At 34.5% G+C, this 57671-nt stretch carries 51 protein-coding genes (1 of these 51 cut by a window edge); 23 read left to right on the top strand and 28 right to left on the bottom strand.

What is annotated here, in order from left to right:
• The 5 genes from H510_RS0101960 to H510_RS0101980 form a co-directional block, all read right to left on the bottom strand.
• A protein-coding gene (locus H510_RS0101960) for a TonB family protein (RefSeq protein WP_026902773.1) crosses the window boundary here: on the bottom strand, positions 1-429 show its 5' portion. The gene continues 102 nt to the left of window position 1, outside the view; the window shows 429 of its 531 coding nt (coding positions 1-429); its start codon is at positions 427-429; the stop codon falls past the left edge of the window.
• A gap of 33 nt (positions 430-462) precedes the next feature.
• Positions 463-1152: a peptidoglycan DD-metalloendopeptidase family protein gene (locus H510_RS0101965; protein WP_026902774.1), complete on the bottom strand. Its 690-nt coding sequence runs from the start codon at positions 1150-1152 to the stop codon at positions 463-465.
• A 9-nt stretch (positions 1153-1161) separates the two neighbouring features.
• Positions 1162-1524, bottom strand: a complete 363-nt coding sequence (gene rbfA, locus H510_RS0101970; protein WP_026902775.1) for a 30S ribosome-binding factor RbfA — start codon at positions 1522-1524, stop codon at positions 1162-1164.
• 63 nt (positions 1525-1587) lie between these two features.
• Positions 1588-2790, bottom strand: a complete 1203-nt coding sequence (hflX, locus tag H510_RS0101975) for a GTPase HflX (protein ID WP_026902776.1) — start codon at positions 2788-2790, stop codon at positions 1588-1590.
• Between the two features lie 129 nt (positions 2791-2919).
• The gene (locus H510_RS0101980) at positions 2920-4254 is read right to left on the bottom strand and encodes a Gfo/Idh/MocA family protein (RefSeq protein ID WP_026902777.1); all 1335 of its coding nucleotides are present in this window, start codon (positions 4252-4254) and stop codon (positions 2920-2922) included.
• Positions 4255-4501: 247 nt separating this feature from the next.
• Here H510_RS0101980 and H510_RS0101985 point away from each other — a divergent pair, with 247 nt between their 5' ends.
• The 5 genes from H510_RS0101985 (at position 4502) to H510_RS0102005 (ending at position 12991) form a co-directional block, all read left to right on the top strand.
• On the top strand, positions 4502-5800 hold the full coding sequence (locus H510_RS0101985) for a UDP-N-acetylmuramoyl-tripeptide--D-alanyl-D-alanine ligase (protein ID WP_026902778.1): 1299 nt from the start codon (positions 4502-4504) through the stop codon (positions 5798-5800).
• Positions 5801-6116: 316 nt separating this feature from the next.
• Entirely contained in the window at positions 6117-6644 is a 528-nt protein-coding gene (locus tag H510_RS0101990; RefSeq protein ID WP_051291003.1) for an RNA polymerase sigma-70 factor, read from the top strand.
• A 60-nt stretch (positions 6645-6704) separates the two neighbouring features.
• Entirely contained in the window at positions 6705-7772 is a 1068-nt protein-coding gene (locus tag H510_RS0101995; protein WP_026902780.1) for a FecR family protein, read from the top strand.
• A 117-nt stretch (positions 7773-7889) separates the two neighbouring features.
• Entirely contained in the window at positions 7890-11228 is a 3339-nt protein-coding gene (locus tag H510_RS0102000) for a SusC/RagA family TonB-linked outer membrane protein (protein ID WP_051291004.1), read from the top strand.
• A gap of 17 nt (positions 11229-11245) precedes the next feature.
• A complete protein-coding gene (locus H510_RS0102005) occupies positions 11246-12991 on the top strand; it encodes a RagB/SusD family nutrient uptake outer membrane protein (RefSeq protein ID WP_026902782.1) in 1746 nt (581 codons plus the stop codon).
• Positions 12992-13043: 52 nt separating this feature from the next.
• Here the strand turns inward: H510_RS0102005 and H510_RS0102010 are convergent, their stop codons facing one another.
• From H510_RS0102010 to H510_RS0102040, 7 genes are all read right to left on the bottom strand, one after another.
• Complete coding sequence (locus H510_RS0102010) at positions 13044-13868, bottom strand: hypothetical protein (RefSeq protein ID WP_026902783.1); 825 nt, start codon at positions 13866-13868, stop codon at positions 13044-13046.
• Positions 13865-14197, bottom strand: a complete 333-nt coding sequence (locus tag H510_RS19430; protein WP_051291006.1) for a DUF2752 domain-containing protein — start codon at positions 14195-14197, stop codon at positions 13865-13867. The genes H510_RS0102010 and H510_RS19430 overlap by 4 nt, the downstream gene beginning before the upstream one ends.
• Complete coding sequence (locus tag H510_RS20350; protein WP_026902784.1) at positions 14181-14636, bottom strand: TM2 domain-containing protein; 456 nt, start codon at positions 14634-14636, stop codon at positions 14181-14183. The genes H510_RS19430 and H510_RS20350 overlap by 17 nt, the downstream gene beginning before the upstream one ends.
• Positions 14637-14781: 145 nt before the next feature.
• Positions 14782-15363 carry a gliding motility lipoprotein GldD gene (gldD, locus tag H510_RS0102025; protein ID WP_036691606.1) on the bottom strand — a complete coding sequence of 194 codons (582 nt, stop codon included), beginning with the start codon at positions 15361-15363 and terminating at the stop codon, positions 14782-14784.
• A gap of 9 nt (positions 15364-15372) precedes the next feature.
• Positions 15373-16164, bottom strand: a complete 792-nt coding sequence (locus H510_RS0102030; RefSeq protein ID WP_026902786.1) for a shikimate dehydrogenase family protein — start codon at positions 16162-16164, stop codon at positions 15373-15375.
• 33 nt (positions 16165-16197) lie between these two features.
• On the bottom strand, positions 16198-16962 hold the full coding sequence (locus H510_RS0102035; RefSeq protein ID WP_026902787.1) for a phosphosulfolactate synthase: 765 nt from the start codon (positions 16960-16962) through the stop codon (positions 16198-16200).
• 77 nt (positions 16963-17039) lie between these two features.
• Entirely contained in the window at positions 17040-18446 is a 1407-nt protein-coding gene (locus H510_RS0102040; protein WP_026902788.1) for a tetratricopeptide repeat protein, read from the bottom strand.
• A 271-nt stretch (positions 18447-18717) separates the two neighbouring features.
• Here H510_RS0102040 and amaB point away from each other — a divergent pair, with 271 nt between their 5' ends.
• The 5 genes from amaB (at position 18718) to H510_RS20645 (ending at position 21786) form a co-directional block, all read left to right on the top strand.
• Positions 18718-20253 (top strand): L-piperidine-6-carboxylate dehydrogenase, encoded by a 1536-nt coding sequence (gene amaB, locus H510_RS0102045; RefSeq protein WP_026902789.1) that lies wholly within the window; start codon positions 18718-18720, stop codon positions 20251-20253.
• A gap of 53 nt (positions 20254-20306) precedes the next feature.
• Positions 20307-21116: a hypothetical protein gene (locus H510_RS0102050; RefSeq protein ID WP_026902790.1), complete on the top strand. Its 810-nt coding sequence runs from the start codon at positions 20307-20309 to the stop codon at positions 21114-21116.
• A 207-nt stretch (positions 21117-21323) separates the two neighbouring features.
• Positions 21324-21533 (top strand): hypothetical protein, encoded by a 210-nt coding sequence (locus tag H510_RS0102055; RefSeq protein WP_026902791.1) that lies wholly within the window; start codon positions 21324-21326, stop codon positions 21531-21533.
• Positions 21533-21697, top strand: coding sequence for a type II toxin-antitoxin system RelE family toxin (locus H510_RS20355; RefSeq protein ID WP_211226533.1), 165 nt, complete (start codon positions 21533-21535; stop codon positions 21695-21697). The genes H510_RS0102055 and H510_RS20355 overlap by 1 nt, the downstream gene beginning before the upstream one ends.
• Before the next feature lie 23 nt (positions 21698-21720).
• Positions 21721-21786, top strand: a complete 66-nt coding sequence (locus H510_RS20645) for a hypothetical protein (protein WP_425413789.1) — start codon at positions 21721-21723, stop codon at positions 21784-21786.
• 372 nt (positions 21787-22158) lie between these two features.
• Here the strand turns inward: H510_RS20645 and H510_RS0102065 are convergent, their stop codons facing one another.
• Positions 22159-22644 carry a DUF4920 domain-containing protein gene (locus H510_RS0102065; RefSeq protein ID WP_026902792.1) on the bottom strand — a complete coding sequence of 162 codons (486 nt, stop codon included), beginning with the start codon at positions 22642-22644 and terminating at the stop codon, positions 22159-22161.
• Positions 22645-22764: 120 nt separating this feature from the next.
• Positions 22765-24147, bottom strand: coding sequence for a DNA repair protein RadA (radA, locus tag H510_RS0102070; RefSeq protein WP_026902793.1), 1383 nt, complete (start codon positions 24145-24147; stop codon positions 22765-22767).
• Positions 24148-25116: 969 nt separating this feature from the next.
• Here radA and pnuC point away from each other — a divergent pair.
• Both pnuC and H510_RS0102085 read left to right on the top strand, forming a co-directional pair.
• Complete coding sequence (gene pnuC, locus H510_RS0102080; RefSeq protein WP_026902795.1) at positions 25117-25731, top strand: nicotinamide riboside transporter PnuC; 615 nt, start codon at positions 25117-25119, stop codon at positions 25729-25731.
• Positions 25728-26270, top strand: coding sequence for an AAA family ATPase (locus tag H510_RS0102085; protein WP_026902796.1), 543 nt, complete (start codon positions 25728-25730; stop codon positions 26268-26270). Before pnuC ends, H510_RS0102085 begins: the two co-directional genes overlap by 4 nt.
• A gap of 483 nt (positions 26271-26753) precedes the next feature.
• On the opposite strand, the gene H510_RS0102090 is transcribed toward H510_RS0102085, so the two are convergent.
• A complete protein-coding gene (locus H510_RS0102090) occupies positions 26754-27335 on the bottom strand; it encodes a carboxymuconolactone decarboxylase family protein (RefSeq protein WP_026902797.1) in 582 nt (193 codons plus the stop codon).
• 484 nt (positions 27336-27819) lie between these two features.
• Positions 27820-28368 carry a peroxiredoxin gene (locus H510_RS0102100; protein ID WP_026902798.1) on the bottom strand — a complete coding sequence of 183 codons (549 nt, stop codon included), beginning with the start codon at positions 28366-28368 and terminating at the stop codon, positions 27820-27822.
• A 308-nt stretch (positions 28369-28676) separates the two neighbouring features.
• On the opposite strand from H510_RS0102100, the gene H510_RS0102105 reads away from it, so the two are divergent.
• The 3 genes from H510_RS0102105 (at position 28677) to H510_RS18080 (ending at position 31226) form a co-directional block, all read left to right on the top strand.
• Positions 28677-30110 carry an NADP-dependent isocitrate dehydrogenase gene (locus H510_RS0102105; protein WP_026902799.1) on the top strand — a complete coding sequence of 478 codons (1434 nt, stop codon included), beginning with the start codon at positions 28677-28679 and terminating at the stop codon, positions 30108-30110.
• A gap of 17 nt (positions 30111-30127) precedes the next feature.
• Complete coding sequence (locus H510_RS0102110) at positions 30128-30382, top strand: hypothetical protein (RefSeq protein ID WP_026902800.1); 255 nt, start codon at positions 30128-30130, stop codon at positions 30380-30382.
• Between the two features lie 121 nt (positions 30383-30503).
• Positions 30504-31226 carry a phosphatase PAP2 family protein gene (locus tag H510_RS18080; protein WP_051291008.1) on the top strand — a complete coding sequence of 241 codons (723 nt, stop codon included), beginning with the start codon at positions 30504-30506 and terminating at the stop codon, positions 31224-31226.
• Positions 31227-31374: 148 nt separating this feature from the next.
• On the opposite strand, the gene H510_RS0102120 is transcribed toward H510_RS18080, so the two are convergent.
• From H510_RS0102120 to H510_RS0102140, 5 genes are all read right to left on the bottom strand, one after another.
• The gene (locus H510_RS0102120) at positions 31375-32796 is read right to left on the bottom strand and encodes a TolC family protein (protein WP_026902801.1); all 1422 of its coding nucleotides are present in this window, start codon (positions 32794-32796) and stop codon (positions 31375-31377) included.
• Positions 32780-36019 carry an efflux RND transporter permease subunit gene (locus tag H510_RS0102125; protein ID WP_026902802.1) on the bottom strand — a complete coding sequence of 1080 codons (3240 nt, stop codon included), beginning with the start codon at positions 36017-36019 and terminating at the stop codon, positions 32780-32782. The genes H510_RS0102120 and H510_RS0102125 overlap by 17 nt, the downstream gene beginning before the upstream one ends.
• 23 nt (positions 36020-36042) lie before the next feature.
• Positions 36043-37128: an efflux RND transporter periplasmic adaptor subunit gene (locus H510_RS0102130; RefSeq protein ID WP_026902803.1), complete on the bottom strand. Its 1086-nt coding sequence runs from the start codon at positions 37126-37128 to the stop codon at positions 36043-36045.
• 151 nt (positions 37129-37279) lie between these two features.
• On the bottom strand, positions 37280-37720 hold the full coding sequence (locus tag H510_RS0102135) for a hypothetical protein (RefSeq protein WP_026902804.1): 441 nt from the start codon (positions 37718-37720) through the stop codon (positions 37280-37282).
• A 94-nt stretch (positions 37721-37814) separates the two neighbouring features.
• Positions 37815-38192, bottom strand: coding sequence for a DoxX family protein (locus H510_RS0102140; RefSeq protein WP_026902805.1), 378 nt, complete (start codon positions 38190-38192; stop codon positions 37815-37817).
• Positions 38193-38345: 153 nt separating this feature from the next.
• Between H510_RS0102140 and H510_RS18085 the strand changes: the two genes are divergently transcribed.
• On the top strand, positions 38346-39557 hold the full coding sequence (locus H510_RS18085; protein WP_036691610.1) for an MFS transporter: 1212 nt from the start codon (positions 38346-38348) through the stop codon (positions 39555-39557).
• 58 nt (positions 39558-39615) lie between these two features.
• On the opposite strand, the gene H510_RS0102150 is transcribed toward H510_RS18085, so the two are convergent.
• The 3 genes from H510_RS0102150 to H510_RS0102160 form a co-directional block, all read right to left on the bottom strand.
• Positions 39616-40782 (bottom strand): beta/gamma crystallin family protein, encoded by a 1167-nt coding sequence (locus H510_RS0102150; RefSeq protein ID WP_026902806.1) that lies wholly within the window; start codon positions 40780-40782, stop codon positions 39616-39618.
• Between the two features lie 368 nt (positions 40783-41150).
• Positions 41151-42143 carry a PorP/SprF family type IX secretion system membrane protein gene (locus H510_RS0102155; protein WP_036691661.1) on the bottom strand — a complete coding sequence of 331 codons (993 nt, stop codon included), beginning with the start codon at positions 42141-42143 and terminating at the stop codon, positions 41151-41153.
• Positions 42144-42175: 32 nt separating this feature from the next.
• A complete protein-coding gene (locus H510_RS0102160) occupies positions 42176-46306 on the bottom strand; it encodes a T9SS C-terminal target domain-containing protein (protein WP_026902808.1) in 4131 nt (1376 codons plus the stop codon).
• Between the two features lie 179 nt (positions 46307-46485).
• Here H510_RS0102160 and H510_RS0102165 point away from each other — a divergent pair, with 179 nt between their 5' ends.
• A complete protein-coding gene (locus H510_RS0102165; protein ID WP_026902809.1) occupies positions 46486-49380 on the top strand; it encodes a DEAD/DEAH box helicase in 2895 nt (964 codons plus the stop codon).
• A gap of 55 nt (positions 49381-49435) precedes the next feature.
• On the opposite strand, the gene H510_RS0102170 is transcribed toward H510_RS0102165, so the two are convergent.
• From H510_RS0102170 to H510_RS0102185, 4 genes are read right to left on the bottom strand one after another with little or no spacing between them, the layout of a single operon-like run.
• Complete coding sequence (locus H510_RS0102170; protein ID WP_026902810.1) at positions 49436-50224, bottom strand: DUF4350 domain-containing protein; 789 nt, start codon at positions 50222-50224, stop codon at positions 49436-49438.
• 12 nt (positions 50225-50236) lie between these two features.
• Entirely contained in the window at positions 50237-50704 is a 468-nt protein-coding gene (locus H510_RS0102175) for a gliding motility lipoprotein GldH (RefSeq protein WP_026902811.1), read from the bottom strand.
• On the bottom strand, positions 50701-52074 hold the full coding sequence (locus H510_RS0102180) for a PSP1 domain-containing protein (RefSeq protein WP_026902812.1): 1374 nt from the start codon (positions 52072-52074) through the stop codon (positions 50701-50703). The genes H510_RS0102175 and H510_RS0102180 overlap by 4 nt, the downstream gene beginning before the upstream one ends.
• A 3-nt stretch (positions 52075-52077) precedes the next feature.
• Positions 52078-53223: a DNA polymerase III subunit gene (locus H510_RS0102185; RefSeq protein ID WP_026902813.1), complete on the bottom strand. Its 1146-nt coding sequence runs from the start codon at positions 53221-53223 to the stop codon at positions 52078-52080.
• Between the two features lie 217 nt (positions 53224-53440).
• Here H510_RS0102185 and ruvX point away from each other — a divergent pair, with 217 nt between their 5' ends.
• The 6 genes from ruvX (at position 53441) to H510_RS0102215 (ending at position 57560) form a co-directional block, all read left to right on the top strand.
• Positions 53441-53860 (top strand): Holliday junction resolvase RuvX, encoded by a 420-nt coding sequence (gene ruvX / locus H510_RS0102190; RefSeq protein ID WP_026902814.1) that lies wholly within the window; start codon positions 53441-53443, stop codon positions 53858-53860.
• Between the two features lie 57 nt (positions 53861-53917).
• Positions 53918-54553 (top strand): O-methyltransferase, encoded by a 636-nt coding sequence (locus H510_RS0102195; protein WP_026902815.1) that lies wholly within the window; start codon positions 53918-53920, stop codon positions 54551-54553.
• Between the two features lie 51 nt (positions 54554-54604).
• Positions 54605-55402: a glucosaminidase domain-containing protein gene (locus H510_RS0102200; protein WP_245584775.1), complete on the top strand. Its 798-nt coding sequence runs from the start codon at positions 54605-54607 to the stop codon at positions 55400-55402.
• A 42-nt stretch (positions 55403-55444) separates the two neighbouring features.
• Entirely contained in the window at positions 55445-56167 is a 723-nt protein-coding gene (locus H510_RS0102205) for a hypothetical protein (protein ID WP_036691615.1), read from the top strand.
• 2 nt (positions 56168-56169) lie between these two features.
• Complete coding sequence (locus H510_RS0102210) at positions 56170-56490, top strand: hypothetical protein (protein ID WP_036691617.1); 321 nt, start codon at positions 56170-56172, stop codon at positions 56488-56490.
• Positions 56491-56558: 68 nt separating this feature from the next.
• The gene (locus H510_RS0102215; RefSeq protein ID WP_026902819.1) at positions 56559-57560 is read left to right on the top strand and encodes a DUF3078 domain-containing protein; all 1002 of its coding nucleotides are present in this window, start codon (positions 56559-56561) and stop codon (positions 57558-57560) included.
• Positions 57561-57671 lie beyond the last annotated feature (111 nt).

Below are 57671 nucleotides of genomic sequence, written 5' to 3' on the forward strand. Positions count from 1 at the left end.
ATTGATGACAGAACTTTCTAAGCCTTTTCTGATTTTATAATAATTAATAGCTTCTTTGATACTAGCAGCACTTACATTTTCGCATTTATAGTTTTGTAAATTAAAGCTTACAGGTATAACCAAACTTGTTCCTACCTGTAGGTTTTGCCATTTACCACTCGTTAATTTTATCAGCCTGATGGCTTCATCATCTAAATCTATACCTAAGCCTTGCTCTACCTGTGGGTTTACTACATTCCCTTGCTCATCTAACTGAAATTTCACAAAAATTTTTCCTTCAATACAGTTTGATTTAGAAAAATCAGGATATTTCATGTTTTCATTAATGAAATTTTCTAAAGCAACTTTACCTCCTTTGAACGTAGGCACATCAGCAACAAAAAAAGAGCTGAGCAAAAGCAGTATGATATGTAAGTAATTCAAAATCATACTCATATAACGTTTAGAAAATGAAAATTGTTGTTAAAAAGAGAAAACCAAATTTGGATCGGGAATTTTAGTTAGCCACTGTTGTTTATCTGCAAAACGCACTACGCCGGGATAATCTCCATTTTTACCATCCATGCGACACATCAATTGGAAGTGTACGTGTGGAGGCCAAAATCCGTTTTCTTCAAAAGTACCCATGTGGCCTACAACTTGGCCTTTAATAAGCTCCTGGCCTTCTGCCATTTGTTCAATATCCTTTAAAGACAAATGGCCATAAAGCCCATAAAAAGTAAATCCTTCCAATTGGTATTCGAGGATAATGGTAGCGCCATAATCTCCAAAATTATTGTTAAAGCCAAAGCTATGCACCTTAGCATCCATAAAATTATAAACAGGAGTGTTTTGAGGTGCCCAAATATCTAAACCTAAATGTAATCTTCTGGCTTCGCTTTCATCAATACCAAAATGGGGGCTTCTGGCATAAACCGTACGATGCTCAAAGTAACCGCCTATACCATACTTAGCATTGGCTTTGGCTAATGTTTCATCTATATATTTCGAAAATAAAGCGGTATCTATTAATAAGGATGCCGTTAACTGTGTATTGGAAGCCGTAAAATCAAGCGGTAAAAAATCTGCTTTATGCTCATACTTAACTAACGGATAAAAATCCCTTTGATGAACTTTTAGTAGCTCGTTAATCTTATCAGCATTTGTAAGCATCCCAAACCTTTATTCTGTATCTTCTTCTTTGCTTATTTTGCTGAAAATTTTATCCATTCTATCCACATATTCGTTGGTATCATCTAAAAAAAAATCTAATTGAGGGATGCCTCTCACCTGATCTTTAATTTTCTTTCCTAACATATACCTAATTTCTGATGAATGCGTTTTGATAGTGTTAATAGCCAAATTTGGATTTGGAGCATTAAAAAAACTTAAGAAAACACGGGCCATTCCTAAATCGGCAGTAGCTCTAACTTTTGTTACTGTTATCATAACGCCAGGCAAAAAAGCAGCTGCATCTCTTTGAAAAATCTCCCCTAAATCTTTCTGTATTACTCTTGCAAATTTTTGTTGTCTTTTCGATTCCATGTTTTCTTAATTTTATTTGGATTTTACCCAACTCATCACCAGCTAAAAAGCCCAATACTGTTTCTAATATAGGAAATTATTATAGGGATAAATTTTTTCATTAACCGCTTTAACCCGGTGGTAAATAACATCCCTTAACTCGTCTACATTTTCTTTAGCTGTTGCCGATATAAATACTGCTGGACTGCTGTTTTTAGCCATCCAACTATTTTTAAATTCTGCCAAACCCATGGTTGGTTTTTCTTCATCCTCTACCTCCCAATCTTGCTCTACTTCTATAGGATTATAAGCATCAATTTTATTAAAAACCGTAATGGTTTCTTTATCTATGGCACCTAAATCTTTTAAAGTTTCATTTACGGTTTGCATATGATCTTCAAAATTTGGATGCGAAATATCTACCACATGCATTAAAATATCAGCCTCACGCACTTCATCTAAAGTAGATTTAAAACATTCTATTAAATGGTGCGGTAATTTTCTGATGAAACCTACCGTATCAGACATTAAGAAAGGTACGTTCTCTAATACTACTTTTCTAACAGTAGTATCTAAAGTTGCAAATAGTTTGTTTTCTGCAAATACCTCAGATTTCGAAAGCATATTCATGATGGTAGATTTACCCACGTTAGTATAACCTACCAATGCTACACGTACCAATTCTTTACGATTTTTACGTTGGGTTTCATTTTGCTTATCAATCTCTCTCAGGCGGTCTTTTAATAAGGATATTTTTTCTTTAATCATCCTTCTATCGCTCTCTATCTGTGTTTCACCAGGACCACGCATACCAATACCACCTTTTTGTCTTTCTAAGTGGGTCCACATCCGCGTTAAGCGAGGCAATAAATACTGTAATTGAGCTAGTTCTACCTGAGTTTTAGCTTGAAAGGTTTGGGCTCTTCGGGCAAAAATATCTAAGATTAAGTTACTTCTATCAAGCACTTTAACCTTCAACTCGTTTTCTATATTACGTAATTGCATCGGCGAAAGCTCATCATCAAAAACAACTATATCTATCTCTTCTGCCTTAACATAAGTTTGTATCTCTTCTAGTTTACCAGTTCCTACAAAAGTTGCCCTATCTGGCTTTTGCATTTTCTGGGTAAATACTTTTTCTGTTATACCACCAGCTGTATCAACCAAAAAAGCAAGCTCCTCAAGGTATTCCTTTTGCTGTAATTCTGTGGTTCCTGGGGTAATAATACCTACTAAAACGGCTCTTTCGGGCTTTGGTGCGGTATCGTAAAATTTTTTTCTCGCCATATTTTTTACAAAGATACAATAAGCAAGCCATTTCGAGGTATTTTAGGAGAGCTAAGGCATGAAGAGGTATGTGATGAGGATAAAAAACAAAGTCTCCTTTAAAAGAAGACTTCGCTAATATCTGGATGCTTAACTATTTCCTCTGGTAGGATGCGGAACTATAGACGACAAATCTTTTATCTTCACGGGCATTCCAGAATCGATACTTTTTCTGGCTGCTACACCTGTTAGGCAAGACATAGCCCCATCTCTACTTCCGGCTGCTTGCTTAAATGGGTCTGCCCCAGGGTTAAACAGTTGTTTTCTTAGACGGATATCTCCACCTCCATGGCCTGCTTCGGTATTATCTATTCTAATGTATGCTGTTTCACCAAAGTTTTTGGTGATTTGTATTTCGTCATATTTCTCTTTTGGCCAAGGCTGACTTTCGTGTATCCAAGCATCAATTTTTCCTTTTGTGCCGTTAAAAGATATTCGGTAACCTTCGTAAGGTGAATATGCTGTTAAAGAATAACTCACCTGTACATTATTTGCATATTTGATTTGTACGGCCATTTTATCAAAAATATCGATGTCTTCTCTAAAAACGCAACCATCTCTCAAGTAGCCATCGTACTTTTCATTATCGGCATAGAGTCTCATTAAGCGATCGTTTTTAGTCATATCGAAATAAAACTTACACTCATTTTTATGTGGACAAGGTCTACAATTAGTAGACCTAAACGGACCATTTTTACCATAAAACTCTAAAGAACCGTAAGCAAAAACCTCTACCGGGTCTGAGTTTAGCCACCAGTTTAATAAATCAAAATGATGGGTAGATTTATGTACCAATAAAGACCCTCCAAATTCTCTTTTACGATGCCATCTTCTAAAATAATCTGCCCCATGGGAAGTATCTAAATACCAATGAAAATCTACTGAGGTAACTTTACCAATTTCTCCTTTATTGATGAGCTCGTATATTTTCTGACGATGCGGCGAGTAACGATAGTTAAAAGTAACATGAACCTTTTTACCTGTTTTCTTTTCGGCATCTAAAATAAGTTGGCATTTATCTTCATCAATTGTCATAGGTTTTTCTGTAATGATATCTGCCCCAGCCTCTAATCCTTTCACAATTTGCTCATGATGGGTGCTATCCATCGTGGTAACAATTAAAATATCGGGTTTGGTTTCTTGTAGCATTTTATCCAGATTGGTATAAGTTGGGCAGCTCAAATCCATTAATTGTTGTGCTGTTTTAACCCTACCAGGATTGATATCGCATAAGCCAACATATTCTACAGAATCCTTAAATTCTTTGATAACGGAGGTACCCCACATACTAATACCTCTAACACCGGTACCTACCAAAGCTACCTTCTTTTTAGGTGCATTTAAAGTGCTTGCCAATAAGGTATCGGCAATTAAAGTTGCGGCCATAGCAGAGCCAGTTTGACGAATAAATTTCCTGCGATGCATGTTTAATCTAGTTTTTGGTTATTTGAATTTAAGGATTAAAATCTCTAAAAATTCAACAGCTGGGATGAAAATCTACGCAATCGTTACCGGATGTGATGAGGGAGCTAAGTAAAAACCATTAATTTATTAGATGTTAATGAAGGCTTCTAAAATACATTGTTTTTATATAAAGTTTGTTTCTTATCGCTGACAAACCTTAAATATAAAAAATGAGTAATAAAACTTAATATTGTGAAAAATTAAAAGCATGAGTATTTCTGAGATTTACAAGATATACCTTAAACATCCTATAGTGTGTACAGATACCAGAAAAATAAGTCAAGGATGTTTATTTTTTGCCTTAAAAGGGGATAAATTTGATGCTAATCAGTTTGCGCAAGAAGCTTTAAACCAAGGCGCTGCATTTGCTGTGGTTGATGATGCTAGGGTTGTAAAAAATGAAAAATTTATTTTAGTTGATGATGTACTTAAAACTTTACAAGATTTAGCAAGCTACCACAGGAAAGCACTTAAAATCCCAGTTATTGGTTTAACAGGTTCTAATGGCAAAACCACCACTAAGGAATTGATATATGCTGTTCTCTCTCAAAAATTTAAAACTTATGCTACCGTTGGAAATTTAAACAACCATATAGGAGTACCTTTAACCTTACTTGCCATTACACCAGCTTTTGAACTAGCAATTGTTGAAATGGGGGCAAACCACCAGCAGGAGATTGCCTTGTTAAGTGAAATTTGCCAGCCTGATTTTGGTTTAATTACCAATGTAGGTAAAGCACATTTAGAAGGTTTTGGTGGTTTTGAAGGTGTTAAAAAAGGAAAAGGAGAACTTTATACTTTTTTAGAACAAAATGGAGGAACTGTTTTTGTAAATGAAGATAACCTGCACCTGCAAGACCTACTTAAACATAGAAAGTTTAAAGAAACCATTTACTACGGCACTTCAGGTAAAGGTTTAGTTCAGGGTAAATTAATTACAAATAATCCTTTTCTAGAGGTTGAATGGAGCTATAAAGGAGAAACTTTTAAAGTTAAGTCGCAACTCACAGGCACTTACAACTTCGAAAATATCTTGGCAGCCATTGCTATTGGACTAAGATTAGGCTTAAATGCTGTAGAGATTAATTACGGTATAGCGAGCTATGCCCCACAAAATAACCGTTCGCAAATTATTAAAACGGCTAAAAACACTATTATAGGCGATTTTTATAATGCCAACCCAAGTAGTATGCAAGTAGCTATTGATAATATTTTAAAATTAGAAGCTGCTTACAAAGTATTAATTTTAGGTGATATGTTTGAACTTGGCGATGAAACTTTGGCAGAACACACTACCATTTTAAATAAAATAAAAGATAATCAATTTAACGAAGTGTATTTGGTTGGTCATAATTTTTATAAATTAAAACATCAGTACCCTTACGTATTTTTTGAAACTGCCGAAGCATGTAAGCAATACCTCTCAGAAAATCCTTTAACGGATGGTCTTCTGTTATTAAAAGGCTCTAGGGGGATGAAGCTAGAAGTGCTCTTAGATGTTTTATAAATATATGATTAACTCTTTGCGTTAACTTGTTCTAAGTTTTGTATTGCTAAATAAGATTAATTCTATAAATATTAAACTTTACAATGGTTAAATACATCCCCTATTCTTAATCATCAAAGATGAACACAATTGCTAAAATCCTATAAATTTCTGAAAGGATAATACAGAAATCTTCCTACGGCTTACGATAACTTTATATTTCTCATTATTGAGCCAATTACGGTTTTTATGGTTAATGACAACTAAAAAATTAACCAAAAAAATCAGATGATGATTGTACAATCATTATTTAAACCATTAAAATAGATTTATGCACATGGCAAAAGGTTTTGAAGCTATTTTTAAAGCTTATTATGCTAAACTAATCTTTTTTACCAACAAATATGTAAATGATTTGCATGCTGCAGAAGAAATAGTTTCTGATGCCTTCAGTTTTTTGTGGGAGCATAAAGAGCAATACCAATTTGATGAAGATTTTAAGGGCTATTTGTATAAGATGGTGCAAAACCGAGCTTTGAATTATTTGAAGCACAAAAAAATAGAAAACGAGTATGTAAGCTATCTGCAAAAAAACAATTTACTTTCTGAAATTCCTGCTTTTGAAGAGAACCCTATCTACAAAAAGGAATTTGAACATTACATCAAAGAAGCTATAGAACACCTTCCACAAAGGTGTAAAGAAGTTTTTAAACTTAGCCGTTTTGAAGAACTAAGAAATAAAGAAATAGCACAACAACTTCAAATTTCTCATAAAACGGTAGAAAGACAAATGACCATTGCTCTTGAAAAACTTCGTTTTAAGTTACAGCACCTGCTTTCTTTTATCATTTTATTTTTTTTCTAAAAATAATAGCTGCCTGCTTTGGGGGTAAAGCCTTTTACAGTTGTATATCATTTTATAGGGATGGAAAATCGTATCAAAGAAATACTTATTAAATATATTACAGGCCATGCTTCTGACGAAGAAAAGCGTTTGGCAAAACAATGGATTGCCGAAAACGAAACGCAAGAAAAAGCATTTATAGCCTTATATGAAAATTGGCACCAGCAATTAGCACAAAAACATGACATCATTGATACTGACAAAGCATACAATAGGTTTATAGAAGAAAACATCCCAAAAAAAACTTCTTATAACTGGCTAAAATATGCTGCTAGTGTATTGTTGATATGTGCCATAACACTTGTTACTTATATCTATCAGCAAAAAAATATTAAAATAGTCTATCAAGAACTGGTCGTTCCACGTGGAAAAACAAAAAAAATAACCCTGCCAGATGGCACTTTAGTTATGATTAATGCTGGCACTAAACTCAGCTATAATAAAGATTTTGGTAAAACAGAACGTACTGTCTTACTTAATGGAGAAGCTTTTTTTGACATTGCTGAAAGTAAAACCGATGTCCCCTTTATCATTTATGCCGCCGGCTTTACCATAAGAGATATTGGTACAGCTTTTAGCGTAAAGGCTTATCAGGAAGACGGCGTTTTTGAAACTGCGGTGAAAGAAGGTAAGGTTTCTGTAGAAGGAAAACTTAATCAGAAAGATGGCGAAGATGGTAAAGTATTTATCAATGCCAACCAACTTCTAAAAATAAACATTAAGAAGAAAAGCGAGTTACATCTAGCAAAAAAAACTCATACCCCTTTAATCATTACTGATGTTAAACCAGCTTATTTGGAGGAGTATAACGGCTGGCAAAACAATTTTTTAATGTTTCAAAATACCAGTTTCAAAGAAATCATTAATACTTTAGAAAGAAGGTTTAATGTAGAAATTGTTCTGGAAAGCCCAGAATTAGAAAACTACCATTATACAGGTACTTTTAAACCTGGCGTAGATGTTTTTACCGTTCTACAAATCATTAAAGAAACTACCCCTATAACCTATACGCTTCAAGAGAAGCGCATTATTGTGAAAAATACTAACCAATTGTATCATCAAAAACCTAAACCCTCATTTATGAAATAGAAAAGAAACATCGTATGCAAAAAAAACCGGGAAGCTTGCAACATCCCGGTAATCAATTGAAATAGCTAATACCCTATAAGCTTGGGGAAGCCTAGTATTAACTAATAAACCAAAATTATGACTTTTTTAAATAGAAAACTTCTATTTGCCAACTCTTATTGGCTAAAAATGCTTATCGCTATGAAGCTCATGACCTTTTTAGTATTTGCGACTATCATGCAGCTACATGCCGCGGTATATTCGCAAAGTTTTAACCTCAATGAAACAGATATTACTGTTAAACAGATGTTTCAAAAAATTGAAAAAGAAAGTAAATACAGTATTTTCTTTAGGCAAGACCAGGTTAATCTTAACAAAAAAATAAAAGTTATCGCAGAAAATGCAGATATCAAAACCGTAATGAAGCAAGTCTTACAAAACCAAGCCTTGGTTTTTGATTTGATAGATGATATGATTGTGATTAAATCTGCATCTACTGCTGCGGTTGATTATGTAATTAACGGAACCATTGTAGATGAGCAAGGTTTACCCTTGCCAGGCGCCTCTGTTACCATAAAAGGTACAACTAACGGCACTTTAACCAATGTTGATGGTAAGTTTAGCATCAATATCCCTGGTCAACAGGCTACTACTTTAGTAGTAACTTATTTAGGCTTTAAGCAGCAAGAAATTACTGTTAATAATAGCCAAACTACTGTAAATATTGTTTTAGTTGCCGATGCTTCTGAGCTTGATGAAGTTGTAGTGATTGGTTACGGAACCGTAAGAAAAAGAGATTTAACAGGTTCTGTATCATCTGTAAAAGCAGAGGATATTGTAAGAACACCAACCCATAATGCTGTTGAAGCCTTGCAGGGTAGAGTGGCTGGGGCCGATATTGTACGAAGTTCAGGTGCGGCAGGCGGAAATTCAAACATCGTGATTAGAGGGAACAGATCTATAACCAGCAACAGAGACGATATTGGCAGTAGAAATGGGCCTCTTATCATTGTAGATGGTTTCCAAGGAAATAGCATTGACGCCATCAATCCTAATGACATAGAATCTATTGAGGTATTAAAAGACGCATCATCTACAGCTATTTATGGCGCTCAAGGCGCAAATGGGGTTATTATTGTAACCACTAAAAAAGGAACTGCCGGAAAAGTTAAAGTTAATTACGATGCTTACTATGGTATCAATACTTATGATTTTCCATCGTCAAGAACTGGCGAAAGCTACATCAAATTAAGACGTGAAGCCGCAAGAACAATTGGTATTACCGATGACCAATTAGTTTTTGATGGACCAGGAGAATTAGACGCTGTACAAGCAGGACAGTTTGTAGACTGGATGGATTTAGTGATTAGAGATGGCTCACAACAAAGTCATAATGTTTCTATCACCGGAGGTTCAGAGAAAACGGCTGTATTTGGTTCTGCCGGATACTTCAAGGAAGACGGTATGTTAAGAGGGAATGATTTTAACCGATACAACCTGAGGTTAAATTTAGACCAAACGGTTAACAACTGGATGAAAGTGGGCTTCAATACACAAATTGTTTATTCTGCACTTAATAACCGACAAAACCCATTGGGGCAGGCTACACAAATTAGCCCTTTAGGTACTCCGTTTAATGAGGATGGTACCATCAGGTTATTTCCTTTACCAGACGGAACAACCATAAGCCCCCTAGCAGATGAGCGTAGTGAGTTTATTGCTAGAAACAACACCCTTAGAAACAATATTGTAGCTAATGCTTATGTGTCTATATCGCCTTTAAAAGGATTAAATTTCAGGTCTAATATTGGCACTAATTTTAATAACTCCAGACAAGGTATTTTTAACGATAGAACATCCTTAGCGCAAAACGGACCACGTATTTCTGTGGCTTCTCAAAACACCGCCTTTAACCGTTACATTAACTGGGATAATATTTTAACTTATACAAAGAATATAAACAATCACAACTTCGTCTTAACAGGTATCACCAGTTATCAGCAGAGTGATCAGGATCGTTTATCTGCATCCGGACAAGGACAAATATTGGCATCTCAACTGTTTTACGACCTAAATTCTTCAAGCACCTCTATCACTAGAACCATTGGTTCTGCTTATGAAGGTTGGAGCAATATGGCTTATGCTGCAAGACTTAATTACAGTTTCAAAGGCAAATATTTGTTTACCGCATCAGGCAGGTATGATGGTGCTTCCAGATTATCGCCTGGAAATAAATGGGATTTCTTCCCATCAGCAGCTATCGGTTGGAATATTTTTGAAGAATCCTTTATGAAAAATATCCGCCAGATAAACAACCTGAAACTTAGAGCTAGCTATGGCGTTAGCGGAAACTATAATATTGGTGTTTACAGCACACAAAATACGCTAAACTCGGCATCTAATATGAGCTTTGGCGATGTCCCGGTAAACTCATTTGTTTTTAGAGGTACAGTTGGAAATACAAATTTAGGTTGGGAAAAAACAGCTTCTTTAGATATTGGTTTAGATTTTGGCTTCTTTAATAACCGCATTAGTGGTTCTGCCCAATGGTATGAAGCCAGTACATCAGATATTTTATTGAGTAGAACTTTACCACTATCTACCGGGATGGTTGATGTTACCCAAAACATTGCCAGCACCAAAAACAGGGGTATAGAAATAGAAATTACAAGTAGAAATATACAAACTAAAAATTTCAGTTGGTCATCTACACTTACTTATAATAGGAAAAGAGAAAAAATTACCGAGTTGATTGACGGTAGAGATATTTTCCCTAGCAGTGGTTTTGAAAGAAGCTCTTTATTGCTTGGTCGCCCTATTACTTCTTTCTATACGTATGATAAACTAGGTATTTGGCAGCTAAACGAAGCCGAAGAAGCTGCTAAATATAAAGTTGGAGGTTATACTTTCCAACCTGGGGATATCAAAGTAAGAGACCTTAACGGTGATTTCTTAATTAACGCTTCTGATTTAACTTATGTGGGTTCTACCGTACCAGATTGGATTGGTGGTTTACAAAATAATTTTACCTACAAAAACTTTGATTTAGGTGTTTTCTTAGTAGCTCGTTATGGCCAAACCATTGATGCCGAATTTTTAGGAAGATTTAACCCGGCTGGCACTGGAAACGGACCAGAAATTTTAGATTACTGGACACCAGAAAATCCAACTAACGATTTCCCTAGACCAAGAAGAGGCACCACACTAAGCTCTTATGCTGGTTATACCGGCTATCAAGCTTTAAATTTTGTTGATGGCTCTTTTTTCAAAGTTAAAACTGTTACCCTAGGTTATACGCTACCTAAAATAAAATCAGGACCATCATTCTATAACCGGGTTAGGGTGTATGCTACAGCCAATAACTTACTTACTGTAGCTAAAAGCTCACTCATCAGAAACTACGACCCAGAGCGTGGTGGTGCAGAAAACAGCCCATTAAGCAGAACTTTTGTATTTGGATTAAATGTTGGTTTTTAATGATAAACAGGAAAACAATGAAAACTAAAAGATATTTAAAATTAAGCTGCTTAGCAGCAAGTATTACATTAACTATTTCTTGTAACAAACTGGATGAATATAATCCATCTGGCGCTACCGCAGACGCTGTATGGTCTACCCCGGAAGGTTTTGTTACCAATGTTAATGCAGCCTATTCTGAGCAAAGAGCATGGTATGGTAAAGAAGACGGCATCTTTATGTCAGAATCTGGTACCGATTTATGGTTTAACCGAGATAAAAATACCTATGCCGGTCAATTAACTCAATATGCAGGTTTAACCCCTTTACAGGGAAATCCGGTTAGAGCTGCATGGAGAGATTTGTGGAAAGCCATTAATATATGTAATGCAGGTATTAACCGTATTAACGATGCTGGCTTTACCAACCAAGCAGAAAAAAACAGAAGAGAAGGAGAACTACGCTTTTTAAGAGCTTTTTACTATTGGCATATTGTAGAAACTTTCGGTGGCGTGATGTTACGTACAGAAGAAACCAAAACACCATTATTAACAGCCCAAAGAAGCCCTGTGGAAGACTTTTATAACCTTATCATTTCTGATTTAGAGTTTGCAGCAGCCAATCTTCCTTTACAAAGCTTTTGGGGTAATGAATACAGCAGAGCAAGTAGAAAATCTGCCATGGGCTTTTTAGCAAGAGCTTTACTATCCAGAGCTTATTATTCAACTGGTACTGAGGCTCAAACCTATTTTACCAGAGCCAGAGACGCTGCAAAAGCCGTAATTGACAACAAAGCAGCTTTGGAAGTAGATCTTTGGGCAAATTATGCCGATATGTGGAACCCAGCCAATAACAAACGCAATAAAGAAGCCCTTTATGTAGTCAGTAATTCTACCAACCAAGCTATTAATTATGATGCTAATGGAAACCGTTTATATCAAGTTTTTCAAGCTCGTTACAACGGCAAACCTGGTTTGGTTCAGAGTTTAGAGTATGGCTTTGAAAATAGCAGACGTTTAATGCCTACACTAAGCTTTTTAGATTATTTTAATGAAAATATTGATAGTCGTTACGAGACTTCTTTCCAAGAGGTATGGATTGCAAATACCAATTTTACATGGACAGCATCTTTAGCCGCTACCCATCGTAAAGACCCTAGCGTTATTGGTAAAGTTATTAGAGCAGGTATTGATACTGCTTTATATATTACTAAAAAAGTTGTTCCTAATGATAGGTTAAAACCCTATATCGTTATTGATAGAGATAGTGTTTACAATACCAACGGAACTATTATTACTGGTGCAGATCATATCAATTTCAAGAAATTTAGAGATCCAGACCGTACCGCAGCTAATGCGCAGCCAGGTTTTAAGGATGTTATTGTGATGCGTTTAGCAGAGATGTATTTAATAGCTGCCGAGGCTGAGTGGAAATTAAATAACCCTAGTGCAGCAGCAGATTATATCAATGTTTTAAGAACCAGAGCTGCCCAAAAAACTCCGGTTAACCAAACAGCAGCTATGCAAGTAAGTGCAGCCAACATCAATGAAGATTTTATATTGAAAGAAAGGGCAAGAGAATTGGCTGGCGAGCATCTTCGTTGGTTTGATTTAAAAAGAATGTTAGGCGCTAACAACGGACAAGCATTTGTTGATTTTATAAAAGCACAAAACCCTGATATTACGCAGGTACAACCTTTTCACCGCCTACGTCCAATTAGGCAGGAAGAGTTAAATGCTTTATTAAATGCAGAAGAATTCGGACAAAATCCGGGATATGATTAAAATTTGGTTGGGTTAAGTTAGTAAAGGGGGAGGATTAATTTCTTTCCCCTTTTTAGTTTATCAATTCAAATTTGATACTAATCATAGTTTTTAATAAAGAGTTTAATTGATAAACCCTTACCTGATTATTTGATGTAACTTCTATAGTTGCGGTATTTGGCGGATAATTTCCTTCACTTAAAACAAATATCTGCATCACATTACTACTACTCTGCCCTAGCTCTAGCTCAAAAATATTCCCCTCATTATTAAGATTTAGTTTTTCACTTATCACTTTATTATTATAGATAATTTTAAGCTCATCACCATCCAACTTACCATTATCAAATATTCTTACCTTCACCATTTTGCTTGTGCAAGGTATAGTATTAACTAAATGATTAGATAACCTCTCTATAGAGGTAGAAGTATTTGCAATAGAAAAGTTGTTAGACAGTTGTTGGATATTAGAAACTTTCTTTAATAATCTAATAGTTCCACTGCCACAAATATTTTTTCTTTTATCTCTTCCTATAAAAGTTCCCTCTAAGAAATCGATACCATCAACATTTTTCCTTTTTAATGTAGCCTCTACAAAACAAATAATAGATTTATCTTCTTTAATTTTAGTTTTAATGATACTGGTTTCTTTGAATTTTATAGCTCCATCTTGACTTATTGAACCTGTAATATTAACAACAGCTTCGTCTTTATTACCACTATTAGTTACTGATGTACCTGTTAGTTGCTCTCCATTTATGAGCAGAATTAATTTATAGGTATAATCTCCTACACCTTTTACAGTTATAGTACCTAGATATTCTTCTTCTACGGGTGCAGCATAAGCTAATGTCTTGAAAATTGAAAGAGTAATAAAAAAAATAAGAAACTGCTTCATGAAGATTGGTATGCTTTATAAAATTTTTTGCTTGTTATGATGAATTCCTGAAGTAGCAAAAAACATAAAATAGGAAAAACGATGAAAGAAACTTTATTAAAGTTCCAAGCGCCCACAAAATCTAAATTAATCAATCTGATACAGGCTCTTGTTAAGCCACAACCGTAGCATTCTATATCCGTTAATAAAGTAAACAAACATAAGGTTTGACTATGGTCATCAAAAGATGATTTAGGAATTGAAATTAACCATAAAGGAAAAGCCGCTAAGCAAACTAACTTAGCGGCTAAAAAATACTTATTATGCTTTAAATTATAGCGTTTTATCATAAGGACCATTCTTTGGTTGAAGATCACCTAAAATAATTCTAATAAAATCAATCAAAGACCAAATACCACAACCGCCTAAAGTTAATAGTTGAACAACACCTTGCCAAGTATAACCTAAATAAAAACGGTGAATACCTAAACCACCAACAAAAAATGCAAGTAATAGTGCTATAAGCTGACTTTTACTACCAGCAGCCATAACACGCTCAATAAAAGATTTCTTTTCTTTTTTAACCTTCTTTTTAGTGTCTGATTTAAGATTTTCTTTTGCAGTTTCTGAACTAACAACTTTTTCTTCTACAGCAACCGGAGTAGCCGAAGTATTTATTACTTTAGAAGCTTCGTTTGATTTTTGCGCTACAGGGAATGCAGCTCTTGTTTGATTAAAAGTTAGCGTTATTAAAACCGCTGTTAACAAAGTAAAAATTATTTTTTTCATACAATTAAGTTTATTGAAGCTAAACTATTAATTTAATTTATAATACAAACTAATTTTTAATAAAAATAAATAATTTTCTTACTTATCCGTATTATCCCTTCATTTGTTTTTCAAAAAGAAAATAAATGTTTATTAAAAATATTTTTTATCTCCATTTAAACGTTCTAATCATTTTATCCATATCTTTTTTGATAAAATCTATCACAGGTTGTATAGAGTCTTGCTGTGGCTTTTCATTAAAATATAAAGCTGCCCGAAGATAATGCTGACTACTATCTGTTAAGAAAAATTGGCTGGACGATGCGGTATTACCGCTTATGGTGTAATAAATGCCGTAAACTTTATCTTGCTTGTTAGTAATTAAAGCTTCATCTATCCCTGTAGCTTTAACGGTATGTTTAAAAGCTAATTTTCTTGAGTCTTCTGTTAGTTGTATAAACTCTTGCGGAGAACCAATAGAGTAATAGCTAATATGTAAACGGGCATTAAAAGCCGGAAAGGTTAAATTGTACCAATATGGCTGAGCATTTTTGGAACTATCGGGATACATATTGGCGTATACCGGATACTCAAATTCAAATGGTGCTGTTGATGAAAAAGTTTGATATTGCTTTTCTGGAAATGCTATCCTGAAATATCCTCTTGGTTTTGGACTATAATGAGGCTGATTACATGCAAGTATAAATGCTACAAAATTTATACAAATACCTATTTTTACTAACCTCATGCTGTGGGATTATTTAGAATTCCAGATTTCCCAAGATTTCTCTGCTTGTAGTTCTAGCATTTCATAACCGTTCTTAATCTGCGCTCCTTTTTCTTTACCTTTTTTTAAGAAGGTAGTTTCCTCCGGATTGTAAATTAAATCGTAAAGCAAATGCTTATCATCTATAAAATCATAAGGAATATCAGGTGCTTCTTCCGTATTGGGGTAAGTGCCAACTGGGCTAGTGTTGATGATAATTTTATGTTCTTTAACGAGTTCTTTACCCAAATCTTGGTAAGAAATGATATTACCATAAGGCTTGCGAGAAACAAAAGTGTAATCTATTTTCAATTTCTCTAGCACATATTTAACGGCTCTTGCAGCACCTCCATTACCCAAAACCAAAGCTTTTTTGTGGTAACTTTTTAACATCGGTTTTAAGGATTGCTCAAAACCATAAACATCCGTATTATAGCCTTTTAATTTGGGTTTATGCGCATTCATGGTACATAACTCTCCAGAAAATAATGACCTCACTGCATGGTGGTGCGTTACTTTAATACAGTTTACCGCATCAACTTCTTTGGCTACGGGGTCTATTTCATCCAGATAATACATGATGCCTATTTTATGCGGAATGGTTACATTTAATCCACAAATATCTTTATCATCTTTTAGTAGTGCCGGAAAATCACTTAAATTTTGAAGCGGATAAAGCTTATACTCATGCGCTGCTAAATCTAATTTCTCAAATTTTTCTGTAAAATATTTCTCAGAAAAAGAGTGGCCTAAAGGGTAGCCAATTAATCCAAATTTCTTCATCAATCTGTCTGGAACGGTTTTATACCGTATCCTTTACTTCTTATTCAAAAAATGACTAAATGTATCGCCACGTAAACCTAATCTGATGGTTTCTAGCGGGATAACTTCTGCCGGAGCAATATTTCCTAAATTTACATTAGTACCTATTAACTCTATAAACCAAACTTGTTGTGCTTTTTGAGGAGCTTCCCAAATGATAGTTTCTTCTGGTATTTGAGTTAGTATTTCATCAACTAAACCTTGTCTTACTTCGCCAGAATCACGATAGATACCTACATTACCACCTTCTCTTGCTTCTGCAATTACTTTCCATGAACCGGCTTCAATTTCGGTTTTCATGAGTTGTATCCACTTATAAGGAGCAAAAATTTTGGTAGCATCTTTAGAGCCTACTTCAGAGATTACCGTAAAATCTGCACTTAGCTTTCTTATGTATTCGCATTTTTCATCCTGTTGGATTTCTATAGAGCCATCAGAAACTTCTACATACTCCATACCGTATTCTTGTAAAACACGACGATAATCATCAAACTGGTCTCTTACAATAAAGGCTTCAAATAAAGTACCACCAAAATAAACAGGTATACCGGCTTCTTTATAAAGTTTTAACTTCTCTTTTAAATTAGGTGTAACATAAGAAGTAGCCCAGCCTAATTTAACAATATCTGTATGTGTACCCGAAACTTCCAGAAAGTCTTCTACCTGGCGAAGGCTTAAGCCTTTATCCATGACCATGGTTAATCCTTTCTCACGTGGCTTTTGCGTACGCTCAGGAATATTTTTAAGTGTGTAATTCATATTCGGGTGCAAAAATTCAAAAAAAAATTCAAAACTCTATTAACTAGATGCTTTTGATTTTACTAATTCTTGAAATCTTATTTAGAGAATCTGTTAATGATATCGATAATTACCTTATTATCTTGCAACTGAGGCAGATATTCGAACAATAAATAATGTTTATCAACATCAGTATGTAATGCCAGCTGCAATTGCGTTAAAGCCTCATTATACTGCCCATCAGCAAATAAATAAGCTACCAACCGATAATAAAGCTCAGCAGCATCCGGATTATTTTTAATCCCTTCTGCAATAATTTCGATACATAGTTTAAGATTACTCTGCTCAAAAACTATTGACGAATAATCTAACCATGCTTCTACATCCAAAGGATTAAGCTCAACCACTTTTTCATAAGCTTTAACAGACTCTTCTAAGTTATTTAACTTATAATAAGCATCAGCCATAGCGAACCAAAAATCTGGGTTTTGATCATCAAGATGGAGGGCCTTTTTATAAAAATGTAATGATTCGAAATAGCGTTCTTCAAAATCAAGCGTTACACCAATACCATACCAAGCATCTGCTAGTTTAGTATCCATTTTAACAGCTTTTTTATAGTAAGAACGAGCCTCGTCCATTTTCTCTAACTTCTCGTAACACTCGCCAATAGCACAATAAGTATCCGCATTTGGTGGTTCGTACTCGAAAGTTTGTTTATAAACCTCTATGGCTTCGGCATATTTATCTAATTGCACCAAAGCATTCCCTTTATTAAAATAAGCCGATGAAAAGTTTTCTTTAATTAAAATGGCATAATCATAAGCATCAATAGCCTTTTCAAAAAGGCCAATTTTATGGTAAGCATTACCCAAATTGTACCAGGCGGCAAAAGAGTAAGGCTCGTTGTCAATATATTGTTTATAAAACTGTATGCTTTCATCTTGTTTATCCAATACATCATAGCAAAATGCCAACTCGTAAAGTGCATCTTGATTTTCCATATTGTTTTCTAAACAGCGCTTGAGGTAATTTACAGCCTCTTCATAATCGCCCATGTTTTGGTATACATAAGCAATCTGCATCAATACCTCATCTTTAGACTCAGCCATATCTAAGGCAATTAAAAGATTTTCTAAAGCGTCTTCATGGTGTTCTAAACTTTCATAAATATTTCCTCTAATCAGGTATATGTCGCCTTCTGAGGGCTCTAGCAACTCTGCTCTTTCTAAAGAAGCAAAGGCTTTATCAATTTCATTGGTAAAAACATATAATTGTGCCTGTTTAATTAAAAACATAGCTGCAAAAGGATGCTGCAATACGGCATAATCTATCACCTGTAAGGCTTTTACAGGGTCGTTTTTCTCTATGTAGTAATCAATGATATTTTCAAAAACGTGGGCATCAAAAAAATACTGATCCTGGTTACGAACCATTTCCTCATAACGCTCTACGGATTGTTTTGGATCCTCAGAAAATTCAAAGTCAAATTCTTCTTCTTCCATGACTGTTAATATTATAGAGAACGTAATTTTCTGTACAGTATTGGATAATGCCTAGTATACAGAACAATAATTACTCTCAAATTATAATTTATGATATTAATTAAAGCATTTATTTTTCAACAAATAGACACCTCCTATCTTAATTATTTGATAATTAACGCTATACAAAGCCTTTTTACGGCCATATATTTTTAAACATTTTGGTTTATGATTGTTAATTAAAGAATGCAAAAATTTAGCCCGATATTTAATCATCTTCAAATTGTACATCATGGAAAATAAAATTCAGCATATTTTAGATGCCCTAAATCTTAAAGAAATTAATAAAGGAAGTAGCACAGGCAGCCATTGGTTTTATGGCGAAAACCTGACAAGTATTTTATCACCAGTTGATGGTGAAGAAATTGCTAAAGTAAGTTTTGCCTCTACAGATGTTTATGATAAAACTGTTAAGCAAGCGGAAAAAGCTTATTTAACTTGGAGAAATTGGCCAGCACCCAAACGTGGTGAAATAGTAAGACAAATTGGAGAAGCATTAAGAGTACATAAAAACGCTTTAGGCACTTTAGTTTCTTATGAGATGGGAAAAAGCCTACAAGAAGGTTTGGGAGAAGTACAAGAGATGATTGATATTTGTGATTTTGCTGTGGGCTTATCCAGACAATTATATGGTTTAACCATGCACTCTGAAAGGCCACAACACCGTATGTACGAGCAGTGGCATCCTTTAGGTGTGGTTGGTATCATCTCGGCTTTTAACTTCCCGGTTGCGGTTTGGAGTTGGAATGCTGCCCTAGCCTGGGTTTGCGGCAATGTTTGTATTTGGAAACCATCAGAAAAGACACCTTTAACGGCAATCGCTTGTCAGCAAATTATCTCAAAAGTTTTTGAAGAAAATCAAGTACCAGAAGGTGTTTCTTGTTTATTATGTAGTGATAGTATTTTAGGAGAAAAACTGGCTCACGATAGTAAAATAGCCTTATTATCTGCAACAGGTTCTACCAGAATGGGTAAAGCGGTTGCGCAGGCTGTGGCTGGTAGACTGGGTAAATATCTATTAGAATTAGGAGGTAATAACGCCATCATCATATCTGCTGAAGCAGATTTAGATATGAGCCTTATAGGAGCAGTATTTGGTGCTGTGGGTACAGCCGGACAAAGATGTACTTCTACCCGTAGGTTAATCATCCACGAAAGCGTTTATAATACTTTTAAAGAAAAACTTATTAAGGCATATCAGCAACTTAATATTGGCAACCCTTTGGATGAAAAAAACCATGTTGGTCCGCTCATAGATAAGCAAGCCGTAGCAAATTATTTGGCTGCCATAGAACAGTGTAAAGCACAAGGCGGAAATTTTATTGTTGAAGGTGGAGTTTTAACTGGCGAGGCTTATACTTCTGGCTGTTATGTTAAACCTTGTATTGCCGAGGTAGAACCTCATCTTGATATTGTTAAAACAGAAACCTTTGCGCCCATTTTGTATATCATGAAATACAAAAGTTTAGATGAAGCTATAGCTATTCAGAATGATGTTCCACAAGGTTTATCATCAGCTATCATGACCACTCATTTAAGAGAAGCCGAGCAGTTTTTAAGTGTTAATGGTTCTGATTGCGGAATCGCTAATGTAAATATTGGAACCTCAGGAGCAGAAATTGGAGGTGCCTTTGGTGGCGAGAAAGAAACAGGCGGAGGCAGAGAGTCTGGCTCTGATGCCTGGAAAGCTTATATGAGAAGACAAACCATTACCATTAACTACTCCCATCAACTTCCTTTAGCACAAGGCATAAAATTTGATATATAGCTGTTTTTAACGTTAGTGTTTAACTACAAATAGGCTATCAAACAATTAAAATCATGAAATTAAATTTAAAATCCACGTTATTAGGCGCCATAACCCTTTTTATGGCCACCACAGCTTGCAACCAAGCAAACAACAAGGCAGATGCCGAACATCAAGATTCTGTTCAGAATAGCAGTTTAAGCATAGAGGCTCTGCAAGAAAACAATGATTTTCCTGATGCTCAGCTCACTATCAAAAATGTATCTACACAGCCTGCTGGTACAGACTCTGTTAAAGTAATTTTTAATTTTGATGTTAAAAATTACGAGCTTACCAAGCAAACAGCAAATATGCCAGCAGAACATTGTGCAAACTCTGCCGAAGGACAACATATACATTTTATACTAGATAATCAGCCTTATCAAGCATTATATAAACCTACAAATACCATTACTTTAGCTAAAAATACCGAACATATTTTACTTAATTTCCTATCCAGATCTTACCATTTATCGGTCAAATCTGCCGGAGCATCTGTTTTAACTAAATTTAAAATTGATGAAAATGGTAAATATGTAGCGCTTCCTGCGCCTAAAGAACCAATGCTATTTTATAGCAGACCAAAAGGCGATTATAAAGGAAAAGATACTGAAAACGTATTGTTAGACTTCTTTGTAAGCAATGCTAAAATTTCTCCGAATGATTATAAAGTTAAAGTTGGTGTAGCTGATACTTCTTTTATAGTAGATAACTGGACGCCTTATTTTATTAAAGGTGCACCTGCTGGAGATTTAAAAATCAGAATAGAACTGGTTGATAAAAACGGGAAAACCGTTAGTAATGCCTTTAACCCCACAGAAAGAACTGTTGCTATACAGCCATAAAACAAAAAACGGGTTGAGGTAAAATCTCCACCCGTTTTCTTATATAGCATAACAAAACATAAAAATATTTACATAGACTTATACTGTCAATTCACCATCCTATAGGATAATTTTTAGGTTTTAGTTGATTTATATTATATTTATCTTACATGTTCGAAATAGATGAGGATGTTAAAAACAAAATTTAACTACGATATAGAATAAGTTATGATAGCAATAAAACCACAATACATTACAGATAATGCAGGTAAAAAAATATCTGTAGTACTTCCTATAAAGGATTTTAAAGCTATTATGGAAGAGCTAGAAGAGTTAGAAGATATAAAGCTTTATGATGAAGCTAAAAAATCAAATGAACCTTCTGTTCCTCTTCATGAAGCCTTTGAAATGATTGAAGCCAAACGCAAAGCTAAATAATGGCTTATCAGGTAAACTTAAAGAAGAGCGTTATTAAAGCTCTTGAGAGAATTAACGAGCCTTATTATTCTAACATTAAGGAAGCCATTTATAGCCTTGCCGATAATCCAAGACCAACAGAATATAAAAAGCTAAAGGGTAGAGATGGTTTAGGATACGCATAGCTGATTACCGGATTATCTATGATATTTTTGATGATGTACTTATAGTAGATGTTATTGACTTAGGACACAGAAAAGATATTTATCAATAGAAACATGTATAAAAAAGTATCAATTTATCATTTAATTCCTGTTTTTTTTATTGCGATATTATTTCTTATGAAAAATAAGGTACAAACTTAATTCTAGTTTGTACAGCGTTTTATATTTTATTAGAAATCTTCGTTACCTTAAAGTATATTAGAATTAAGTTTGATAGAACAGGCTTATATTTAAATATTCTAATCTCGGTAATACATTTGATATCTGGATTAATAATTAGTTACGTTAATTTAGCTATGAATGTAGGTGCTAGTTCTATATTTTAATTTTCTAGATAACACAATTAAGTTTTTATCAAAAGTCATAAACAAAAACGGGTTGAAAATTTACTTCAACCCGTTTTTTTTACTAAACTAAGCACCTTACATCACCACAACTCCCTTAGCTTCAAAGCTAAGCTTTACTTTAGAAGTAGTTATTTTATTGATTTCTTCCTGAGACTTTCCGGCATCTTCTGCATAATGTCTTTGGGTTTCTACAGAAACAGTATCTATCTTTGCAACACCATCTAAAACAACAGTTTTTCCAGCGATATCTTTAGGAACAAAAAACGCATAATCCTTAAAAGTCACATGTAAGTCTTCGCCATTTGCTGATTTTAATTTTAACCAACAGCCCTTTTTCTGACAAACCTCTGCAATCTCGCCTTTAATTTTGGCATTGGTAGCGCCAGATTTTTCTGCAATTGCTTTTACAGCCTCTAAACTTTGTATATTATTATCAAAAACAGAATCGCCGTAGGTAGTGCCATTAACTAATTGTGGCCCTTTTAATTCTACTTTTTGTGAGATAGAATTACAAGAAATAGCAAAAAGCGCTATAAAAGAGAGTTGTAATATTCTTTTCATCTTTAATATATTATAACTTGTTTGGTAGCACAAGATTTTATGATGTACAAAAATGAGTTTTTTCTTTCTCATTTAAATCCTACCTATGAAGAAAAATATAAATTTTTACGATAAAACAACTTATCCAAACAATAAGCTAAACATCTCTTCTACTTTGGCTACTGTTTTAATCTCGATATTAAACTTACTAATATCTAGACCTTTTTTGTTGTATTTAGAGATAAAGATTTGCTCGAAACCCAATTTCTGAGCCTCTGCAATACGTTGTTCTATACGGGTAACGGCTCTAATCTCTCCTGATAAACCTACCTCGGCAGCAAAACAAACTTTATAAGAAACCGGAATATCCTCATGCGAAGAAATAATTGCCGCTACCAAGCCTAAGTCTATACTCGGGTCTTCTACCCTAATACCACCGGCTATATTAAGAAAAACATCTTTTGCGCCCAATTTAAATCCGCACCTTTTCTCTAAAACAGCTAAAAGCATATTCATACGTCGGGTATCAAAACCTGTGGCAGAGCGCTGTGGCGTACCGTAAGGCGATGTACTTACTAATGCTTGGGTTTCTATCAACATGGGGCGCATACCTTCCATAGTGGCTGATATGGTAACACCACTTAAAGGTTCCTCCCTTTGTGATAATAGTATTTCTGAAGGATTAGAAACTTCTCTAAGCCCTGTGCCTTCCATTTCATAAATGCCCAATTCTGATGCTGAGCCAAATCTGTTTTTTATAGCTCTTAATATCCGGTAAACATGATGCCTATCGCCTTCGAACTGCAAAACGGTATCAACCATGTGCTCTAATATTTTTGGTCCAGCTATCATCCCATCTTTGGTAATATGCCCAATTAAAAATACAGGAGTTGATGATTCTTTAGCAAAACGTAAGAGTTCTGCCGTACATTCTCTCACTTGCGAAACACTTCCTGGTGTTGATTCTATATGTGATGAATGTAAGGTTTGGATAGAATCGATAATGACCAAATTAGGCTCAAGAAGCTCTATTTGTTTAAAGATATTTTGTGTTGATGTTTCTGTAAGAATATAACAATCTGATACAGGTTTAGACAAAATACGCTCTGCCCTGAGCTTAATTTGCTGCTCGCTTTCCTCACCAGATACATAAAGTACTTTTAGATTAGGAACAATAAGAGCCAATTGCAACATCAAGGTAGATTTACCTATGCCGGGCTCGCCACCTATCAATACTAAAGAACCACCTACAATACCACCGCCTAATACACGGTTTAATTCTTTGTCTGGAGTTACCAAACGGTGTTCTTCTGTATATACAATTTCTTGAACTTTAGAGGGCTTGTTTACTCTGCTGAGTGATGTGCTTCCGGCACTTTTCCAATCGGGTACACCACTGGATTTTTTCTCTACCACTTCTTCAACAAAAGTGTTCCATTGCTGGCATGCAGGACATTTTCCTAACCATTTTGGAGATTCGTATCCACAACTCTGACAGAAATAAGAAGATTTAGTTTTAGCCAAGACAATTTTGTTTTGTTCCTCTACGAAGTACGAGGTTTATTGCCACAGTTGCAAGGGTTGATGTTGCTTTAGTAAGAGAGATGTGAGTTATGCTGAGTCTACTACGAATAACCGAATAGTTCATAACATCTTTAATGATAATAATTCTCCGCCTCTATCGCCGGCGAGGCTCGTTCCTTTTTAGGGACCAAAAGGAACCAAAAGTCCTGATCAATCCCACAGGAGCCTTTGTCGCACATCCCTTACCCACACTCAAAAACAATTAGCGCTTATTTTTGCTCGGTTGTGCTTTATGAATGCTTTTACAAACTCGAACACAAAACCGCATGCGCTATAGGCTTGGTTGTGCTAACTTTTTTGTTCCTGCTCCTGTTTTTTCGTCTTTCCGGCTCTGGGGGATTGCTCATGCACTTCGGGATAGTCTGTTTTTTATGAATGTTTGTTCCTTTCTGGAAGTAGAAAGTAAAAAGAACCTCAGAAGTGGAGATTTGAATAGTAAAAAGTACAGAGTATAAAGTATAAAGACCCTAAAGAGCGGATTTTTAGGGACTGCCTTAAATAATTAAATAACATTCTCAGAAGAAAGAAGAACAGCCTATGAAGATTTGGAAGTGTAGGTAAGTAAATCTTTTGCATAAACTTTCATAAAACAGTATCGGAAAACAATCCGACGGTTGTTTTAGAAACCTTCATCAAGTAAAACCATTCACACCACTCAGGATTGTGCATAAAGATTTATTTAGACGAAACGACAAATATTCATCAGCCTTGATTTGTTTATTTTTTTCTTAGGCATTCATGAACTCGTTCCTCGTTTTTGTTTCTTTTCATCAAGGAAAAGAAAGAAGCCACTACCCGGCTAGGGTAAGAAAGCCTCTTTTAATATATTTACCTCAATTATTAGATTGCAATTAAGACGTCATTTATTTAACTATATCTTGGCTAAAATGATTTAATCAAAGATTTTTTATGCAGGTACTTCAAGAAATCATACATCAGTTTAAAGCTATTGGCTATCTAGAATGGTTTGGGGTAATTACTGGTGCGCTATGTGTGTATCTGGCAGCTAAAGAAAATATCCTAAACTGGCCTATTTCTATTTTAAGTATTGTTACTTATATCTATATTTTTTATGAAGCAAAACTTTACGGAGACACTATTTTACAATTCTATTTTCTTTTTACGGCTATTTATGGCTGGTATTATTGGGGTTTTGGAAAAAACAAAACCTTTATATCAGAAAGGCCTATTACCAAACTCACTAAAAATGAATGGCTTGTTGCTATTATAGTTCTTTTAAGTGCCAGTATAACTTTTGGATATCTGCTTGATAATTTTACCGACTCTGATGTTCCTTATATTGATGGTTTTTGTACAGCTACCAGTTTTATAGCACAGTTTCTTATGACGCGTAAAAAGTTAGAAAACTGGCTCATTTGGATATGGGTTGATGCCGTTTATATCCCTTTATATATTCATAAAAATTTAATGGCAACCGCATTACTTTATTTTGTTTTCTTGTTTATAGCTTTAAAAGGTTATATAGATTGGAAGAAAAGTTATAAAGATTTATCAAGGGCATGAATAAAAAAATCATCAAAATAGCCATTGTAGGGCCAGAGTCTACCGGGAAAAGCACTATCTCCAAAGGCTTAGCACAACATTATAAAACGCTTTGGGTGCCAGAGTATGCCCGTTATTATTGTGCGGCCTTAACAGCACCTTGTACTTTACAGGATGAGCTTAATATGTTTTATGGGCAAATTGCCTTAGAAGAAGCTATGGAAGTGGCTTGTCATACAGATTTATTGATTTGCGATACTACTTTCTTAACCGTTAAAATCTGGAGCGATTACCAATTAGGAGAAACTCCGCAACCTGTATTAGATGCTTTGAAAAGACATAAGTACGATTTTTATATTCTTCTAAAAAATGATATCCCTTGGGAACCAGACCCGCTAAGAGATTTTGAGGGCTTGAGTGATTATTTTATGGAGGTATGGCGTAAAGAGTTAAAAGCTTTACATGCTAACTATGTAGAAGTTGGTGGTGTAACCAACCGACTGCATAATGTTATCTATGCTATTGATGCGTTTTTAAAGAAAAGCCAATACACCCCTTAGTGTATTTTTATGATGAAAACACCAAATTTAATGCCCTATTTAAACGCTGGAAATGCACTTTTTGAAAAATGTTTTTGAGGGGGTAGCTGTAAGGTTGCCGTAAGGTAGCTGTAAGCTAGCTCTAAGCAAGGGGCTTAGTGTATTTTTTGAATAAAAATTACTAATTTTCTAAAAAATATTTTAAGATATTTAAAGCAGAAATTTTAATTGTTCTGGTTACCTGCTAGACGACTTCTAAAGCCTTGATTATTTTTTAAAAGAGCTAAACAAACAAAGCCTGCATGAAATTCATACAGGCTTTGTTTGTTAACAATTAAAACTTATTTGTCCTTAAAGTAATTGATGTGTGTGTACTGCTTTAAGGGATGATTAACCTTAATACTAATTTAAGAAAAATATGCACTTACAAGCAAATCATTTAAACAATTTTGTTAAAATAGTTTTCCACAATTTCTAAAATTGTAAAATAATTAATCGTAAAGCCTAATAAATAACTTTACCGGTGGCTGTAACTAAAGAGGCAATTCTTACTGCATCAAAAATTCTTTCTTCTGTAGTACCCAATTTAATTAAAGAGTCTTCGTGAGCATTAACACACATTTCGCAACCATTAACGGCCGATATGGCTAAACTTAATAGCTCAAAAAACTCTTTCCCGGTTACGGGTTTCATCATAATTTGCATTCTGATACGGGCAGGAATTTGAGTGTATTTCTCTTTTTGAGTAAAATGACGGAAACGGTAAAAAATATTATTAGATGCTAATAAGGAAGCGCAAGAAACTGCCTCAGCCAATTCATCTGCTGTAGCGCCATGTTGTACAGCATAGCTATGGTAAAAATCAATTAAAATAGCATTTTGGTTGTTTGTTGCCACACTTAAACCTATTAAGCCGCACTCTTTTTCTGATAAGAACTCTGATGTTAAAGTGCTATTTAAGTTTAACTTTAAATCTCTTAAATACTTAAATTCGGTTTCATTTAATAAGGCTAATGCTTTGTTATCTAAATTAGATAAACCAAAAATTGCTAATAACTCTTGAGTAGTTTCTTTAATATTTTCCATTCTTCTGATTCTTAAATGATGATGATATGAAGCAACAAAAAAAGCTGTTTCATAAAGGCAGTTTATCTTGTTTCCTTCGACTCTCTTACTACTGACGTTAAAATATTTCAAAATCAGGCATTAACGCACAAGCTTTCCGGCCTCTTGACCGGCCATGTCAAGTTACTTTTTTCCGCAAAAAGTAACCAAAAACTCTCCGCTGCGCCGCTTGCTTCTAAAGGTTCTGCTAGGGCTAGTCCTGTAGATTCCGCAACCGCCAAGGCGGAATTGGAAGTAAACGGTTGTTAATGCTTGGGCTCGACTATCGAACTACCTAAAAACGTCAATTCATATTGATTTATATCAAATATCTTTCTATAACAAGAAGTTATTAAACTTCAGAAGATACAACTAAGTGTAACTAAGCTGAGTTGGAAACCGACAAGAATAAAATCTTGGCAAATAAGATAAAATTGTTTGCTATGAAACAGCTTAAAAAAATGTCTTAAACAGTTAATGTTTCTTGTCCTTTTTCCCAATTGCAAGGGCAAAGTTCATCAGTTTGTAAACCGTCTAACACACGTAAAACTTCTTTTACGTTACGTCCTACGCTTAAATCGTTTACACATACCCAACGGATGATACCTGTTGGATCTATAATAAACGTTGCTCTGTAAGCTACTTTCTCATTATCATTAGTTAGGATGCCTAAATCCTGAGCTAAAGATTTAGAAGTATCTGCAAGCATTGGAAATTTAAGACCGCGTAAATCATCGTGATTATTTCTCCAAGCTAAGTGAACAAATTCTGAATCTGTAGAGGCACCAATTAAACGGGTTTCTCTGTCTCTAAACTCACCAAAGTTTTTATTAAACTCAGCAATTTCCGTTGGGCAAACAAAAGTAAAATCTTTTGGCCACCAGAACATTACTGTCCATACGTTGTCATCGTTTACTAAATAATCTGAAGTAATGGTTTCAAATTCTTTGCCTTTTTCTAGGCTGGTTACTGCTAATTTTGAAAATGTTGGGAATTTTTCTCCTACGCCAATCATGATATATATGTTTTAGATTTGAAGCCGCAAAGATAGTTTCTTATAAAGGCAAAGGCAATAGTTTTGATATATATAATAACTATAATCAAATAGATGAAAACAATAACATAATCAAACACTATTTCATGAGAATTTTAGTTAGTATAATATAAAAGACACGCTACTGCCGTTAAATTATCATTTAAAGCATTTTAGTATGGAAGCATAGTAAATCATTAAAAAAACTTATGAATACTATATCTTATATAAATAATAATTAATGAATAATAATCTACAAATTTGCAGTGTTCACTAATTCAATAAGCATAATGAAAAAAATAACTATCGCAAAAGGAGACGGGATTGGTCCAGAAATTATGGATGCTACATTAAAGATTATAATGGCTGCCGGTGCCCGCATTGAGGTTGATGAAATTGCTATCGGAGAACAGGTTTATCTTTCAGGAAATACTTCTGGTATCTCTCCCGAATCTTGGGATATTGTAAGAAGAAATAAGGTTTTCTTAAAAGCTCCTATTACCACGCCGCAGGGTGGTGGCTATAAAAGTTTAAATGTAAGTACCAGAAAATTTTTAGGCTTATATGCTAATGTACGCCCTTGTATAAGTTTACATCCCTTTGTAAGCACCAAACATCCTAAAATGGATTTGGTTATCATCAGAGAAAACGAAGAGGATTTGTATGCAGGTATAGAGCATCAGCAAACTGATGAAGTTGTACAATGCCTAAAATTGATTAGCAGACCAGGATGCGAGAAAATTATCCGTTATGCTTTTGAGTATGCAAAACAACAAAACAGAAAGAAAGTAACCTGCTTTTCAAAAGATAATATTATGAAACAAACTGATGGATTATTTCATCAAGTGTTTAATGAAATAGCTGCTGAGTATCCAGAAATTAAAAACGAACATTGGATTGTTGATATTGGCGCAGCTAAGGTTGCAGATTCTCCGGAAGATTTTGATGTGATTGTAATGCAAAACCTTTATGGTGATATTATATCAGACATTGCAGCGCAAATAACAGGTTCGGTAGGCTTAGCAGGCTCATCTAACATTGGAGAAGAATGCGCTATGTTTGAAGCCATACATGGTACAGCACCAGATATTAAAGGTAAAAACATCGCGAATCCATCGGGTTTACTACAAGGCGCCGTAATGATGTTGAACCACATTGGGCAAACAGATGTTGCAGAGAAAGTACATAACGCTTGGTTAAAAACTATTGAAGAAGGTACTCATACACCAGATATTTATGTAGAAGGTGTAAGTAAGAAAAAAGTAGGAACTAAAGAGTTTGCAGATGCTGTAATAGAAAATCTAGAGCAAAAGCCTAAAGTATTTAAGCCTGTTAATTATGCCAATAGCTCGGCTTTAAGCCTACCAAAATATCAGCGTAAAGCACCTGCTAAAAAAGAACTTGTTGGGGTTGACGTTTTTGTAGATTGGAAAGGTCTTAACCCTGATGAATTAGCTACTAAACTTAAAAACATGGAAAACGAGCAGGTTTACTTGAAGATGATTACCAACAGAGGTATTAAAGTATGGCCAGAAGGTTTTAAAGAAACTTTTTGTACAGACCACTGGAGATGCAGATTTCAAACTCAAAAAGACAACATAAATAATGCGGCAATTGTTGATTTATTAGCAAGCGCAATTGCACATGATATTGAAGTTATTAAAACAGAAAACCTTTACCATTTTGATGGAAAAGCAGGATTCTCATTAGGGCAAGGACAGTAAATTTAAATCATAAAGAAATGAATACATCAATTTTAAAAGGAGTATATTCATCGCAAGAAGCGGAGGATTTATTAACGCAAATGATTCAGGTTAAGATTAAATTTCACGAGAATAAAATCAACAATATCCATGCAAATGAAGAGGATATAAAAATGCGTGAAAACTGTATCAAACAATTACAAAAAGAGTTGTATGATTTTCGTCAGCATATCCAAAAGCAAGCTTATAAAGTAAAATTGAATACAGAAATTAATATAGAATTGGTTAATTAAAAAAGAGTAAATTCAATACTATAAAAGGCTCGAGAAAATTATTAAAACAGGCTCGAGCCTTTAATTTTTATTCATTATATAAAGATTTTTGTATATTTAATAGTCGTTACAAAATCTAGGAATGAAAATTAATCCAATTTATTTTTTGAAGTTTTTAGTGCTTATCAGCTTCAAAAGTTTTGCTCAAGATGCAGATACATTTGCCACGAATAATGTGATGAGTATAGCACCAAAAAACCATCAAGAAGTAGCATATCATCTACAACAATTCTCAAGAACTACTAAAAACTTGGTTATTCCTATAGCATTTACAACTTATGGTTTTATGGCTATTCAAAGTCATCCTTTGAGACAAATTAACTCAGAATTTAGAGAAGAAATTTTAGAGCATCATCCACAATTTGGAACTAAGGTTGATAATTACCTACAATTTTCTCCTTCTTTGCTTGCATTTTCTATGAAATTAGCAGGTAACAAAGGTGAGCATGATATGTTGCAAACGTTTAAATTGCATGCAGCTTCTACTATATTGATGGCTGGTACAGTTTATCTTTTAAAAACCAATACCCATTTATTAAGACCAGATGCTAGTGCTAGAAATTCTTTCCCATCTGGACATACTGCAACTGCTTTTGTAGGAGCTGAAATTTTACATCAAGAATTTAAACATACAGCACCTATTTTAAGTTATAGCGGATATTTAGCTGCCGGAGCAACTGGAGCTTTAAGAATGTATAATAACAGGCATTATTTTAGTGATGTGATTACTGGAGCCGGAATAGGTATATTAACCACTAAAGCTACTTATTGGCTAGATAAAAAATTACATGCTAAACATCATTAAATAAAAAAGAGGCTGTCTCATAAATCATATTTGTCACATTGAGCGGAGTCGAAATGTTCTCTGATATACTCAGAAAAGGCTTCGACTCCGCTCAGCCTGACACAAAGTGGTGATTTGAGACAGCCTCTTTTTTATTAAAAGTCAGAAGTTAATTCCAACCGCCGCCTAATGCTTTGTAAATATTTACTTGTGCATCTAGCTGTTTCAACTTGATTTCTATTAAATCTATTTTAGCATCTAAAGCTTCTCTTTGTGTAGATAAAACCTCTATATAATCTGCCCTAGCAGAACTAAATAAATTGTTTGAAATAGTTATTGATTGTGTTAAAATATCTACTTCTTTTGCTTTAGTTTCATAACTTTTACTAAAATTATCAATTCTAGAAAGTTGATTCACCACTTCTATATGTGCATTTAAGATAGAACGCTCATAATTAAAAACCGCTTGTATTTGCTTTTCATTTGCATTAAAATAAGTTGCTTTAATAGCATTCTTATTTACCAATGGCGCTACCAAATCGCCAGTCAGATTATATATTAATGATTCTGGCTTTAGCAAATAAGTTGGGTTAAAACCCTGAAAACCTAAACCGGCTTGTATACTAAATGATGGGTAAAAATTAGCTCGAGCGACTTTTACGTCTAATTTTGCTGCTTCAAGTTCTAACTCAGCCTGATGAATATCAGGACGATTTTGCAATAATTGCGATGGAACACCAGCAGCAATAAAATCAATAGTAACATGATTAAATACGGCTGCATTACGAGTTACCTTTTGCGGAAAACGTCCGGTTAAAAAGTTAATTCTATTTTCTGTTTCTATCACTTTTTGCTGAATCTCAAATTGCAGATTTTTGGTATAGAGCAATTGCGCCTCGAAACGGTTTACAGCTAATTGAGATACTTTTGCAGCTTCTTTTTGTAATTTAACAATTTGAAGTGCATTGTCTTGCAACTCTATATTTTGCTTGATAATTCCTAATAAATTATCTAAAGCCATCAATTCGTAATAAGAACTCGCTATCTCTGAAATGAGATTAGTAACCATAAAGTTTTTCCCTTCGATAGTTGCTAAATACCTTAAAACAGCCGCCTTCTTAGCATTACGAAGCTTTTTCCATACATCTAATTCCCAAGATAAAAAAGAACCTATTTTAAAATCGCCAACATATTTGGGTCCTTTTTCAGGATTTTCTTTTAAATCATCTTCAGAGAAACCGTCCCAAGTGAATTTACCCGCTTTGTCTAAACCGGCAGCACCTCCTAAATGTATAAATGGTAAATATTCTCCTTTCCTAGCTCTAACCTCGTTTTTACTTATTTCTATCTCACGTAAAGTGATGTTTAATTCTTGGTTATGAGCAAGGGCAGTATCAATAAGGGCTATCAATTGAGGCTCTTTAAAATAGCTTTTCCATTTCATTTTTGCCGAGTTTAAAGTATCCTGAGAACTGTTATAGGTAATAGGAGTTACTTTATTTTCTTGTTTACTGCTTACAACTGGTACTTTACACGCACCAAGCCATACTATACAGATGACAAGTACAACATATTTAGCTGTTATTTTCATCGTCTTTTTTATTTCTAATGCGTTTAATAATTTTTTGGATTTTCTTGCTTAATGCAGAATCAGAATGGCTTTCTACAAAGTCTTCACTTAATGGGTTTTCATCTTCATCTTTAATCAAATGCTTACCTTCTTGTAGCTTACCAAAAATGAAATAGAGGCCAGGCACTATTATAACACCGAAAATGGTTCCGAAAAGCATACCACCTAATGCAGATGCACCAATAGTATGGTTACCCACAGCCCCAGGACCAGTAGCTATTACCAGAGGAATTAAACCGGCAATAAAGGCAAAGGAAGTCATTAATATTGGTCTGAAACGAGCTTTCGCCCCTTCTATAGCAGCTTCTAATACGGTAGCGCCTTTATGATGTTTCTGGACGGCGAATTCTACAATTAATACAGCATTTTTTCCTAACAAACCAACCAGCATAATTAAACCAACCTGTGCATAAACATCATTGGCTAAGCCCATAGCTTTTAACAAGAAAAAAGAGCCAAATATACCCGGAGGCAACGATAGTAGAACCGCCAAAGGCAGAATAAAACTTTCGTACTGTGCAGCTAAAATCAGATAAACAAAGAATAATACTACTAAGAATAAATACAAAGCTTCGTTTCCTCTTCTTGCTTCATCATAAGAAAGACCTTCCCAGGCAATGTCATAACCACGAGGTAAAGTTTTTGCTGCTACTTCTTTAATAGCTTCTATAGCATCGCCAGAAGAATAACCGTTTGCCGGAACACCACTTATTAAAGACGATATATACAAGTTGTAACGAGCTATCTCATTTGGTCCTTGTGTTTTCTTAATCTTCATAAATGCAGAATAAGGAACCATTTCTCCACTCTCGTTTTTAATAAACATATTTAAGATATCTGATGGTTGTTTCCTAAACTCTGGACCTGCCTGGGTATAAACCTTGTAATAATTATTAAAGCGAATAAAGCCTTGCTCATAGGTACTACCAATCATTACATTTAAGTTCTCCATAGCATCTCCTACAGAAACTCCTTTTTGCATAGCCAATTCATTATCAACCAGAATTTCATACTGCGGATATTTTGCAGAATAGAAAGAAAATAAGCCACTTAGCTCTTTTCTTTCTTTTAAAGCCGCTAGAAACTCAGCATTAATTTTATCAAACTCTTGATAATCTACATCGCTACCTTTATCTAATAAACGTAAAGAAAAACCATCTGATGTTCCGTAACCCGGTACAGCAGGAGGTTCAAAATACTCGATATTAGCAGGAAGATCTTTTGATTTTTCTTCTAACTCTTCAATAACCTCTTTAACAGATTGCTCACGGTCTGACCAATCTTTCAAATTGATTAAACAAGTACCAGCATTAGAACCACGCCCTTCGGTAAGTATTTCATAACCAGCTAATGAAGTAACTGATGAAACCCCCTCTATCTTTCTTGCTATAAGCTGAAGCTTTCTTGAAATCTCATTTGTACGCTCAAGCGTGGTACCCGGAGGGGTTTGAATAATTGCGTAAATCTGCCCTTGGTCTTCACTTGGGATGAAACCCGCCTGAAGAATTTTATTTACACCTACTATCCCAAAAGCAAATAAAATAAGGATACCAAAAGTTACAACTCTTCTGTTGACAATAAGGGTTAAGAATTTGGTATATTTTCCGGTAATACGCTCAAAAGTTTGGTTAAACCAATCTATAAACATATTAATAGGTGTTTTTCTTTTGGGCTTACCATGTGTGTTTTTAAGTAACATGGCACACAAAACAGGTGTAAGTGTTAGTGCTACAAAACCCGATATCACAATGGCACTTGCCATAGTTAAAGAAAACTGACGATAAAGTACGCCCACAGGTCCGGTCATAAAAGCAACAGGAACAAATACCGAAGTCATCACCAATGTAATAGCAATAATAGCCCCGCTAATTTCTCTGATTACTTTCTTTACAGCATTACAAGGGGAGAGGTGTTCTTCTTCCATTTTCACGTGGACGGCCTCTACCACAACAATAGCATCATCAACGACTACACCAATGGCCAACACTAAGGCAAAAAGTGTAATGAGATTGATACTGAGGCCGAAGAAATTCATTAGTGCAAAGGCACCAATAAGAGAGACCGGTACGGCAAGAATAGGGATAATGGTAGAGCGCCAATCGCCAAGGAAAATAAAGACAACAATAGCTACCAAAATAAAGGCTTCTACTAAGGTATGTAGCACTTTATCTATAGAGGCATCAACAAACTTTGAAACATCATAGTTAATCTCATAATCAACACCCGAAGGGAAATCTTTTTTAAGCTCTTGAAGCTTTGCCTTTACCTCATCAATAACCATATTGGCATTACTGCCTGGGTTTTGTTTAAGTACGAGTGATGCTGAAGGATGGCCGTCTTTATTAGAATAAATATCCACAAACTCACTACCTACCTCAACCTCGGCTACATCTTTTAACTTTAGTATTTCACCATCGGCATTAGCCTTAATCACAATATTCTGGTATTGTTCTGGTGTATTATACCATCCTTTATAGGTAAAAACATATTCTTGTGATTGTGCGGTTTTACCGGAGCTTAAGCCAACCCTACCTGGTCTGGCCAAAACACTTTGTTCGTCTATAGCTTTTAAAACTTCATCGGCAGAAATGCTATAAGCTCTCATACGCTCGGGATTTAACCAAACTCTGATAGCAAAAGACCTACTACCTATGGCTTGGGCAAAACCCATCCCTTTTATACGTTGTAATTCTGGTAAGATGTATGTGTTAGCATAATTGAATAAGAACTTTTCATCTACATTTTTTTCTTTACTGTAGAGGTTCAGATACATCAACATGCTGGGTTGTAAAGGCGAGATAATTACACCTTCTCTTTGCACCAATGGAGGCAAATTGGTCATGATTTGATCTACCCTAGATTTTACTCTTACTGCTGCAAGTGTGGGATCTGTACCTGGCTCAAAAATTACTTCAATAGTTGCTTCGCCGGCACTTGTTGCATCAGAAAGAATGTATTGCATACCTTGTACACCGTTAATAGCTCTTTCTATAATAGTTAAAGTGGATTTTACCAAAACATCGGCATTAGACCCCGGAAATTCTATAAAGATATTTACCCTTGGCGGTGCTATTTCTGGAAACTGTGCAACTGGCGAAGAGTTAATGGCCAATAGTCCCATGAAAACAATTACCACAGAAAGGGCAATTGCCAGAACCGGCCTTTTTATAAACTTGTTAAACATGATTTTAAATTTAGATGTAGGCCTTATTCGGCATGTAAATGATTTAACTCGGCCATTTCTTTCTCAAAAGGCACAAACTCGCCTTTTATTTGCTCGTTATTTTTAACCTTTCCTAAACCTTCAGCAAGAATTCTATCTTTTACACTTAAGCCAGACTCTAGAATGTATATATGAGGTAATTCATAAGCAACAGTAATTTGCTTGGCTTTTAAGACATTATTTTTATCTACGATGTAGACAAACTTTTTGTCTAAAACATCAAAAGTTGCTTTTTGAGGAATGATAATAGCACTTTTAAGTACCACAGGCATCATGATGTTGCCTGTTTCACCATGTCTAAGAATACCTTTAGGATTTTGAAAAGTGGCTCTGAAAGCGATATTACCTGTCTCGTTATTAAAATCGGCTTCAATAGTTTCAACAAAGCCCGGGTAATCAAAAGTTTCTTTATTTGCCATTTGCAGATATACTTTTTGCGCATCTTTGGTTTTAGCAAGCTTTACGTAATCTAGATACTCGGCTTCAGGCACATTAAAATACACCCACATTTTACTATTGTTAGATAGGGTAGTTAATAACTCACCCTCTTCTATCAAAGAGCCTAAACGGGTATGAAATCTATCCATAATTCCATCAAATGGGGCTCTTATTTCTGTAAAACCTAAATGTGCTTGCGCTAAAGAAAGTTCGGCTTTTGCTTTATTAAGTTTAGCTTTTGCCAGAGCAAGCTCATTTTCAGAAACAATGTTTTTATCTCTAAGGCTTTTGGTATTTCTATACTCTATCTCCGTAAAATTCATTTCGGCTTTTGCTTTTTCAACTTCGGCTTCATAAATAAGTGGCATAATCTTAAACATCAATTGCCCTTTTTTAACAAACTGACCTTCGTCTACAAAGATTTTTTCTAAATATCCTCGTTCTTGAGATCTTAATTCTATATGACTAGCAGACTGTACCTGACCCACATATTCTTTATACACAGAGGTATCTTTTTGAATTGGACTAGTAATAGTAAAATTGGTATCTTCTGCTTTTTCATGTTCATGATTTTGACAAGCAGAAAATAAAGCAATGCCTACAATAGCGGTAAGCATGAATAATTTTTTCATTCGATTTTTTTGATAATAAGTGATTAAAAAAAGGAAGGATATAGCAATAAGTTTCTAATTTCTACGTAGTGAGAAAGACTAGAATTGTTAAATAAATTGCGATGATCCCTTTAAAAGATTGGCTTAAATGAAATATTTAAACCTTAAAGTACTAAGCTATTAAATAGCTTTTCCAGGAATGGTGTAAAATAAATAAAGCAACCTGAGGCTGGTTTTGGTAGGACTGTAAAAGTTGAGTAAATAACCTTTTAACGGATGAGCTGCTGTAAGAATCAATAGCTGTTGTTATATTCCAATTTAAAAGCCCAATATGGTCATTGATATGCTCAAAACGCTCTTGATTATCAGCAGCTTCTTCCTGATAAGGTTTGGGAAAAGACTCTGATGGTAAGTGAGGATGATATTGTTTAACGTAAGTACCGCTATGAGTTAAATACTGATGCGTTAAAATCTCATATTTATCATTAGCGGATGACTCTTTTAACTGGAGGCTTGTTAGAAGCGTAAGAAAGAATAAAAAGAGTTTCATGTTTAAGCTGAGTAATTGGTTTACCTTACTTTTTAAACTCTCGTTTTTATTTCTCTTCAACATGATGTGCAAAGTTAGAAATATTAAAAGAATAAAAGCAACTTAATATCCTGTTGGAAAAGAAGTTATTTTCATTAATAGGCATTAAGAAATTATCTTACTTTAGCATAGGGATATATTTCTCTCTGCACTCAAACAATAACCAAACATTTACAGCAAAAAAGACTAAAGCTATAGGTAAACCCGATGGCTCGTTAAAGATATGGGTAAGTAAAATACCAACAGTTATGGGTAATACCATGATAGCTGCCAATGCTCTAAACCTTGGGATGATAATTAGAATACCTCCAACAATTTCTACAACCGCTACTAATGGCATCAGCCAAACGATGGTTGTGTAAGCCACCATGACTTTTATCATACTTTCGGGCATATCTTCTGGCATAGGCATATAATTTAAAAATTTATTTAATCCTGCATTGATAAACATTAACCCAAAAAGAAGACTTAAAATAAATAGTATTTTACTTTTCATAATGTTGGTTTTACTTGGTTTAGATTTTTTAGTAATACAAACTAAATATATTAAATATTAGTAGGAACGTAAAGAACAAATTACAATCAAATGCTGAAACATTTACAACTGTTTTAATCGTAGATGGTTAATATTGTCTAAAATTAAAAATAGATGAACAGCAGAGAAAGGATTATTTTATTATTACTTGCGGCTTTAAACTTTACTCATATTCTTGATTTCATGATTATGATGCCTTTGGGAAATTATTTGATGCCTTATTTTAACATTTCTTCTCAGCAATTTTCTATGCTGGTAGCAGCTTATACTTTTAGTGCAGGTGTATCGGGCTTTTTGGCTGCTTTTTTTGTTGATAAATACGACAGAAAGCAAGTATTATTAAGAGCTTACGCTGGCTTTTTAATTGGGACATTATTTTGTGCGCTATCACCAACCTATAGTTTACTATTAGTTTCCAGAATTGTTGCTGGTATTTTTGGAGGTTTAATTGGGGCACAAGTTTTATCTATTGTAGCAGACTTGATTCCTTACGAGAGAAGAGGAATGGCTATGGGGGTTATTATGGCTGCATTCTCAGTTGCTTCGGTTTTTGGTGTTCCGTTTTCTTTGTATTTAGCTAATATTTTCAATTGGCATGGTCCTTTCTTTTTTGTTGCAGGTTTAGGCGTCATACTAGTACCATTTTTAATGAAATATTTACCTAAAATGGATACACATATAAAGCCCGCTGGAAGTGAAAAAGTTGGTCCTTTAAGATTAATAAAAGATATTGCTAAAGATAAAAATCAAATGCTGGCTCTTGCTTTATCAGCAACTATTATGTTGGGTCATTTCATGATTATCCCTTTTTTAAATCCTTTTATGGAATTTAATAAAGGGTTTAGTAAAGTACAAACGCCCATGATATACATGGTTGGTGGAGCTCTAACGCTGGTGAGTTCTCCATTTTTAGGTAAATTAGCAGATAAAATAGGTAAACATAGGCTGTTTATCATGATGGCTATTACAACCACTATACCTATTGCGTTGATAACTAACTTACCTGATTTCCCTTTTTACCAAGTTTTATGTATCACCGGTTTTTGGTTTGTTGTATCAAGCGGAAGGATGATACCTGCACAAGCTATGGTAAGTAATGTTGTAAGTACAGAAAGAAGGGGAAGTTTTATGAGTATAAACTCATCTGTGCAACAGATATTTGTTGGTTTAGCTTCGGTGATATCAGGTTTTATTGTGGTTAAAAGAGCCGACAATGCTATTCTGCATTATGATATTACAGGTTATATCAGCATAGCTATTACTTTAATAAGTATCTATTTTGTATCTCAATTACATGTAAGAACCAAAACTAAGAATACACTGTAAACAAAAGGGTAGCTATGAAATAATAGCTACCCTCTGTTTTGAAATAGAAAAATGGTTATTACTGTACTTGCTCTACTCTGATTGAAGATATTCTATCATTAACTGAAGAACTGAAGCAGCTTTGATCAGAGGTATAAGTTCCAATAAGAGTATCAAAATTGTTATTTGCGTAAACTCTAACCCTTAAACCTGAAGGAACTCTTATTGATGAAGCGTCATCGTTAACAAAACCTAAAGCCTGTAATTGTGATAAAGTATAATCACCCACACTTAAACTAGCACTCCAACCTGTATAATTACATCCTTGGCGTACTGTTACTTTTGGTATTTCCCAATACCTAACATTAGACCAAGTTACAACAGAATTTGTTTTATTAGCATCTTCATCTTCTCTGCCATAATTACCATATTTCATGTAATTAGTCCCATCACCATTTGTTGGCACTTGGTTTTCTTCACAAGAGTATTTTTCATCACCATTTACATATATGACAATACGTCCTGGTCTTGATGCAATTTCTTGAAAATGCACAACATTAATTGTTGTAGGTGTGTTTAAAATATTTGTAGCAATAGTACGGCTACCAACTTCGTTGGTTACTCCATTAGGCACAACTCTCAATTGTCCTCCATTTACAGCTCCATCACCTCTAATTTGCAGTAGTGTAGCTCTTTGCGCACCACTTATGATGATACCTCCCCATATTTGGAAAACCGCATTATTGGCAAAAACATTATTGTTAATAGTAATAATACCTTCAAATTGACGAATATCACCAGTATCATAATTGTCTTGAATTCTTATTTCAGAACGGTTTCCTGGAGCTTTGTGCAGTGTAAAAGTATTTCTTTTATTATTACTAGCACTGTAGGTATAACTAGCTGCATTATTAGAGCCATAAGAGGTACCTGATGTACTTCCACTAACATTTATATACCAAGCATCACCATTATTCCAAGTTCGTGTTTCTACGCCATTACCCTCTTCTAAATGTACCCTTTGGTTAGCTTCAATGGTAGAAGTTATTTCTGACCAACCAGAACCATTTTCTGCTGCCGCAACAGTAATTGCATTTTTACTTCCTGCATTTGTATTTAGCTGCTCTACTGATGTTTCTTTGGTGTCTTTTTTACAAGCTACAACTAGGGCGGATGCTGCAATTATGGTTAATAAAGAAGCTTTTTTTACTGAAAAGCTTAAGATAGAATTTGAATTATTTTTCATGTTTAACTTTTATGGTTTTTATTGTTTAATTGGAGTTTCGTTAAATTAGATTTTTTGTCATTTGGATTTGTTTTCCAGCCTCCTTTCTCCCTCTTTCTTTAAGAGGGCTTTAATTTAAAAATAAGTATTATTTATGTTACAATTGGTTAGGCTAATATCTGTATTTGGTCGACTATTAAGTAATAACCCAGTTAGTGATACCAAAGGATATTGGAGAAAACAAACATTGGTATTAATAAAAAAGAAAATATATGTTTTATAAAATTATAATATAGAATAATTTTTGACGATAATAGTATTATAAAGTTAATTTAATTTCTTTATAAAAACATGAAACGTTTGCGTAAAATAAGATGGCATTTTAATTTTCACCAGAATCTAATTGGTTGTAATACTTTATATTTATTATTAAGTGTTAACCCTATCATGATTTCTTGAGTACCTTTTGAGACAGCATTTAATGGAGATGTTGTTATATCATAAGCATAGCTGATGTGTACCAAAGAAGATATATTAAAGCCTAACATACCAGAAAAAGCATCGCTCTCTCTATAGCTACCACCCAGCCACAGTTTATCTTTAAAAGTAAATTTTACATTATAATCCAACGTAGGTTTTAATGGTTTTATCCATTTTAACATTACCGAAGGTATTAAGGTATAATTATCATCAAACCAAAATTTATAGCCAGCAGTTATGAAATAGTGAGGCACAGTGGTAGCCTCTTTATAAGTATTATCATCATTAAAAACAATATTTTGTGGCAATACTTGCTGTATAGATGCCCCAGCAAAATAGGTGGGTGCATATAACCAAACACCAACATTTACATCAGGCTTAAGCCTACTTACTTGGCCACTTGATAAAGCTTGGTCTGCTGCTTCGCCCGGCTTTAAATCATCAAAATTGATATTACTGTGAGATACCCCAGCACTAAGCCCTACAGCTAAATTTACATGTGCAGATAGACCTAAATGATAGGCATAAGTAATATTAAAATTGCTTTGTTTTAATGCTCCTGCTTTATCAGTAGTCGCTACAAAACCCAAACCATGGTGCGGGGCCGAGGTAATATATTCATATTGGTATTTGTATACATAGAAACTCTCACCTGTCATATCAAAAGAAGTAGGTGTTAAACGCTCATCTTTTTTACCTAAAGGGAAATGTATACTTAGATAGCTGGTTTCTGGGGCATCCTTTAAACCAATCCATTGCTTACGATTAGTAAATTTAATATCAATATAGTTTTCTATCCCTGTTAAAGCAGGGTTAATGATATAATTATTGAGAATATATTGTGTGTACTGAGGTTTTTGCTGGGCATAGCTAAGCCCTATACTCAATTGTATGAATAACATAAAAATACAATATCTTCTTCCTTTCCTTTGCACTACCTTACAATCATAACCGACCCAGAATATTTTAAATTTCGTTCTTCAATGGTTATGATGTAATAATAAGCGCCAACTGGTAGATCTTCCCCATTAAATCTACCATCCCAAGCTTGGTTGTAGTTATCACTTTGATAGACAACTTTTCCGTATCTATTGTAAACATTTACATTTACAGATGGATAGCTGTCTAAGTATTTAATCTCCCATCTATCGTTTGTACCATCCCCATTAGGGGTAAAAACATTTGGGATTTCAGGCTTTTGCAAAACTTTAACAAATACATCATCTGTAGCAACACATCCTGTAGCACTATTAACCGTTAAGGTGTAAGTTATATCATCTGTAGGATTAGCAACTGGGTTTAATACTGAAGGATTACTAAGACCTGTAGCCGGAGACCAGCTATAAGTTAAACCTTCTCCAGAAGCAACAGCATTTAAGATTGCATTACCGCCAATTAATATTGTTTGATTTTCGCCTGCGCTGATGATAGGCGTCGGATTAACTTTTATGCTTTGGCTTAAAACCTCTATACAACCATTAACCCCTGTAAAAGTATAAGTAATCTGATGTTCGCCAGGACCAGCCGATGATGGCGAGAACATTCCGTCAGCAGTAACGCCTCTTCCTGTAAAAGTTGCGCTACCTGTGAAACCACTAAGCTCTCTTGCTTGCGTAATCCTAAAATTAGCTTGCTCTTGACAAACTTCTGGTATTGGTGTAAAAGAAATTTGAGGAACCGCTTTAAGTGTAATACTCATAATTTTCTCTGAAACACAAGTTTCAGAATAGACTTTGAGCTTTGCGGTTATAATTTTTGTAAGCGGGCTATGAAAAAGCGGGAAGATAAAACTATACTCGGCACCAGAAACCGGAGCATTTACCACCTGATAATAATTTGGATTACTGGATCCTGACGTTTCATTAAAAAACCATTCTATTTTAGTAATGCTACCAAAACTTATGGTTGATAAATCTTTAAGTATAACAGGTTGGTTACTGCATAAATTATGAACGTTTAACACTTCAAAATTCACCTCAGGTATGGCTGCTATCACATTAAAATTTAATGTGTCTGATTTACTACAACCATTAAAAGTTGCTGTTAATATCACTTCATAATTACCTGCTGCTGTATATGGGTGAATAGGATTTTTTTGTGTGGATGTGTTTCCATCTCCAAAATTCCACACGTAAGTTATCGCCGGATCATCTACTCCGTTTATGGTGGTATTATTGGTAAAAGTAGCTTTGCCTTGAGGTAAGCAAGTAGAAGGAAGTGTAAAATTTACTTGAGGAACCGCTTTAAGCGTGATGATTTTATCTAAATAACTAGAGCAAGAAATACCAGAATAAACTACCATTCTTATTTTAACTTGCTTTGTAAGAGGAGTATGAAAAATAGGATAATTAAAACGGTATTGTCTTTTTAAAGAGGTATTTCTTAGTTCCGGAGACTCATCAACTAATTTTAATGCTGGGTTTTGATCATAATCCCAATACCACTCTATTTTTGTTATTTCGCCAAAATCTACTGAAGCTAAATCTTCAATAATTACTTCTTGGTTAATACATAAGTTATTTTCATTTAAGACATTAAATCTGGCTAGGGGTGTACTCCCATTTACTATAAAATCCTTTTCCAAAACCGTTTGGCAGCCCGTAATTGTAGAAGTAGCCGTTAATTTTACCCGATAAACACCTTGCGCACTGTAGTTATGTACGCCATCTTTTTGTATTGATGTATTTAAAGAGCCCGAGGTAGGGTCGCCAAAATCCCAAACGTAAGACATGTTACTATTATCAGCAATGGTACTTGTGTTGATAAATGTTGCTATAGCATCATTCAAACAAAAATCAGGTGTTATAAAATCGGTAATGGGTAAAGGGTTTATCTTGATAACTTTACTGATGGCTTTTGTACAAGCGTTATTTGTAGTTATAGTAAGCGTTACTGTAAAATCTCCTACAGTAGTAAACACGTGTTTGGGGTTTTGTAAAGTGGAGGTATTACCGTCGCCAAAATTCCACGACCATGAAGTTATGGTTTGCTCTGTTGCTGTAGAAATATCAGAAAACTGAATTTCTTTATTTACACATGCTGTACTAGAAAAATTAAAATCGGGATTAGGAAATGGGTTGATGCTGATGGTATCTTTAAAAACTTCCGACCAACAACCTTTATCAACAGCTACAGATAAGGATACTATCTTATCTCCTGGCGTAGCATAAGCATGATTTGGATTTTGTAAGGTAGAAATATTACCATCACCAAAATCCCAAAGCCATTTATTTACAGTATTTCCTCTGCCATCAGTTATAGGTGTAAAATCAATTGTTGATTCTGGACAAAGTTTATTGTTGTAAATAAAGGATGCCATAGGAGGGTTAAAAACTTCAAACTCGGTTGCTATTTCCTCCTCTGCACTACAGCTAGCTGGCGCAGGGTTTAATACCGTAGCTTTTAAATTATACATACCACTAGTAGTAATTTCACTAGCGTTTATTTGATAATCATAGAAATAACTGGTAATGCCGTTTACTGTTTCAATTTGCGATGGTGTAACTGAGAATATAGTATCTCTTTTTAAGCCATTCTTAAAATCCCAAATAATTTTATTGGTTTGATAGGGGAGTTTAAGTTGAACTTGATAATCTTCCCCGATACATAAATTAGATGTTGCATTTGAACTTCCCTTAGGAAAAAAGGAAATATTGGCGTTTAAATTTTTTAAATCAGAGCCAGCTAGATAAGCATAAGATTCTATATTTCCATAACCATAGGCTATAGCTACAAAACCTCCACTACAAACTATACGGTGGGCAGGGTTTGTAGCAGATGAACTTGTAACGTCTACGGTGATATAACTATACTCATTATCAATAGTTACAAAACTGCCATTAGGTATAGCATTATCTACCCTTAAACTTGGTACATCTACAGTTTTAAGAATGATATTTATATAATGGGCTATAATATTTGTTGGGGCAACCACTGGTACGCTTACTGCCGAGTATAAGGTAATATCAGATAGCGTTTGCTCAACCGGATTTAAAATTGTCATTTCTGGATCTCCTGGGAACCTTACTGTACCGGTATTATTAGGGTTACAAGACTGTGAGACTTGTAATTGCGCCACACTAATAGGTTTAGAACCTTTAATTACAAAAGCTGTACTACCGTAAAAGGTTATAATACTACCTTTTGCATACGGGTTTTGTAATTGGATATTACCCACTTGGGTGGTCGAACCATTTACGGAAACCTCAGTATTATCCTCATTTACAAAAATTCTAATGATATCTTGCGCACCATTTTGAGCATTATAAAATGGTGCAGTTACATAATTTTTACCCCAAGCTGATATAGGGAAAAGTTGCTGATAGAGATTATCTTGCGTAGTACCTGCATTATTTGTACAGAAGCCGTTTTGCGTACTTCCAGAAAAAGCTGCCACAGGCTTACAATTACCAATTGTTTTTATCCTAACACCAGTTACATCCGTTGTTGATTGGTATTGGTAAATATCACCTTTATCTAACCTTACTTGAAATGGCGTTGTTCCAACTCTGTTGCTATTATAAACTGTAGCAACTGGTGAGATTTCTATTTGTGTGCTATCTTCTACACCAACCAAAGTAAACTGCGAAACTCTAAAATTGTTATTGCTAACAGGTACTTGGTCATAAGCCATAGCAATATATTCATTACCTAAAGCTTTGGTGGGTAAAACCAATGTTGCAGCAGACCTAGCACTTCTAGAAATATGCGAATATAAAACAATAGGAACATCAGATGTTACATGAATCCCTCGGTCTTGATACACAATATCAGAACCTCCAACATAGGTATTATTATAAATATTTGGGTCTATATAAACCGGAACGGCTTGATTAGCCAAAACCGTTACCGGAGGCAAGTTAACTCCTCCAGCATTTATATTTACTATTGCTTTGTTCTGCGAGGTAATAAAAAGTGTTAATCTAGAGCCTAATCCATCTATATGCCCTGCATAAGCTACCCAAAAATCTATCCCTCTATTAGATGAATTTTGAGCCATAGCATTTCCTGTAACAATAAAAAACAATACACTGTATAAATACAATACGCGTTTAAAATGGTTCATCTCTTGGATAAAATCCCTCTATAAAGTAAGACTAATTATGGTTTAATTGGTTTAAGCTATTTTTTGTAATAGTACAGCAATTTAGCATAAAAAATTATTTATTTCTTAATGCCAAAATCTCTTTATAATTTAGAATTTTTTCTGATGCTACCTTACCAATATTTTTATCCGATACCAAAATGTTAAGAGTAGAAAGCGATAAGCCCTGCAAGTTGGTTTATTCATTAGCCAAACATGATTTTTTAGGCTTTTTAATAGAGCCTCATGTTGTACAATTGAACCAAAACGGAGGTTTCTCTCTTACTTACCAACGTATTTTTTCTAATACAGCTAATGAGTTTTTGCATATTATTGATGCTACTGATGTTAGACTGATTAAGCTACTTGAGGAAATTGAGCAAAATAACATCATCAAAAAGTATTATAAAAAAACCATTAGACCTTTAGAGTTTTTTGCTAAAAATTGGGATGATAAATTTAGTGATACCGTACGTCCAAAAATAGAAAAGAAACTTACAGAAGCTTTGGCGCTTATCCGCGATAAAGAAATTTACTTGATGGGCAAAGAAGGTTGGCCTGTTGAGAAGCAATTGCACTTAGCAGATGAAGCTGCAACTATCCTTTTTCATTTTAGACGAAACGAGACTGAAACCCGCTATTTCCCAACCATCAAATATCAGGGTTTAAGGATTGATTTTATGTTTAAAGATGCACAGGTTATCACCAACCAGCCAGCTTTGTTGTTGTTGGATAATATGTTGTATCATTTTGACCAAGGTTTGGAAGGTAAAAAATTACAGCCTTTCCTTAATAAAAGATATATCTCTATACCAAAATCATCAGAAACTACTTATTTCGAGAAATTTGTTGCCCCACTGATAGAAAAATACCATGTTTATGCAGAAGGCTTTACCATCAATACAGAGAAATACGATGCTAAACCTATTCTTAAAGTGGTTTATGTGCCAGAAGGCGTATCAGAAATACAACTTTATTTTAAATATGCTGATTATGTTTTTGCTGCCGGTAGCGATAGACAAGTTACCGTAAGGATGGAGAAAATAGACGATGATTATATCTTTCATCGTATTAAACGCTCTTTATCATGGGAGAAAAATAAGTTAGACGAGCTTTTAGCTTTAGGCCTTAAAACCAATAGCAACCTTTTTGTGCATTTACAAGTAGCGCATCAGCATGATGAAACCGATTTATCTTTTTCTGTTTTTGATTGGATAAGCGAGCATCATGAAGACCTTGTAGCTAAGGGTTTTGAGTTTGAGCAAGATAGTAGCGCCAAGAAATATGTGATTGGTAATAGTAAAATAGATTTAGAGATTCAGGAAAAGAATGATTGGTTTGATATTAACGCTATTGTGCAATTTGGTATTTATAAAATCCCTTTTATTCAGCTTAGAAATCATATCCTTAATAAAAAAAGAGAGTTTACTTTACCTAATGGTGAGATTGCTATCATCCCTGAAAAATGGTTTTCGCAATATGGAAATTTACTTTCCTTTACGGATGGTACAGACAGCTTAAGACTTAAAAAACTACATGTAGGTTTGGTTCATGATTTTGCTAACAGCGATTTGGCCAGTGTTACCATGGATAGAAAACTACAACGCCTTGCCGACTTTGAGTTTATTGAAGAAGTTACCGAGCCCACAAATTTTAAAGGTACTTTAAGACCTTATCAAAAAGCTGGCTATAACTGGTTCCATTTTTTACAGAAATATAATTTTGGTGGCTGCCTGGCTGATGATATGGGCTTGGGTAAAACGGTACAAACTTTAGCTTTATTACAAAAAGCTAAAGAAGAGCAAGAAGCTTTAGGCATACATACTACTTCTTTATTAATTATGCCCACTTCTTTAATTTATAACTGGATTAACGAAGCAAAACGCTTTACACCGCAACTTAAAATTTGTACGCATACGGGCACCAACAGAGATAAAGACATCAGTATTTTTAGTCGGTACGATTTGGTGATAACAACGTACGGTATCAGCCGTTTAGATGTTGATGTGATTAAAGAGATGTATTTCAACTATATTATTTTAGATGAAAGTCAGAACATCAAAAACCCATCGTCAAAATCTTTTAAAGCGGTTAAGCAACTCAAATCAAAATATAAACTTATACTTTCTGGTACACCGGTAGAAAATACGGTTAACGATTTATGGACGCAGATGTCTTTCATAAACCCAGGTTTATTAGGCTCTCAAACGTTTTTTCAGCAAGAGTTTGTGCAACCTATAGAGAAAAAGAAAGACGAGGAAAAAGCACAAAAGCTTCAGGTTTTGATAAAACCTTTTGTGATGCGCCGTACCAAAGAGCAAGTAGCTACAGAGCTCCCACCAAAAACAGAAAGTTTGTTTTATAGCGAAATGACTGCGGAACAGGCCGATTTTTATGAGAAAACAAAATCAGAATACCGTAACGAACTGATGAAATCTTTAGAAGATGGAACTTTCTCAAAATCGCCCATACAAATTTTACAGGGCCTTACCAAACTAAGGCAAATAGCTAATCATCCGGCTTTGGTTGATGGAGATTATGAAGGCGAAGCTGGTAAGTTTAAAGATGTTATCCATAAATTAAACAGCGTTGTAGAAGCTGGCCATAAAGTATTGGTATTCTCGCAATTTGTAAAACAACTAGAACTTTACAAGCAATATTTTAATGATAAGAAGGTAAAATACTCTTATTTAGATGGCTCTACCGCTAACCGAGGAAAAGTAGTAGAAGAGTTTAAACAAGACCAAGACATCCAAATATTCTTAATTTCTATAAAAGCTGGTGGCGTTGGTTTAAATTTAACCGAAGCTGATTATGTTTTTATCCTAGACCCATGGTGGAACCCCGCTGTAGAACAACAAGCCATAGACCGTACACACCGTATTGGCCAAACAAAAAATGTTTTCATCTATAAATTTATCACCAGAGATACAGTAGAGGAGAAAATTATAGCCCTACAAAATAGAAAACTTAGCGTAGCACAATCTTTAATTACGACAGAAGAAAGCTTCATCAAATCTTTATCAGAAGAGGATATTAAAGAAATTGTAGGGTAAAAAAAGCAGAGTCCGTATTACAAAACCTCTGCTTTAAACCCCTTATAGACTAATTTTAGTCTAACAACAACCAAGTTGTTAACTCTTCTGCAGCTTTGTTATTTTCAAAAACGATGGTATTTCCTTTGTAAGTGTTTAGGATATCGTTATCAATATACTCGTTATAAATCCAAGGGTCGCCGGCAGCAAATACTTTACCTTTTCCGTATCTGGCAGTTGCCATAATAACATCGCCTTTATCGGTAATTAAAGCTTTTGCATTTTTGCTTACGCTGATGGTTGATATTCCTTTAAGGAATAAATTCTTAGCTGTTTTAAAAATTTCATTACCTGCTTCTGGCACAATTAAGCCTACAGATAAATCTTTCTCCACCGCATTTCTTATTTTATCATTAAAATTTATACCAAATACATTGGCTAGTTTATTAAAATGTGGAAGTTCGCAATTGACAGAGTCATTAGCTAATAAAACCAAAGTACCGCCAGCTTTAACCCATTTTTTTATTGCTTTTATGGCATCTTTATCAACAAAATTAGGTTTTGCTGTTTCCTTTTTAGTATCAGGATCTGTAATGATATAAACATCAGTACCAGCTAAATTTTCTTTAGTGGGTGCAACAGTTAAGCTTTTAAGAGCAGCGCCTTGTTGTTTAAACATTTCTCCCCATTTAGAGTAGCCTGCCATCGCTTTATCTTCCCAGGTGTAATGAAAACGATTGGTTTTACCATCTTTGGTTTGGTATTCATTATTGTAGAAATAATCTAAAGTAACGGTTTTCTTGTCTTGGGCGGTAACGGTAATCGCTAAAAAAACAAATAAGCAGGCTAAAATGATTTTATTCATGATGGATTTTTTTTAATGTGCAGGTTCTATTCTTAAGCCAATGTCAGAAACGGCTTTTAATGGGTTATCTCTCATGTTTTGTTCTATAACAAAACTGTATTTCCCCTTTTTAGGGAAACGATAATTTTCTTTAAAAATAAGCTGATAGGTATACAAATTTCCAGAGCCTTTGCCTAGCCACTCGCCATCTGGTTTAGCTAGTTGAAACTCTTCTCTCTGAACGTTTTTTTGTTGGTCAGGGTTGGTAACGCTTACCCGCACCCAAACATTAGCATATTTATAATCATCTGTATGCCTAAAATTAATATAAATATGATATGGCGTATTGATATCCTGAATATCAACTTGTGCTCTTAAAGGTTTATCATAAGACCAATTTCCGTTTTTAGTAGCTTCAAAAGTATCAATAATAGCATGGTCTGTGCAAGCTTGCATAAACCATACTAAAAGTATGATAAGGCCTTTTAAACAGTTTTTCATCCTTGTTGATCTGGCTTTTTATCTTGGTTAGGATTTCTCCTTTTTTTAAATTTATTCTTTTTAGGTTTATTTTCTCCTGCTACTCCTGGCTCTTGCACCTTAGGCTGCGCTGTCTGCTGCGGCTTAGCTTGCTGTGGTGTTGCAGGCGTGTTTTGTTTTACTTGAGCTTGAGGATTTTGCTGAGTGTTATTTCTAGTTTCAGGACCGCCATTTTGATTTCTGTTTTTTGATTTGTTACGATTATTTTTCTTTCTATTTTTAGATTTTTCGTCTAACCTGGTTAAGCTATCTTGCCCAACAACGTTTTCATAATCAAAAGATTTTTCGGTTTTAACCAATTCTTCTAAAACAGCGGCATGGTCTTTTAAGTCATCAGGTTTTAAACCTTTTTTATTCATTTCCTGAATTTCCTTAACCCTATCAATAGCTAAAGGAATCCAAGTATTATCTTCACCGTAATAGCTAAACCACATCAGTTTCTTAAAGATATCGGTTTTTTGCAAACGGGCTTCGCCTTTTTCGGTACGTAATTTTTCTACATTATCTGGGATATGCTTTAAAGCATCCATGTAAGAATCAAGCTCGTAGTTAAGGCAACATTTTAGTTTGCCGCACTGTCCGGCTAGTTTTAAGGTATTTAAAGATAAGTTTTGGTAACGAGCAGCAGCGGTAGAAACAGTTTTAAAATCTGTTAACCAGGTAGAGCAGCAAAGCTCTCTTCCGCATGAACCAATACCGCCTAATCTGCTGGCTTCTTGGCGCATACCAATTTGGCGCATTTCAATCCTTACCCTAAAAGATTCTGCTAATTTTTTAATCAACTCTCTAAAATCTACCCTACCATCAGCAGTGTAAAAGAAAGTAGCTTTTGATTTATCTCCTTGATATTCTACATCAGAAAGTTTCATGGCTAAACCCAATTCTAAAGCAATAGTTCTGGCTTTATGCATGGTTTCATATTCACGCTCTTTTGCGCTTTTCCATTTGTCTACATCTTGCGGTGTAGCTTTTCTTAAGATTTTTAAAGGTGCTTTTTCTTCGGTAACCCTTTTTCTGTTCATTTGTATTCTTACCAATTCTCCGGTAAGGGTAACATGGCCAATATCATAGCCTCCGGTAGCGGTTTCAACCGCTATCAGCTCACCCGCCTCCAGATAAATATTTTCATCATTACGATAAAAATCTTTTCTAGAGCCTTTAAATCTAACCTCAACATAGTTAAAAGGTTTATATGAAGATGGCATATCCATATCGGAAAGCCAATCGTAAACATCTAATTTGCTGCAACCCCCATCTGTTAAACAAGAGCCATTACTTTTGCAGCCACTAGGCGTACATCCTCCGCCTGAAGAGCAACTTCCACATCCCATAATTTATAATATATATTGAGTCCCCGTAGGGAGCGTATTAAACTTTAATATTTTAACCAAATTCAAAGATACATCTAAAAATAATATCTTCGGATTTGCATTTCTTTCTATATGATAATGAGCTTTTTCTAACTCGTTTGCAATAGCTTCTGCTTTTGCAAGGTTTAAAATTTTCGAAAAATTACTAATAAATTCTAATTCTTTTGCAGATAAATGTATTAAACCTGGTGTTTCTGCTAAAAATAGCATGCACTCTCGCGTTAAATTAATGCCATAACGCAGTAAATTCTTCTGATTCTCTCGGCCCATCTTAGAAAAATCATCATCAACAAAAGCAACCAATTTTAAACCCTGGTTACCATAGCAGGCCCTTAACCAATTGCTCAACAAATCATGATAATCATTCTCTTCATGCGTCATGAAAGTTAACGCTGCTTGCAAGTTTCCATTGCTTAAGTAGGCTAGTTGCATGGCTTTTTCCTCGCTTAACTGATGTTTTTCTACTAAAAATTTGCAAACATCTGCATTGCTTTGCTTCGGTATCTTAACAATTTGTGTTCTTGAGATGATGGTATTTAAAATTTGCTCCTGATTTTGGGCTACCAACAAAAACAAGGTTTTTTGTGCAGGCTCTTCAATAATCTTGAGTAAAGCGTTACCTTCTTTCTCCAGATACTCGGGCAGCCACATAATTAAAACCTTATACTCGGCCTCAAAAGGCTTTAAACTTAACTTTTGGATGATGCTGTGGCACTCGGCAATATTAATATTGGCTTGTTTATTATCGGCACTTAAATGGTTACGCCATTCATCTAATCCCAAATAAGGATTTTGCAAAAAGCTAGCTCGCCACTCTTCCACAAAAGTAAGGGCAGTATCTTCTTTATGCTTTGCAAAAAATGGATAAGAAAAATGTAAATCTGGGTGAACCAGCTTTTGGTACTTTCTACATGATGAACATTCGCCACAAGAATCGTTTTCTAAAGGCTGCTCACAACAAATATATTGCGCATAAGCAACCGCTAAAGCCAAGCTTCCGGAGCCCTCCGGACCTAAAAATAATTGAGCATGACTTATCCTGCCATCTTTAACTGTTTTTATCAGATGAGCCTTAACTGTTTCTTGTCCTACAATATCTTTAAACTGCATTGCTGCAAAATAAGAAATTGGTAAGAAGTATAAAGTATAAAGTTTAAAGAAGAGGGTAAAAAGTATAAAGTACTGAGTAGAAAGACCCTAATATCAGGTATTAAAGATCTCAATTTAAAAATTAAACTAACCTTCGAAATCATTACTTAAGATAAAGTATTTTGAAATGTGCTAAGAAGTCTTGATACTTGATACTAAATACTCAAATACTTTAGGAATGGCAAGATTAATGGCTTTTGATTATGGAAGTAAACGTTTAGGAATAGCCGTTACAGACCCCATGCAAATGATTGCTAATGGCTTAACTACCATACATCCAAAAGACATTATCAGTTTTTTGAAAACCTATTTGCAAACAGAGCAAGTAGAGGCTTTTATTGTTGGCCAACCTAAACAAATGGATGGTAGCGCATCGCAATCTGCACCATTGGTAAATGCTTTTGTAAACCTCTTGAAAAAGAACTATCCTGATATTAAAGTAGAAATGGTAGACGAGCGTTTTACTTCTAAAATGGCTTCGGCTGTAATTGCCCAAAGCGGTATGAGCAAGAAAGCCAAACATAACAAAGCTTTGGTTGATACGATTTCTGCTACCATTATTTTACAATCTTACATGGAGCAAAAATCTCTTTTTTAAGAGCTCTTCTCAAAGCAACAAATCAAGGAAGCCATCATAAATACTTAAATTAGCCCCATGGAACTTCTTCATGAAACCTTAAAGCTTTACTTAGAGCAGTATTGCGAGCCAGAACCCGAACTCTTAAAGCATATTGATAGGGAAACTAATTTAAAAGTTTTGATGCCTAGGATGGTATCTGGCCACTACCAAGGTAGGGTAATTAGCCTATTAACAAAATTGGTAAATCCTAAAAATATATTAGAGATTGGCACTTTTACAGGCTATGCTACGTTATGCTTTGCTGAGGGTTTGGCAGAAGGTGGTAAAATTATCACTATAGATATTAACGAAGAATTAGAGGATAGGGTAAGAGGCTATTTTGCACAATCTGTTTACGCGGATAAAATAGATTATCGTATTGGTAATGCTATGGAAATCGTTCCTACGCTAAAAGAAACTTTTGATATGGTATTTATTGATGCAGATAAGAAAAACAACCTCAACTACTATCACTTGGTTTTTAACCAAGTAAAACCCGGCGGATTAATTATTGTTGATAATGTTTTATGGAGCGGTAAAGTAGTGGCACAAAAAGAAGATAAAGATACCAGCAATATTATTAATTTTAATGATGAAATAGCTAAAGACCAACGCGTTGAAAAATTGATTTTACCTGTTAGAGATGGCTTATTTATCATCAGAAAGAAATAGAAAATGAAAAGATTTAACCTTTATTGTGCTTTATTATTTGTTTGTTTTTCAATGATTTTTTTTCAGGCTTGTTCTCCTAAAACGCAAAGCTATCACAAACAAAATAAGCAAATAGAAAAAACGGCTGATAAGAAAACTCAGGGTAACTACACCAATTATAATGCGGCTACTTATATAGAAAGGTTTAAAAATATTGCTATTTCATCTATGAATAAGTATGGCATACCAGCTAGTATCACCCTAGCACAAGCTATATTAGAATCGGGCACTGGAAATAGTGATTTAGCTAAATATGCCAATAACCATTTTGGTATAAAATGTACCAGTGATTGGAAAGGCAAAGGTTATTATAAGGATGACGATAAAAAAGACGATTGCTTTAGGGTTTACAACAACCCCGAAGAAAGTTTTAAAGACCATTCTGAATTTTTAAAGCGTAAACGTTATGCACCATTATTTGAGTTGGATAAAAACGATTACCAAGGCTGGGCTTACGGCTTAAAACAAGCAGGATATGCTACCAACCCAAAATATCCACAGCTTTTAATTGGTATTATAGAGCGTTATAACCTTACGCAATATGATAGCCCAGAAGGACGATACGAGAAAATTAAAAGAGAGGATCGCGTTTTAGCAGATATCAACAAAAATATCCCTAAAGAAGCTAGTAAAGAAAAAACTACTAATGCCCCTGTTTTAATAGAAGGCAATAAATATGTAGTGCAAACAGGAGATACACTATACAATATTTCTAAACGTTTTGGACTTACGGTTGATGATTTAATGGCACTGAATAACTTAAGCGATAACCATATTAAAATTGGCCAAAGCCTTATTATAAAGAAATAGACATAGATGTTGAGAGTAACTTTTATCTTAATTTTTAGCTTTATGCTATTTGTAAAAGGCTCTTTAGCACAAGGTATAGAGGCAGAAGGTATTGTATTTGATAGCGATACTAAATTTAGACTCACCCGAGTAAAAATCACTAACCTTACAACTGCCACTTCTATTTTTAATAATTCTAAAGGTGAGTTTAAACTCAATCTATCAGCTGGAGATATAATAACCGCATCTTTATTTGGGTATAAACCAGATACTTTAATATTTAACCCATCGCAAGCAGTCCTTATTTTCAATCTTAAAAGGCTAGCCATTCCCTTAGCAGAAGTTTTAATACAAGACTCGGTTATAAGTGCTAGAAAACGTTTTGAAGAATTAAGAAAGCAATTTAATAGCCTTAATAGAATAGGAAATAATAAAGATATAATTGCCATAGGCAACCAAGGTGGAGCAGGTTTAAGTATTGATGCTTTATGGAGCGCATTTTCCAGAGAAGGTAAAAATGCCAGAAGATTACAAGAAATTATGGAACGAGATTATGTCAATAATTTTATTGATGAACGTTTTACTAAATCCTTAGTTACCAAAACTACAGGTTTAAGAGGGGGGAAATTAGAGGTTTTTATGCTCAACTATAGGCCTTCTTACTTTTTTGTTTTAGGCGCATCAGAATATGATTTAATTTCTTACATCAAAATAGCTTATATACGCTTTCAAAAATATCCACACTTAGAAGATTTATCTAACTTAAAACCTATTCAAGTAGAATAACCATGTGGTATAAAACCATATATTGCCCCTGGCTTCATGTAAACGGCATGGCTTTATATCCTTTTATTTTGGTTAAAGAAAAGCATAACTTGAGTAATCAGCAACTCATCAATCATGAATTAATTCATTTTAAACAACAGATAGAACTGCTTATTCTGCCTTTTTACTTCTTTTATATCATCCATTACCTTATCAATTTGCTTTATTACCGCCAGCATCAAAAAGCTTATTTTCAAATTATTTTTGAGCAAGAGGCTTATAAATACGATAAGGATTTAAACTACCTGAAAAGGCGAAGGTTCTTAGCTTTTTTATACCTTTAAAAAGAGAGTTTCCTGTCAAAAAAAGCTTTATAACTTAATATAATTATCAAAATTACGTTCTTTGTGGTATGAAGTTTATCAAAATTGGTATCATTACCGTATTAGCTACTATTTCATTTTGCATGAGCACAACCGCACAACTGCTTGATTTTGAAACAGATACTATAAAAGTTTCGCCTATTTATCCTAAAAAAAATATGCTGGTAAGCAGATTACCTTTTTTCTATATCAAAAAACAAGATTTACCTTTTTATCTGGTAAACAGGAAGGTAAATTATTGGAAAAGTACAGGCTCTTTTGGTTTAAATTTAAATCAAGCTGCTTTTAGCGATAATTGGAGTAGTGGCGGGGTAAATTCTATCTCATTAAGTACTTTGTTAAATTATAAGGCAGAGTATAATAAAGATGGTAAAAACTTTATTTCTGAAGTGATATTACAATATGGCAAGCTCAAAAATAAAGACCAAATGCAAAGGAAAACAAACGATCGTATTTTTTGGGATAATAAGGCTTCTTTAAGAATTTCTCAAAACTGGAATTTCTTTGGTTCTTTAAGTTTTGAGTCTCAGTTTGATTTAGGTTATGTGTATAGTAAAGATGCGCAAGGTAATGAAATTCGTAAACCAATTTCTAGATTTATGTCGCCCGGCTATTTAACAGAATCTTTTGGTTTTGAGTATAAGCCCGAAAAATACTTTAGCTTACGTTTAGGTACAGGTACTGCCCGCCAAACATTTATGTTAGATACTACTTTATACAGAAATAACGCAAAAAACTTTGGTGTTCCTATTGGTAAAAACTTTAGAAACGAGCTGGCTTTCCAAGCAGTTATGAATTTTGAGAAAGAAATAGCTACAAACATCAATCTTAAATCAAGATACCTATTATTTGCCTCTTATGAGCATCTTAATAATATTGACCAAAGGTTAGACATTACCCTTACAGCTAAAGTTAACAGGTTAGTGAATGTTACCGTAGCCGGTACAGCCCTATATGATGATGATTTTAGTAGCGAGATACAATCCAGCCAGTCATTAGCGTTGGGTTTAGTTTATAAATTTAAACCATAAAAAAATGCCCCACGTTCCGGGGCATTAATTCTGCATAACACTAACTAACTAACTCTATTTCAAATTTGCAGGGTGAAATAAAGACTTTTTAACTTGCAAACAAGTTTATAT

The organism is Pedobacter glucosidilyticus DSM 23534 (genome assembly GCF_000425145.1).
In the GTDB taxonomy this organism is placed as follows: Bacteria; Bacteroidota; Bacteroidia; order Sphingobacteriales; family Sphingobacteriaceae; genus Pseudopedobacter; species Pseudopedobacter glucosidilyticus.

Bases quoted from the DNA above. Each gene is read 5' to 3' on its own strand.
- H510_RS0102130 (WP_026902803.1), bottom strand. From the start codon at position 37,128: ATGAAAAAATTATTCATGCTTACCGCTATTGTAGGCATTGCTTTATTT.
- H510_RS0102175 (WP_026902811.1), bottom strand. From the start codon at position 50,704: ATGAAAAACTGTTTAAAAGGCCTTATCATACTTTTAGTATGGTTTATG.
- H510_RS0102065 (WP_026902792.1), bottom strand. From the start codon at position 22,644: ATGAAAAGAATATTACAACTCTCTTTTATAGCGCTTTTTGCTATTTCT.
- H510_RS20350 (WP_026902784.1), bottom strand. From the start codon at position 14,636: ATGAAAAAAATAATTTTTACTTTGTTAACAGCGGTTTTAATAACGCTA.
- amaB (WP_026902789.1), top strand. From the start codon at position 18,718: ATGGAAAATAAAATTCAGCATATTTTAGATGCCCTAAATCTTAAAGAA.
- H510_RS0102055 (WP_026902791.1), top strand. From the start codon at position 21,324: ATGATAGCAATAAAACCACAATACATTACAGATAATGCAGGTAAAAAA.
- ruvX (WP_026902814.1), top strand. From the start codon at position 53,441: ATGGCAAGATTAATGGCTTTTGATTATGGAAGTAAACGTTTAGGAATA.
- H510_RS0102040 (WP_026902788.1), bottom strand. From the start codon at position 18,446: ATGGAAGAAGAAGAATTTGACTTTGAATTTTCTGAGGATCCAAAACAA.
- H510_RS0102205 (WP_036691615.1), top strand. From the start codon at position 55,445: ATGCTATTTGTAAAAGGCTCTTTAGCACAAGGTATAGAGGCAGAAGGT.
- gldD (WP_036691606.1), bottom strand. From the start codon at position 15,363: ATGAGGTTAGTAAAAATAGGTATTTGTATAAATTTTGTAGCATTTATA.
- H510_RS0102105 (WP_026902799.1), top strand. From the start codon at position 28,677: ATGAAAAAAATAACTATCGCAAAAGGAGACGGGATTGGTCCAGAAATT.
- H510_RS18080 (WP_051291008.1), top strand. From the start codon at position 30,504: ATGAAAATTAATCCAATTTATTTTTTGAAGTTTTTAGTGCTTATCAGC.
- H510_RS20355 (WP_211226533.1), top strand. From the start codon at position 21,533: ATGGCTTATCAGGTAAACTTAAAGAAGAGCGTTATTAAAGCTCTTGAG.
- H510_RS19430 (WP_051291006.1), bottom strand. From the start codon at position 14,197: ATGATAAAACGCTATAATTTAAAGCATAATAAGTATTTTTTAGCCGCT.
- H510_RS0102010 (WP_026902783.1), bottom strand. From the start codon at position 13,868: ATGAAGCAGTTTCTTATTTTTTTTATTACTCTTTCAATTTTCAAGACA.
- H510_RS0102195 (WP_026902815.1), top strand. From the start codon at position 53,918: ATGGAACTTCTTCATGAAACCTTAAAGCTTTACTTAGAGCAGTATTGC.
- H510_RS0102050 (WP_026902790.1), top strand. From the start codon at position 20,307: ATGAAATTAAATTTAAAATCCACGTTATTAGGCGCCATAACCCTTTTT.
- hflX (WP_026902776.1), bottom strand. From the start codon at position 2,790: ATGGCGAGAAAAAAATTTTACGATACCGCACCAAAGCCCGAAAGAGCC.
- H510_RS0102160 (WP_026902808.1), bottom strand. From the start codon at position 46,306: ATGAACCATTTTAAACGCGTATTGTATTTATACAGTGTATTGTTTTTT.
- H510_RS18085 (WP_036691610.1), top strand. From the start codon at position 38,346: ATGAACAGCAGAGAAAGGATTATTTTATTATTACTTGCGGCTTTAAAC.
- H510_RS0101985 (WP_026902778.1), top strand. From the start codon at position 4,502: ATGAGTATTTCTGAGATTTACAAGATATACCTTAAACATCCTATAGTG.
- H510_RS0102165 (WP_026902809.1), top strand. From the start codon at position 46,486: ATGTTAAGAGTAGAAAGCGATAAGCCCTGCAAGTTGGTTTATTCATTA.
- H510_RS0102135 (WP_026902804.1), bottom strand. From the start codon at position 37,720: ATGTTGAAGAGAAATAAAAACGAGAGTTTAAAAAGTAAGGTAAACCAA.
- H510_RS0102150 (WP_026902806.1), bottom strand. From the start codon at position 40,782: ATGAAAAATAATTCAAATTCTATCTTAAGCTTTTCAGTAAAAAAAGCT.
- H510_RS0102215 (WP_026902819.1), top strand. From the start codon at position 56,559: ATGAAGTTTATCAAAATTGGTATCATTACCGTATTAGCTACTATTTCA.
- H510_RS0102090 (WP_026902797.1), bottom strand. From the start codon at position 27,335: ATGGAAAATATTAAAGAAACTACTCAAGAGTTATTAGCAATTTTTGGT.
- H510_RS0101965 (WP_026902774.1), bottom strand. From the start codon at position 1,152: ATGCTTACAAATGCTGATAAGATTAACGAGCTACTAAAAGTTCATCAA.
- H510_RS0102180 (WP_026902812.1), bottom strand. From the start codon at position 52,074: ATGGGATGTGGAAGTTGCTCTTCAGGCGGAGGATGTACGCCTAGTGGC.
- rbfA (WP_026902775.1), bottom strand. From the start codon at position 1,524: ATGGAATCGAAAAGACAACAAAAATTTGCAAGAGTAATACAGAAAGAT.
- H510_RS0101990 (WP_051291003.1), top strand. From the start codon at position 6,117: ATGGCAAAAGGTTTTGAAGCTATTTTTAAAGCTTATTATGCTAAACTA.
- H510_RS0102035 (WP_026902787.1), bottom strand. From the start codon at position 16,962: ATGAATTACACACTTAAAAATATTCCTGAGCGTACGCAAAAGCCACGT.
- H510_RS0102085 (WP_026902796.1), top strand. From the start codon at position 25,728: ATGAATAAAAAAATCATCAAAATAGCCATTGTAGGGCCAGAGTCTACC.
- H510_RS0102155 (WP_036691661.1), bottom strand. From the start codon at position 42,143: ATGTTATTCATACAATTGAGTATAGGGCTTAGCTATGCCCAGCAAAAA.
- H510_RS0102210 (WP_036691617.1), top strand. From the start codon at position 56,170: ATGTGGTATAAAACCATATATTGCCCCTGGCTTCATGTAAACGGCATG.
- H510_RS0102030 (WP_026902786.1), bottom strand. From the start codon at position 16,164: ATGAAGAAATTTGGATTAATTGGCTACCCTTTAGGCCACTCTTTTTCT.
- H510_RS0101995 (WP_026902780.1), top strand. From the start codon at position 6,705: ATGGAAAATCGTATCAAAGAAATACTTATTAAATATATTACAGGCCAT.
- H510_RS0102000 (WP_051291004.1), top strand. From the start codon at position 7,890: ATGACTTTTTTAAATAGAAAACTTCTATTTGCCAACTCTTATTGGCTA.
- H510_RS0102005 (WP_026902782.1), top strand. From the start codon at position 11,246: ATGAAAACTAAAAGATATTTAAAATTAAGCTGCTTAGCAGCAAGTATT.
- H510_RS0102110 (WP_026902800.1), top strand. From the start codon at position 30,128: ATGAATACATCAATTTTAAAAGGAGTATATTCATCGCAAGAAGCGGAG.
- H510_RS0102185 (WP_026902813.1), bottom strand. From the start codon at position 53,223: ATGCAGTTTAAAGATATTGTAGGACAAGAAACAGTTAAGGCTCATCTG.
- H510_RS0102140 (WP_026902805.1), bottom strand. From the start codon at position 38,192: ATGAAAAGTAAAATACTATTTATTTTAAGTCTTCTTTTTGGGTTAATG.
- H510_RS0102120 (WP_026902801.1), bottom strand. From the start codon at position 32,796: ATGAAAATAACAGCTAAATATGTTGTACTTGTCATCTGTATAGTATGG.
- H510_RS0102100 (WP_026902798.1), bottom strand. From the start codon at position 28,368: ATGATTGGCGTAGGAGAAAAATTCCCAACATTTTCAAAATTAGCAGTA.
- H510_RS0102200 (WP_245584775.1), top strand. From the start codon at position 54,605: ATGATTTTTTTTCAGGCTTGTTCTCCTAAAACGCAAAGCTATCACAAA.
- H510_RS0102170 (WP_026902810.1), bottom strand. From the start codon at position 50,224: ATGAATAAAATCATTTTAGCCTGCTTATTTGTTTTTTTAGCGATTACC.
- H510_RS0102125 (WP_026902802.1), bottom strand. From the start codon at position 36,019: ATGTTTAACAAGTTTATAAAAAGGCCGGTTCTGGCAATTGCCCTTTCT.
- H510_RS0101980 (WP_026902777.1), bottom strand. From the start codon at position 4,254: ATGCATCGCAGGAAATTTATTCGTCAAACTGGCTCTGCTATGGCCGCA.
- pnuC (WP_026902795.1), top strand. From the start codon at position 25,117: ATGCAGGTACTTCAAGAAATCATACATCAGTTTAAAGCTATTGGCTAT.